Genomic DNA, 56,206 nt, shown 5'->3' with positions numbered 1-56,206 from the left:
GATCCAGCGTATCGGCGGGCGTTTTCGTGCCGAACCAACTTGCGATGAGCTTTAGGTCCGCAAAGGTGGCGTCATTAATTCTCACTACCGGCATCATTGGGTTCTCCTGTGGCTTGGCCTTCGGTAGGATATATGTTACATATCTCAAAACCAGGGTCAAGAGGATATGTTACATATTCCCTGTCGTTCACTATAATGAGGTCTTCAGCATTTGCTGAACGAGTCGACGTGCCGACGCCGCTTTGGACGCTCGTAGCGATCCACTCGTTGCTCGCCCATGCGCGTCTCATGGGTCAGGAACTACCCGGAATCGCGCAAGTCATCGTCAGGATGGATTGGCGCGGGCTCGCCGACCGCGTTCTCATGTGGGACAGCTTCCGGATGGTCGCCTCCAGCAAGCTCGCCGACGATCGTTTTGCCAGGACAACGACACTGCAATGGACTGACCTGCGGGACGATTACTTTGGGGCGCTCCGTCGCGTGGCTCTCCCCTTCTTGAGCGTATTCGCGACGCATAGCTGGTTCCAGCCAGAGAGCTGGCTGACGACTGAGTGCAAAACGAGTTCAAGAGGCTCGAGGTCAGCACGATGAGATTGTTCGAAGAATGATCGCAGCTGCGACGCGATTTGATTATCGGGCACCGGTCCAAAGAATTCTCAACACTGTCCAGCCGAGAGGGTACGATAGACGAACTTCCGATCTAGACGTTCGCTGGCGGGCATAGTCTTATTCGGCGCGAATACCGGCACATGTTTGTTGGGTGGGTGACGGCGGCATGCCGTCAGAAGAGGGGGACGCGTGGAGGCGGAGGGGAGCAAGACGACGCTGCTCGCCCGTGCTCGCCTTGCTGCGCGGGATTTGGCGCGTGAGGCCACCTCACCGCAGGCCCGTGCCGATGCATGCCTCGATCTGCTTACGGATCTCGGCGTGAACGAACGGCTCGAGCCGTTCCGAAAGGCTCTCCATGCTATGCCAGTCGACGAGCGTCACTACTGGATCGGGACGCTCTACACGCTCATGTTGCCAGCTAAGGTTCGGCGGTCGCAAGCCACCTATTTTACCCCCCCAGCGGTTGCAGATGCGGTCGTCGATTTTGCTATTGAAGCCGGATTTGATTTGTCTAGCGATGACGTCCTGGATCCGGCGGCGGGTGGCGCGGCTTTCCTCTCAACAATCGCTGGGCGAATGACCTCGGCGGGCCTTGCTGCACGCGAGGTTGCGTACCGGCTGAACGGCATCGAAATTGATGTGGGTCTTGCAACCCTGTCACGCAGACTAATAGCCGAACGGCTGAAGGCACCCCTACCGCGGGATGTGATCCTCATAGGGGACGCGCTGCGTGTGCCGATCCCGGCCTCCTATGGGTTGGTCATCGCGAACCCGCCGTACGGCCGAATGTCGATGGAGGAGGTCCGCGGAAATGCGTGGCGGCGGGTCGCCCATAGCGGGCACATAAACAAGTATGCCCTATTTGCCGAACTCTGCTTCCGCAACGCGAAGCCCGGCGGCATCGTTGCGCTCGTCATCCCGTCGAGCTTCCGGTCTGGCCCGCTCTATGATCGCATGCGCCAGTTCATTCGGTCCCAAGGCGAGGTCCTTACCATCGGCTCGATCGCGGGTCGCGAAGGAGTCTTTCTTGACGTGGCCCAGGACATCAGCGTGCTAATAGCACGCAAGGGAAAGGCACATCGCCCGGATGTGAAGGTGCGGTTCCCAATCATCGGCACGACGTCGCCGGTGGCGACCGTCGTCGCGCAGGTTCTTCCCGCCAAGTCCGAGGACGCTTGGCCGCTGCCGCCGGTCGACCCTGAGACGATCGGCGGTGCGACGCTGGCCGACTATGGCGTAACCGCGAAGGCAGGATATTTCGTCTGGAACCGTGAAGGGGCCCGGCTTGTGACGAAGCTCGGACGCCTGGACGGCTTTCCGTTGGTATGGGCAAAGAACGTTCGAGCGGGGCAGGTGTGCCGACCCGCAGGCAAGCAGGGTACGAAGATGGACTTCGTTACCTTCGCTGAAGCAAGCGCAGCCGTGGTCCGGACGCCTGCAGCTGTCATGCAGCGCACGACAAACGACAAACAGCCACGACGGCTTATCGCGGCAATGGTCGATCCTGCAATTGTGGTGCGATGGGGCGGCTTCGTCACTGAAAATCATACTATCGTTCTCACCGCCGAGAGCCCCAAACGGCTGGCCCTTGCCGTGAAGCTGCTCAACACGAGTGCCGTCGATCAGCGATACCGCCGTGTCTCTGGAACGGCCGCTGTTTCTGTCACGCTGCTCCGGCAACTCGATCTTCCGACGCCGACGGCCTTCTCAGTAGCGCTACGCGAGGCCCACGGAGATGCAGAGGCCGCGGCATTGGCCGCGTACCACAGCCAGCCAGAATCGGTTGATGCGTGATGGCGCGGTATCGACCCTTTGACCGCGCGCCGGGCGCTGAACTTAAGGACCGGACCTCGCAACGCCAAACGCAGCTCGAGAAGCGGGCAGGTCTCACCTCCAAGATGGCGTCGATGGCCTCGCGCCGAGTGGCGGAAACGGTCTTGGTCCCGGAACCTGTCAAGCGACCGCCCCGGAACGTCGAGGGGTATATGGAGGCTCTTGCCGGGCAGCCGCTACATCGACTTGGATCCCCCGCGCCGGTCGTTCTCACGCCGGCCTATGAGCGGCTTGTCCGCTCAGCTGCCGAAGTGGCGAGCGATGGGTCGGCGCAGGTGATCATGCCGTGGCCCGCGACACGTATGTCGCCATCGGCGATCGTCTCCCTGCTGTCGATCGGCGCCATCTGCAGCGCCGAGCCCGTCGAGATCACAATCAAAAACGAACGCTCGCTCAGTCGGAACAGAGCCGACGAAGTGCGTGCTGTCGTATTCCCCTATGCCCGGAGCACACACGCGCAGGCACGCGCTGTGCAGGTTGATCGGCACGGTATGGGCGAGGTGCACTTCGACCACTTGAAGCGCTATCTTGATGGGGTGAGCGACGCTGCCAAGGACTACCACCAAGTTCTGGCGCGTGTCCGCAAGCTGACCGGGAGAGCTACGGACGGTCGTGACTATGCCGAGTTCGAGCATCCGATCCTCGACGAGATAGTGCCACACGGTCCACCGAGAGGAGAGCGACCTTCTAACAGCTCGGTGCTCTGGCGAACGCAGAGCAAAACGGACATCGCGACGCACAAGCGGTCCGGCGACGCGGACAACCCCTTAAAGGCGGCATACTATCTCTACACCATCCGAGCCGGGGATCGGCTCGGCGCTGAGCTGAGGGCGATCACGAGGGCGCCCGACTTTCTGATTCTTGACCTTTCGCGGAATGCACGCGACCGGCTGGGATGGAACTGGCTGAAGCACGCTGCGGACATGGTCGGCTGCATGCGGGAGGTCTATCCAACCGCCGGCATTCTCGTGCTCGCGGATGATCCGTGGACATACCAAACTGCTCGATTTCAGCTGCTCGGGACGAAACAACCTGGACGCAAAGCCCAGGTGACGCCCGCCGTGGGACACGTCGTCTACTCGCCCACCACCGGGATCGTTCAGGACACCAACCAGCCGAAACCACAATTCGAGGGCGGCGCACGAATAGAAGTCGACGGCTTCTTCGGCGACGTCGACCGGAATATCGAGCGGCTCCGTGGGCTCGCGCACAGGCTATCGGAGATGGGGGATCCGGGCGGGGCCGAGACGGCGCGAAACATGATCGCCACAGTTCGCCGCTCCGCCTGCCTGCCGGGTTCGATCGCCGATCTCAGCCGATTTCTCGAGCGGGAATCATCGACGGCGACGGCGAATGATCGACTGGCGACCTATCGCGTTGCGGCAGATGTCGCGTCCCTCTCCGACCCTCGCAGCCTTGCCAGCCAGGCGGACGCGGAGACGAAGGTCACTGCTGAGACAACAGGCATCATGCGTTCCCTTGAGCGGGCGACGCCGATGTCGACGCTACTGGCAGAGGCGATACAGCCGGCGCTTCGCTCCAGCTCCCGGTCAGCCTTTGTTTTCTGCTCCGACATGGTAGCCGAGTTCGCGGCCGACCGCTTGGCGGCGGCGCATCCAAGACTGACCGAACGGCTCGACAACGGGATCATCCGCTTTGGTGGCGCGCGCGTGCTAAGCACCATCACGGCGATGTCCAGCTCACTGCGCAATCAGTTCAAGCGAGCCATCGTTGTCGCACCGACGCGATCTGCGATCCTGGCGACACTGGCCGAACCTTGGCTGCCAGAGCAGGTCGTGATCCTCGCTGACGCGGATACACTTGCTTTTGCGGCCAGGGACGCCGATCGGCTGGCGCAGGAAATCGACGTGGCCCCTCTTGCGGTCCGGCTCCGAGCGTTCGCGGCTCGAGCGACCGCGCGCGTCGGCGAGATTGGGCGACACGCGGTGCAGCTCGATTCCGAGATGCCGACCGACGACATCGAATTCCCGCCGGGGTCGGTGGTCGACCTCAGCGGAGGTTCTCGAGGCGAGCGCCGTCTGGTTGAAATAATCATGAATAATGGACAGCGCATCATCGCACGTGCGTCGACAGGCATCGTCTTGCGCAACGACAGCGCCGCGACCACCTCCTTCATCGAGCGACCGGCCTCGCAGGTTCGCAAGGGCGAAGAGGTTTGCGTGATAGGGCCGGGCTTTGTCGAGCGGGCGCGCACGCTCGTAAATGTCCGCGCTACCGCCGCGGCCGAAATTCGTGAATACCATCTGCAGGTCGCCAGCCGCTTCGACGCCATCGACGGAGATTCAGTCAACGAGCGCCTGCGGGTCGTCGTGTCGCTGATGGGTGAACCGCGGGTTTCAATCGAAACCGCACGCTATTGGGTGGATCTCGACGACGAGCTCGACAAGCCACTGCACGACGTGGTGCCGCACGCGCCCCATGATCGCGAGACGTTCATGCGTTTCATCGGTGCGCTCGGGATAGGCCCAAAGCTGGCGGAGAGCTTCTGGCTATGGGCAGTGGTTGCGCAGCGCTCGCATCGGCTGCGCTCGGGCAACGTCTTCCACGACGCCTTCCGTGGTATCCTGACAGACCCTCATGCCGCGCTCGCCAGCAATCGCGACCGGAGTGATGACATTCGTGCGCTCCGCGCGATGGCCGAAGAACACGTGGCGACCGTGGCGCACACACGGAGCTTGGAGGTGACGTGAAGGGATATTCGGACAAGCAGCTGGGTGATATCGACGTCGAGCTCAAGGAGGCCGTGTGCGACGCGCTGGTCAACGCGCTCGTCGCTAGAGTCAGCGGCGGCGACGAGCGCGGGCGCATCATCCTCGGCAGCTCGCCCCGTCGCGGCGTGTTCGCGGGGCAGCTGCTTCCACGGTTCGATGTTGGCGGCGTTGTCGACGAGACATCGGACATCCGGATCGCTGCTGTCGGGGTAGATTTTGTCGTAGGCGCCAGGACTCGTGCGACTATCCGAGTCACGCCACGGTTCTCGGTTTATGTGCGCGTCATCCCCCTGTGGAAGGACCTCGTAGCCGGCGGTGGCGAGCTCGATTTCGACTTCAGACTGCGAAAGAGCATCCAACAGCAGATTGACGACGCGATCCGCACGGAGCGCGTTCCGGCGCTGCAGGCGGCAGGGGTCGATCGTCCCGACTGGAAGGGAATGGACGAGGCGAAGCGTTCGAAGGTGCGCGCGCAGCGTGCGCAGATTCTCGCCGGGATCCGGACAAAGGCCTATGCGGCACATGGCATCAAACTGCTGTCCGGGGAACCCGAGCCGCTGAACGCCGAGCAATCGCCCGACGATGCGGTCGGTGATCCCAATACCCCTGACGACAACGTGGCTCAGTCGGCGCCGATTGCGCGCCTCGTGCGCGAAAGCCGCGCAATACCGTTGCATCATGTCGACCCCGCGCCCATACCCGGAAAATGGCGACGGATCGATCTTGCGCTTCCAGCCCTGGAGTTTGCGACCGTCGCAGACGACACGGCGCTGACCGCGACGGTCGATGCCTACAATGTGATCCTCGCAAACGCGGTCGGGGCGCAGCTCGAGGCCTGGGTGACGGGGAACGGGGGCACCGAAGCATGGCGTGACGCGACCGTGCAACCTGGCGAGACGCTGGACGAGGCAAGATGGACGGTGGCCATGGCTGCACTAGCCGCCCAACCGGTCGACCGTGCACGCGTTGTGCCGGATCTCTCGCGAGTGGTGTTAAAGGTTGAGCGACAGGTAGACTTCCTCGACCCGAGCCGCCTGTCGCTGCGTGTGATGCTAGATAACCAGTCGCCCGAGCCGACGCCGCGGGATGCGCAAGGTCGGTGCAATACGGTTTTCGGCGCGGGGCTTTCGTTGACTCTGCCCCATGCCGCACACCGACCCCTTCAGCTTGACCGAGTGGAACCGTCCTACCGCTTCCGCGACCATCTTGATTATCCTGCGATCGGCCTAAACTGCGGCGTGCACGCCGACACTGCTGCAGGCGAACTACGCCTCGCCACGACGGCCGCGCCACGCTTCGCTCAGCCGCGTATCGTTGCTCGCCAGATCGACCTACCGTTCCAGTTCGCGATCCTCAAGGACCCAGGGTTCGACGCGACCAAGCTGTTCGAGCTGCCTCGAGCCTATGTCAAGTGGATCGACGAGCAGGAGGTTCGTCTCAAGGACACAGTAACGATGGGCTTGGATCGCGCCGATGCGGAAATCGAGTCCGCACGACTGCGAAAGGACATTGCCGCACAGCGCGCCGAGGCCCGCTACATCGAACGCGGTGTCGAGATGCTGATTGCGTCCAAGAAAGCTTATGAAATGCTGTCGGGGCTGGCCGGGGCGGATCGCGCGGCCCTTGAGCCCCGCGCCGCTCCCTGGCGCGCCTGGACAATGACCAACGAGGCCTTCGCTATGCGCGACGCCCACGACCCTAAGCGGGGCTGGCGTCTGTTTCAGATGGCATTCGTCCTCGCGCATGTCCCGGTGTTCAGCTCTCGGATTGAGGAGTGGCGCGAGTACCATGATCCGATGCTGGACGAGGACGGCGTCAGCCTGCTGTACTTTCCGACCGGAGGTGGCAAGTCCGAGGCGTTCTACGGCACGCTGCTGTTCGCCATGTTTCTCGACCGATTGCGCGGAAAAGACCGTGGCATAACGGCCATGATCCGTTACCCGCTCCGCCTGCTGACGCTTCAGCAGGCGCAGCGTCTCCTAAAGCTGGTGGTGCGGGCCGAAATCGTGCGCCGCCGGCATGCCGTGGGGAACTGGCCATTCGAGATGGGGTTCTGGGTCGGAAACCAGAACACACCCAACAACTACCGTGCGTTCCGCGCCGATATCCCGTTGGCGAGCGATCGGGAGTTCGCCGACGATAGCGAACTCGACGGTGCGACGGGAGATGACGAGCAGCGCGCTCAGGGTCGCCGATACGTCGAGGCGCGCGAAGCCTATGACAAGATCCCCGAGTGCCCCGTATGCGGCGAAGCAACCGGGCTGAGGCGCGATGAGGGCGAAGGGCCACTCGGCAAGCGAGCGGTGATCGTCTGCTTCAACGACGGCTGCGAGTGGAACCGGGAGCATGGCGAGCGGCATCCGCTGCCGTTCCTGCTGACCGATGATGCAATATACGCTCGTGCACCCGCTATCGTGCTCGGAACCGTCGATAAGCTGGCCATGCTGGGCCAGCACACGGCTACTATCAGCAAGGTGCTCGGCATGTTCGGCCTGGCCCGTCGAATCGACCGGTGGGGCAACCTCGACACCCCGCGACGCGAGGACGACCTCCGCCGCGATCCCGCCGAAGACGACATCTCCAACGTCTTCCCCGCGTACGCCAAGGGCACGCGTGTCTTCCACGACCCTTTCCCCTCGCTCGTTATCCAGGATGAGGCGCACCTGCTTGAGGAAAGTCTTGGCACTTTCAGCGGGCTGTTCGACACCCTGCTTGAGACGATCCTCGAGGATGTGGCCGACATGGCCGGTGACGGGCTCCAAGTCGCGCGCCGCTGGAATGGTGACGGGTGGGGGGCGCCGCGAATGCCCAAGGTCATCGCCGCAACCGCCACCATCTCGGCGCCTGAGCGCCAGCTTGAGACACTCTATCAGCGCGTGCCTCTGCGCTTTCCCTATCCAGGGCCGGACCTCTACCACTCGTTCTTCGCGGAGCCCGCCGCGCCGCCTGCCGGAAACGCAGGGCGCGTCGCGCTCGCTACATCCCTGTCGTTCGCACGGGCACCGGAGCAAACTGCGCCGTGGATGAGGCTCTATGTGTCCCTCATGACCAACGACGCCACACATACGGTCACGACGGTCGGGGTGCTGGCGGCCTTTCACAGCATCATAACCGCGCTTTGGGATGGAATGTTGGGCGAGGGCAGCCGCCCAGCGGCCATTGCGGCTATCCGGGACGCGGTTTCTCCGGGCGTCGCTGGAGATTGGCATCGGGTGGCGATTGATCGCGCCGTTGCCCAAGGCCGTGCCGGCGAAATCATGGCGCTTGTCGACCTACATCGCATCGCACTCGCCTATGTCACTAACAAGAAGGGTGGCGATCAAATCATCGATGCGTTGGGTGCGGCAGTTGAAAACCAACACAGGCGTATCGGTCGCAGCCACGCAGCGTTTGAAAGCCGCTTGATATCGGGTGGGATCGACATGAAGGACATCCAGGCAGTCATGGAGGATGCCGAAAAGTCGTTCGTCGGTGGGGACTATCCCGATATTGCAGCAACCCTTCGCAACATCGTCGCCACGTCGGCAATCAGCCATGGCGTGGACGTGGACCGGTTCAACAGCATGTTCTTCGCCGGCCTGCCCTCCGACATCGCCGAGTATATCCAGGCGTCGAGCCGTGTCGGCCGCACGCATGTAGGGTTCGTGATGCTGCTACCGACGCCCCAGAACCGTCGCGATCGCTACGTTATCGAGACCCATGACATCTTCCACCGATTCCTTGAGCGCATGATCGCACCGCCCGCTGTCGAACGGTGGGCAGAGAACGCGATCAAGCGGACCATGGCGTCGTATGTCCAGGCTTGGGCCATGCTGCGCGAGGCGCGCGAATTCCTGGCCCAAGACGATGGACGGAAAGCGGAAGTAAGTCACATGGACCAGATCAGCCGGTTCGCCACCCTGGCGCAGCGCAACCATGTCGCGCTTTGCGAGGCGTTGGGCGGGTTCATGCTGCGCGCCAGTGGCTTCGCCGGCAAGGGTGCGTCACAGCTGGGCGCTCCACACTACGAGGACTTCTACCGAGCCTTGGTGGAGAAGCAGGTCGATACGTTCGTACGCGACATATCGAGCCGGGGCACGATCGCCAGCCTGCGGGACTATTGGGACGACTTGCCGGCGTTCCGACCCCCAATGACATCGCTGCGCGACGTCGACGAGGCGGGGTACATAGTGGCCGCGGGCCGAGATCCCCTCGCGCGGGGGCGATCCACCGATGTCGATCGGCAGGATCTGGCGAAGGTGATGCGGGCGATCAGGACCCAACGCGGCACAGCCTCGGAATTGGATGCAGACGGAGGCGACGATGGGCGAGGGTAAAGGCACCGGCGGAGACTGGCGCACGTCAAACCGCCGGCCGTCGTCCTTCGGTGGTGCAAGGCGCGAGCCGCAAGCGTTAGAGCCGCCGACTATGTCGCGATCGCGCGTGCAGCTCGCGAGCTCCTACGCACCCGGAGTGCTTATGACGTGGGAGGGAGGCAAGGGAATCTGCCGCTCCGTTCCACTGGCGAACGATATCTCCAAGCAGCTCAACCGGACGACGATCGATCTCGTCTTCGAGAATCTGAGTGACTTCGCCACCAATTGGCGCGATCGGGCGATGAAAGCCGTTCCTGACGCCCTGCCCGAACTCGTCCTCGACGCCCCCTTCCGCGATTCCCGGACCGGGGAGGTCCGGATCGAGCGGGGCGATTTTCAGATGACAGGACCGGACCGTGTTGGCTACGTCCCCTATCCTCTCGTTTACCGCTGCGGCATCTGCGGCTCGACCCGTGAATACGAGAGCATCGCGGATCAGGCGAGGCAGCCGCTGCCAAGAAAGTGCAATGGACACGATGCCCGCTGGACCCAGATCGACGTCGTTTACGTGCATTGGTCGGGCGAGATTCAGCCCCTCAGCCCGTTCAACTACAACTTTGATCCGCAGACCGGCAGCACGCGCCAGATCAGGATGTGCACCTGCGGTTCAACCAGCTTCAAGCTGCGGAACGACGCCCCTGTTTTCTCGGAATGGCGGTACGTCTGCGAGGGCTGTGGTGATACGCGCCCGCTCAAGAAGGCCGAGCCCGAGGTTTTAGCCCGATTGCAAACCGAGCAGAATACCAGTGGTCGCGTCTTCCAGTGGATCGAAATCAATATGCTGCCGGTGTCGTACCGGGCCAACTCAACCTTCTACCCACAGCGCACCAGCTTCATCGAATTCCAGGATAGCGCCGTAGTTGAGCTGATGACGCCCCCGCGCGTCGGCGAGCTAGTGGCGAAGCTGGCTCAAATTCATAATATCCCGTTCGCCGAGCCAGCGGAGGACGAGGTGCGGGCGGCGGTGCAGGCCGACCCGAAGCACCGCAGCGACTGGGATGACTACCTTAGCTTCCTCGAGATGGCTCGTCGCGCGGAAGAAAGCGGTCGACCTGAGCGCGCCCGATCATACCGCGATAGCGCACACGAGTTGCGCGAAGGATGGTTCGCTGTTGGCATTGTTGAACGCGGCAGGCTGGGCAGCACAGGCGTCCTGAGAGCCATTGCGCAGCGCGAGGACTGGACGCGCCGCTATGATCCGATCCGGCTCACCATCCAGCACGACGCTTTCCTGCGCGAGCATGTCGAAGAGGCTATGGCCCGACACGCGGCCGTCGACGTGATGGAGCCCGACATCACACTGACCGACGTCGTCAACGATCCCCAGCGCAAGGCGCGCTATCAGTCCAATATTGGGAATCTGCTGGCGCATTTGGGCATGGAGCGCTTGGTGATCGTCCGCAATCTGCCAATCTGCGAGTTCAGTTTCGGTTTCACGCGGGTTTCCGCGACGCCCGTATACAAGCGTGAGCACCAGGGCACGAGCGTCGACATGCCGGTTCGCCTGAAGGCGTTCGACCAGCTGCCGATCCAAGGCACGAAACGACCGATATACGTGACCCAGCAGCAGAACGAGGCACTCTACTTTAAGCTGGACGAGGCCAGAGTGGTCCGCTGGCTGAAGGCTAATATGGTGACTGACGTGCCCGACGATGGTCTCGGCCGAGGCTATCTGGAGCGCTACGAGGATTTCGGTCCATTCCTCGAAATGTTCAAGGACCGCGAGGGTAGTGGCGGCTATCCGCGCACAGTACCCGCGTATGTCTACCTGCTTCTCCACACCCTTTCGCACCAGATGATGCATTCGCTAGCGGATTCGTCAGGCGTCGACCGCGATGGCATCGGCGAGCACATCTTCCCGGCGGACCTCGCCTTCGTGATCTACCGCAAGGGCATGACCCCTGACCTTGGCAACATCTCCGCAATGTGGCGCAACCATGCCGATGAGTTTCTGCGCCGCGCGCTCGATCCACGCATGTTGCGATGCGGCTCGGGCAGCCTGTGCGACGCCAGGGGCGGCGCTTGCCCGGCTTGCGTCATGGTATCCGAGGTAAGCTGCATCGCCTCCAACCTCTTGCTGTCGCGTGCTGTCCTCAAGGGCGGCAAGGGCCCGGAATGGGAACCCAGATCGGCACCCGACCTGGTCGGTTTCTTCGACGCGGCCATGGCGAAATGACGAACGAAGTATTCATTTCGCCAAGAGCCACCGCCAGGCTCGTCGTGACGATGCCACCAGCGCCCAGTCGATTGGCGGACGCTCTCGCTGCCGACATTGCGAGTGACTACGTCACGCTCACGCCGACAACCGACGCCTTCCGGCATCTCGCATCGTTGGCGCGTCAGCGATTCACGGTGATGATCCCTTACGTCGACAAGGTAGGGGCCGCCTGGGCCGCCGAGCTGTTCGAGACAACGGAGGCAATCGAGCGCATCCTGGTCATAAGGGATGCGTCGCAGCTAAGCAGCTGCGCAGAGGCGGGGCGCCGTCTTGAAAGGGCGACGACGCGCATCATCGACTATGGTGGCGGCGACCTTACTCAGGAGACGTTTCACGCAAAGATCGTGCTGGCTGATGGGGTCGCCGCATACGTCGGATCGGCAAACCTGCTGAGGCGATCGAAGGCAGCCAACCTGGAGTGCGGTATGCTCGTCGAGGGACCCGCCGTGCATGCTGTCAAGGTTCTGGTCGACGCGGTGGCCAACATGGCAGAGGTAGTTTCCACCGGACGCTAGTAAGACGGTCCGCAGGCCATCTTGCCTCGAGTTCAAGGCAGGCACGAGGTTGTCGAAGGACTCACGTCGCGTCTAGGTTCGAATGTCCGTTCAATGAGCGCCGCGCGGCAACCACATTTGCCCGCAAGCGTCTAATTTTCAAGCGATTCCCGGTTTGCCGAGATGTTCCAAAACGGCTTTGCGGACCGCGCGGGAGAAGAGTACACGGCGCTCGGCATTTGCGATGAGCGCGTCCCGCACATTCTTCGCCCACGAAGACGGCGAAGGCGGCACGCTCCTCCTCGAGGCCCTGCCCCTGGACGGCCCCGTCGTCCTGCGCGCCCCCAAAGGCGAAGACGGCGAGTAGGAGGCGGACAAGCAGCTCTTGACACAAGAACTGCGGGACAAGCTGCTGGCGAATGGTCGCCAGCAGCAGCCTCTCCACGGCACCCGCGACGAGATCGACTTCGTACCCGTCGTGAAGCTGTTCACACCCGGCGCCGGGGCACAGAGATCTATCCGGATGACCCCGACATCGCCTTCAGCCTGTGCAACCTCGGCGTCGGCTGTCCCGAACTTGGCAGCGTCAGTCTCAGTGAGCTTGGCACGGTGCGGGGAAAGCTCGGATTGCCGGTCGGACGCGACCTACATTTCCGACCTTTGTCAGAGCTGTCGGCCTATGCCGACCACGCCCAGCGCCACGGCGCTATCCGCACATGAAGTACCTGACCCCGGCTCCGGCCGGGGTTGGGCTTATTCCGTGAGAGGCCTCAGCTGCCCCCAGCTTTCGGCGCCGAAAATTGCCACAAACAGCCCGTCCGGTGGGGGTTCGGTCCCAACAATGATCATCAGGAAGCCCGCAAGATCATGACGCGATTTCGCAAACATGTCATGCATGCTCGCCCGATCGACCGGCGACGGTGTAGGGACCGGCTCGGGGTGGGTATGCCAGTCTCCCAGATAATGCAGGCCTTGCTTGTGCAGTCGCCGGATTTCGGCCCGATCGGCCCATTTGTTGGGAATGAAGAGAAACCGAGACCGCCTGTCGATGGCGCGCGGGCCTGTCGCGGCTTCGACGATGATGCGTCGTCCCTCGAAACGCGCAAAAAGCTGCCCACCGGCTTCGCGGTCACGCCACCCGACCTGGCGATGGGCGGCAAAATGATCGAGGACGGCGGTGGCAAGGATCAACTCCTGCTCGCCAGACGCAGCCAGGTATTTCATCATGCGGCCTTGGCAAGCTTGCGGCAGACCGGGCAATCCGCAGCCGCGGGCCAGTCGCGGTCACGGATCATCCCGCCGGCTCCGGGATCACCCATTACATCCAGCCAGCGCGGATCGACCTCGCCGCCTTGAGCAGCCCAGTTGGCAGTCTGGCCGACCCAGATCTTGTGATGTGGCTTGCCCGGCGGATCCAACAAACAGCGGATTGTCTCGCCGCTGAGAAGCGCATGAGCCCAGGCAAGCTCGGCAGGGCCATAGGGCGTGAACGCACCGCCGCAGGCCGGTACAGCGACAAGACCGTCGTCCGGCCAGCGGGTGACCGCGAGGTGGGGAGTGCCTGTGTCTGTCATGCCACAGCGCAAACAACCGCCCTGCCCCGGAATGTATACGGCATGCGCGGCCGCCGCATTGGGCTCAAGCCAACCGTAAAGAACAGGCGGGAGCCCTTGGCTCTGCTGGAGATGGTTGAGCAGACTGTCCACTTGCCAGACACCCGACGTCGCGACAATCAAGTCGGCGTCACGCAGGCGTTCGACGTCAATCGCCTCAGCCACCTCCGGACTTGCCTCGACCGCCTGAAGATGTGGCAGGTTCGCCCTCAGGTAACCTGCCAGCTGAACACTCTTGAATGTGCCGACGGATTGGGCTCCCAAAACATGGCGGCCAATGTTCTCCCATTCAACCACTTCACCATCGATGAGATGGAGATTCCCGATACCGGCCTTTCCGGCAAGCTCTGCCAGCGTGCTGCCCAGCGAGCCGTTGCCGACGATCACGATGCGCTTGCCCTTCAAGACCGTCTGGCGGGCATCATGATCGCGCCCATGTATCCACTCGTGGTCAACGCGCTGGACCAGGTAGCGCCAAACTTTGCTGGCAGGCGCCAGTCCGCGTTGAAGGGCAAACTTCAGCGGCAACCGCCCCGGTCGGAACCCCCGGTTGATCGGATCGTGTTTGCGTCCGACGCCGTCCTGCTTTGGGGGCATCATCAGTTTGACGCTGCCGAATCCGGTGCCGGTTGCCGTCTTCACACCAAGCAACACCTCATCAATCGACTCATCCACAATGGCTTTGCCCAGGAGCTCCAGTGCTGCCGCGTCTCCAGCGACGAGACGCCTGATGTCAGCCCCGTTCTTCGGGAAATCCGCTGGCAGCGGTACAGCCGGCAACCACAACAAAAGGGCCATGGTTATGTCATATTTGGCCGCCTTGGCGGATGAGCCAAACCGGTGATCAAGCCATCGCCGCAGCGCGGCCTCGCTGTCCGCGACGACATGGTCTTTCTGGCCCTTCCAAATGTAGACCGCGCGAGAATCCCCCCTGGCCTCGACCAGGCTCAAGACACGCGGGGCGGTTTCCACACTGCGGTTCCAGTAGGATACGAATTCGGCACGAAAATCGGCAGCGATATTGCCGGCAAGGTTCTGCTCGATCATAGCCACGCCTTCTTGGAGCAAGGCGTGGACTACAGCTACCGGCCGCTCGGTGCTGAACGAGGTTTGCGAAGGATAGACGCAAAGCAGCCCGTTCTCCTCCAGGTGCGGCCATTGCAGAAGGCCTGGCCCATCAAGGACAAACAAACGCGGTGGCGCGAACGGAAAAGCCGCCGGAACCACCACCGCCAGCGTCAACACCCGGCTATCGTTGAAGGAAACTGCGAACTTCCAGCCGGCCGCGGCCACAAGCGACTGGATCGCCGCGAGCTCATCGGCATCCATCCGCGTGGCACTGAAAGCCTGAAAATACGCATCGAGGGCCACGAGGGCCTGATCATGCAACTCCGCCAGCAGCGGACGGGCTTCAGCCATACCGTCCGCCACCGCGCTTATCGACCGCTTCCCTGCCCGCCTCGGCGTAATCTCCGCGCAAGATCGCCGCGGACGTCACCACGGCCTCGGCCTTCTTGGTGGCGCCGTGGTCAGTGAAGAATTCTGTCTTGAAGACCTTGTCCCAAGCCTTGCGCGCATCTGCTTGACTGCAATCGGCATCGTCGAGAACCGCCAATTCGTCGATCGCCCATTTGAGCTTGTCGCGCAGCAGCTTTGCCCGGCTGTCGTCTGGACCGCGTGTGAGCTTGACCCCATAAACGACGGGGTGGTCGACCTCAAGGCTGCCTTCAAGCCGGGAGTGGACGCTTTCCATCGTCCGTCGCAAAGACACATCGTCGTGGTCGGCGTTCTTGGAGAGCCGTTCGGTGACAAGCTTTGTAATCATGAACCCGGGGGCAATCTGGCTTCGCCACGATTCCCGGCTGCGGGCAAAGGCCTTCATGAGCTTGACGATGCGGCGCATCTGCCCACCGTTGAGCTGGTCGGGGCTCTGCGCCTTGTTTTCGTCCTTGAACCAGGCCGTCACGGCCATCGGATCGGACTTTTTCCAATCCGTGCTGGCGAGCTCGTAAACATATTCCTGATTCTCCTCGACGCGTCGGTAAACCGGAACGTCAACGTGGTAGCCGAGGTCGTAATAGATGCGGACGCAGTTCTTCAGCACCTCCGGCGCCTTCTTGAACTTGTCGTCATGGACGGCCTTCCGCACCATTTCCTTGGCGTCGGCCGCGGTCTTGCCGCCACCGCGCGGTCCAACCAGCTTGTCCTTGTCGAAATAGACCCCGTCATCGATGTCATAGTCGAGTTCGGCATGCTGGATCATCGTGCGCATCGCATAAGACCCTTGAGTCCGGCATCCTACCGGCGCAGGTTCCTCATCTCGCTTAAGCCCGTCTTTCAGCCGTTTGCGGTTCGTGTCGCGCCGGTCGCGCATCGTGTCGCGTTCGTCCTTTGGCAACTGCACTTCGCTGTTGTGAAACGCCGTCATATCGTCGTGGCAATCAAACATCTTTCCCTCGCTTGGCTTTGCTCTCCGGCGCTTGGCGCAGGAGCCTGTCGATTGCTCGACCGATTTCAGATTTTTCGTCTCCGCAGGCGCTTAGCGCCTCATAGGCATCGGTCTGGCCCTGTTGAACCAGCGCATCCATCGATGCCTTGGAGGTCTCATCCAGGTCAAGATGGCTCAGCATCGCCCCTGCAATATCGCCATGCGGGAAGCGGACGATCGAGAGCTCACGGCCGGTGTGTTTGCCCATCATACGGGCGATATGGTCGAAGGCGTATTGTTGCGCGCTGATGCTGACCGCAGCCGCATCCGCGCCAAAGCGCCACTCCTTGAAGCCCCGATCAACCAGAGCCGGCGTGATCTGATCGCCGGACGGCGGTGGACAGGTTCCAAGGCAAAAGATTTCGATGGCATCACCGGGTTTTGTGAGCTCAAGCGCGTCGGTTAGTCCGACCAGGATCGGATTGTTCGCCCAAAGGCCACCATCCACGAAGGCATGCCCGCCCTGCATTTTGGGATTGGGCAGCCAGGCCACTGATCGGAACACCGGCGCCGCCGTGGTTGCCATGCAGACTTCGACAAGCGTGTAGTCGTCGTCGCGGTGCTTGCTGTTTTCAAGGTGCGGGGTTTTGAAGACCCACGACCGGTGGCGTGACATCTCGACCGCAGGGATGGCAAGCCCTATCCCGCGGTCGTTCCAGATGTCGATCAGCTTCATCGCTTTGAGTTGTGCGGTTAGCGCCGCCTTGAGGGCTGCCGCCCCTGCCCTGTTCAACGCCGCACGCCTGCCGAATTGCCAAAGGATCTTGGCGAGCGCCGAAGGCACCTTCTCCGGGAAGATTTTAGGCCCCTCGTTCCGGTAGAGATCTATCACCTTGCTCATGCGCACATCAGCCGCCAAGGCGCAGGCCAAGATCGCCCCTGTGCTGGTGCCGCAGATCAGCTGGAATGCTTTGCCAAGGTCAATATGCGTGACCTTGCGCGTATCGGAATACCTGGTCATCAACGCGTCCAGATAGGACGCGCTGTAAATGCCGCGCATGCCGCCGCCCTCAATACAGAGGACCCGGAAGGGAGGCATATAGGCCTTCGTGGCCGAGGGCGTCGTTTTGCGCGCCAAAGAATCAATCTCCATTGGGAACCGGCTATATTAATGCGGTTTTGCTTGACCAACCAAGCATGTTCTTTGTTTGTTCAGAGAATTTATAGTTTTGACGATTATGTTTTCGGGCTGCGTCGCCCCGCTCGGCGGAGCCCGTCCTGCTTCTTCCCGCTCAATGTCGTGAATGAGCCGGTCTTGCAGTTGGCTTCGATCTGAGCAGGGAAACTCTGGCCCATCTCCCTGTCGATGCACGCGCGCGACGACGTGTGTTCGTAGTCACGACAATACGCTTCTGCGTCGGATCGCAAATGCGCGACGTGGATCACCGCGTGCTCGGGATCGACATTCTCCCGACGCTTGACGGTCACCTGCATTCCGGCTCGCGAACCGTATGGCGGCAGTACGTCACTGTCCGAGGTATCAGCCGGGACGCGGTTTGCGGGCGCCGGCGATATGCCGCAATCGCCGGTTCTGGTGCAAATTTTCGTACTGAAGCAGGCGGCTTGATTGTTGACGGATTTCAGACGGCGGATTGCTTCGCCTGTGAATCATTTCGATGCCGCCAAGCGTGGCAGTCGCAGCAGGGAACGCCTTGAAGCCGAGCATCGGGCGTACTCGCCGCGTGATGCGGCGATGATCCTGCTCGATCCGATTGTTGATATTGGCTCTGGCGAATGCGGATCGGCTTCAATGGTCGACGTGATTGATCCCGCAGACGGCTCTCCGCATCGCAGGAGATGACTGCCTGCGGTGGATCGTCGAATGGTCGATGCCGATGTCGCGCTCGGCCATCATCTTTTTCAGGTACGCAGGCTCAATCCATAGGCCAGATGCCAGCGAATGCAAAACAGGATCACCGATTGGTCGAAATGACGGCCTTTGAACATGATGCAAGCTCGACAAAGATCGGCCGAAAAAAACCGTTGCCGGAACGTTTGCAACAGAACCGCCCAGATTCCATCAAGCATCCCCTCTCTCAGGTACCAAACTCGATACCCTCGCTATTAACGCTTGCATCTTCCTCTTCGCCGTCGCCCTCCCCGCTGCTCAGCCCGGTCGGGATATCTCCAGCCAGCAGCTTCTCTTTTGACAACAGTCCGGCATCCTCGAGCGCCTCCAAATCCGGCAAGTCGCGCAACGTGTCGAGCCCGAACTCCAGCAGGAATTCTTTTGTCGTCACGTAGGTGTAGGGCGCGCCCGGCGTCGGGCTACGCGGACCGGAAGCGATCAGGCCGGCACCGCGCAGATGACCGATAAAATCGCGGCTGATCTCCTTGCCGAAGAAAGACGACAACTCGGCTCGGGTGATCGGCTGGAAGTAGCCGATGCACATCAGCACGAGCACCTCTGACTGCGTGAGGTCGGACGCCTTCTCACTGCTGCCTACCGCGGCTCGGATGGCGTCGGCATAGGCCGGCCGGGTCAGGTGCTTCCAGCCGCCGGCGACGGCGACAAGGTCATAGGGCCGGCCGCGCAATTCCTCGCGAATGTCGTCGATCAAAAGATCGATGCTACAGCTTTTGCCGACGATGCGAGCAAGCACCTCTCGGCCGACCGGCTCGCTGGCGGCGAAGATGGTCGCCTCGACGCGGTGCATCCATTCGCGCCAGCGCGCCTCCGGCGGCAGGTGATCCAGTTCCCGGTCAAACAGCTGGTCAGCTGATCGCCGTTCGCCTGATCGACGGTCATCTGACTGGCTCCCCCCTCGCCTGCGCGCTGCCGCCGCCATGATCGTCACAGCCCGTAGATGCGGAACGCGGGGCGGCCGGACAGTTCGCGCACGGCGCCGAGTTCGACTAGGCGGTCGAACAGGCGGCGTAACCCACGGTCGCTCATACCCGCAATCTGTTCCGAAGCGACGATCGCGTCGTTGGACAGCAGCTTGCCGACGACGAGGTCCGCCGCCTTGGCCCTGAGTTTTGGCGCAACGGCAAGCAGCCGGTCCGCGCGGCGCTCGAGCTCGGCGGAAAGATCAATCGCGCGTAGCGCAGCGCGCGCCTGTGCGGCCAGCAGGCCTTTCGCCCGCTCAGGATCTGTCTCAATGCCTGTCGCCACAGAGCTGGCTGCCGATCGACGCGGGCGGGCGCTTGTGCCGAAGGCTGCTTCGGCGCCGAGCAGCGGCACCGCGTGTGTCCAACCCAGCCGCTGCGCCAGCAGCGCGTCGGCGAGCCAAGCTCCGACGGCGCGCGCAAAGCCGTGGCGTTCGGCGGCCATGAATGTGCCGGTCAGCGTTGCGACTATTCCGGCGCCGGCGCCGATTTGCCGGAGATCATCCGCCAATTCGCCGAGCACCTCATCGTTCGGGGCGTAGCCGAACTCTTCTAGCCCAGCAGCGAGGCATTTTTCCTTCAGAAGATCTTCCGCCGGACGCGCGGCCAGCCGGCGCCAGGCGAGCAACAAACGACCGGCGGGACCGACGGACAAAAAATCGCCCGGTCGCGTGAGCAGCACAGCATCGCGCAGCGCGCTTTCATCCTCGACGCGACCAGCCTGCTTCACCGTTGCCGCGGCGGCCGAAAGCGCCAGGCGCTGCCGCCAGGCGCCGGCCCACCGCTCCTGCCGGCGGACCACCGCATCGAGCGCGCCGATAGCGGCGCCGGCGGCAATCGCGACATCCTCAAGGGCATTTGGCCCTGCGCCTTTTCCCGCAAGGCTTTGCGCGTCCGGGATGGCCCGGCGCAACCACCCCGGCACCGTTGCCGACGGCATGGCTGAAGGAGCACTACCGAGCGTGGCATAGTGGCGCGGAGATAGTGTGGGACGCTGAATCATCGTTGTGCAGCATGGATCAGCGCGGCGCTTTTAGCAACAGAAGCGAGCAAAAAGCGCTGTGCCTGTCGTCCGATTAAAACGATCGATAATCTTGCATTATCGTTCGTAGTTGCGTTAGGGTGAGAAATGGCCATTTTCGTCGAGCCTTACGCAAATCGCGCACGCGGGCCGTCCCACAGCCACGACGACCATCTTGGCGACGACGGTGACGGTTCAGCTGCATATCGCCCCCCGACGCCTTCAGTCCTGCGGGCGCAAGCCTGGCACCGGCCGGTAGAAGATGACACGCACCGACGGAACAAGCTGGCTGAGGTAATCGAAATCTCCAACATTGCCCGTCAGGACCGTCGCTCCCAAAAGGCCGGCCTGCTGAAAGATCAGCGCATCGTTGAGGAAGCGGCGTTCGTGCCCCTCCCCTTTCGGCAGATGGCTCAGCCGGAACAACAAGCCGGCAAGCATGCCGGCGCGTCCCCAGGCGGTGGCGTCGGGTGCATGCAGCCGGTGCGCCGGAATATCCTCGATCGTGTCCGCAACCGCTTTCAGGACCGACTTCGTAGTGGGGTGCGCCGGGTCGAGCCGGCCGAACACGTGGCTGAGCTCGGCAAGGCACACGGCCGAGTGGTGACAGAGCCGATAGGTCAGAAGGTTATCGACCGCTTCAGGCGTGCGGCCCTGCAGGACATCCAGATAGACGCTGGTGTCGAGGAGCAATACGCCGCCGACCGGCGGCTGGTCACCTGCCCAGGACAGGGCGGAATCTGGTCGCCATTCCAGCCCCGCGCTGCGCCGCTGTGGCTTTAGGGAACGCAGTGCGCTCCCGAGATCAAACGCCAAGATCGATGTCCGCGGAGATGCTGCCCTTGCGGCCGACGAGCCTGGCGCCAAAATCGTCCTCGAGGGCCAGCCGCGACAAGGCGAGCTCAAGCAGTTCGGTGTCGGAGGTCACATGGGCGCGCTTCTTTGCCGCTTCGATCAATTCCGACGGCACCCTGCCGGAAAGGCGTGTGTTCTTGGCCGCGCCAAGCAGGCCGACCGCCCTCGCCTGCTCAAGCACCAGACGGTTGCGGGTGTGGGCGATCTGCTCCTCGCTTGCGGCTGCCGCTGAGGCATGTGTGGTCATTCTGGATTCTCCATTTGTTGAACGGACTATAAGGAATGTTGAACTTGAAAGCAAGGAGGGACTACCTCCCGGGAGGCCATCGCGGGATAGGACAGGCTCGGTGATACGATTCCCTAGCCCGACGGAACGCAAATCTCGCAGCTGTTCCGTCACGCAGCTCGCGGGTGGACAATTCCGCGCTTTGGCAGCACCTTGCGCTCAAGAATCGCAGTGCTGCGACAAGAATGGACGAGACTTGATGGGCAATGCCCGTGATTTGATGGTGTCCACCGAAGCAGTCGACGTTGATGACCTGCCGGACATCGTCGACGTCGTCATGGAGATGGGGCGGCCGGATGAAGGCCCCTCCCCTTCCCCGCCGGTCCTCGACCCGCGACAGGCGTCGTTGCCTGCGCATCTCGAAAAACTCGCCGACCGCGCACGTGATTATGTCGAGGCAGCCAGTTCAGCTAACACCCGTCGCGCCTACGCCGCCGACTGGAAGCATTTTTGCGCCTGGTGCCGACGCCAGTCGTTCGATCCCCTGCCGCCAGATCCACAAGTTGTCGGTCTCTACATCACCGCCCAGGCCTCGGGATCGGAGCGCGACAAAAAGTCGGTGTCGACGATCGAGCGCCGCCTGTCGTCGCTAACCTGGAACTACGCGCAACGCGGCCAACCGCTCGACCGGAAGGACCGCCATATCGCCACCGTGCTCGCCGGCATCCGAAACAAACACGCCTCCCCTCCCCGACAAAAGGAAGCCGTCCTGCGCGACGATCTCATTGCCATGCTGGAGACGCTCGACCGCGGCACACTGCGTGGCCTGCGCGACCGCGCCATGCTGCTGTTGGGCTTCGCAGGCGGCTTGCGCCGCTCCGAAATCGTCGGCCTGGACCTTGGCCGCGATCAAACGGAGGATGGCCGCGGCTGGATCGAGTTTTTCCCGGACAAAGGGGTTCTGGTGACACTGCGCGGCAAGACCGGCTGGCGCGAGGTCGAGATCGGCCGCGGCTCGTCGGATGCCACCTGCCCGGTTGTCGCGGTGCAGACCTGGATCAAGCTCGCCCGTATCGCACACGGACCGCTGTTCCGGCGCGTCACCGACCAGGGCAAGGCGGTCGGCGCCGATCGGCTCAACGACCAGGAGGTCGCCCGCCTGGTCAAGCGCACCGCGCTGGCGGCCGGCGTGCGCGGCGACTTGCCGGAAGGCGAACGCGGAAAGTTGTTTTCCGGCCATTCCTTGCGCGCTGGCCTCGCCTCCTCGGCCGAAGTCGACGAACGCTATGTGCAGAAGCAACTCGGCCATACCAGCGCCGAGATGACCCGCAGGTATCAGAGGCGGCGTGACCGCTTCCGGGTCAATCTCACCAAAGCATCAGGCCTGTAAGGCGAAAGACTCCTTCCCCTGCCCTTCGGATGCCGAGAGTGCGTTAGCGCCAGGATAGCTGGTCCTTCGGCAGCCGGCCGCTCGGGTCGAATACAGTTACCTTGTGCGGCAGGCCCGGACCCCAGTCCCAAAGTACCAGGTTACGATCCTCCATCTCGGCGCTCGGCGCGAAACTTGGGACCACAATGCCGGCAATATTTCGAGGTCGCAAGCGGTCGTAGATGGACCAGGACGCTGGGCGCTCTCCGTCGCTGAGCGCCGTCCCCCAGGCGCAGGCCATCTCCTCGAGCGCGATAGAAAATTCTCCCCTGCCCTCGTCTGTTGTCAGATCCACGATGTCATCGCAGTCGATCTCATAGGAACACAGCACGCACGGATCGATCCGGTGCGCGAACCCCTGGTTGGCTTCCTTGACCGCTGTCATGATGGTCAGCGCCAAATAGAGCGCCGGCACGCCTTTGGGATTAAATCGCGCACCTCTGATCGCCGCCCCTTCGCCGGAAGTCGGCTTGAATGCCCAACGTGGATCGTGTGCGCGGTAACAGGTTCCAACGAACCTCAAGCGAAACCACCAACGGCCATGTGATCGAGATAATCACGGACCGCAGCTGCCTTGCCGTCCTTCACCAGCGCTTCAGCAGTGCGTCCGCCAAATGCTGGAAGCGGCTGAGCTCGATACCAAGCCATCGCCTGCTCCTTGCCGCCCGCCCAATCCGTCACGCGACTGATGATCTCAAGCATTTCCCGCAGACGTCCTTGTGTCTTAACCGTCGCGCTGCGCTCCGACCGATAAAGGGTCTCGCGAGCAAGACCAGCGGTCTGGGCCAACTGGCCCTTGGACATGCCAAACCCGTCCGCGACCTGCTCGATCGCAATCTTCCCGTTCCGGTCCATATAGGACAAGATGAGAGGTCCATTCTGCTCGGGGATCTTCAGTGCATGAGCCACAGAATTCATCCTACCATATTGAGGGTCATATTTCTTGTGCAAAATATATGGCAGCTCTGGGCAACTTTCAAGCTCGGCACCGAACCAATTCAAGGTGCTGCCTAGCACACGCGGATTGAGCCGACCGTGCGCGCGACTATGTCGAGGCAGCGAGCGCTGCGTCCAGACTGTCGGCGGCCGACGCTTCGTAGTCAGGCGTGATCATCAGTTGCGCGATGCGCGGCCGACGAATTCCGGGTTGAGCTTTTTTCATCCGCTCGCGGGTGCGGGCGACTTGTTCCGGGAGCGCGCAGGGCGTTGACAACTCGCCCAATTGCGACCGGGCTGCGGCGGCGATGTCGAAGATGTCGTGCGGGTTGGCTTCCGATCCCCGGTAATAGACATTCTTGGCGATGATTTCGGGACTGGTTTCAAGACGCACAGTCCTGCCTTCCACCACACGGTTCTCGTATGGCGCCGTCGTTAGCGCTCCCGCTACAATGAAGTCGATTTCGCCGATGCCTTCGAAGGCGAACTCCTGAAACCTACGCCCGTCCCCCAGATGGCATCGTTTCAAAGTGCAGGGGGCTTCTAGATGGGTCGATCAAACCCGAGCAACTGAGGGTCGTCGAGGAAAATATCGATGTCGTGGCTTTCGCGATGGCCGATCTGGATCATCATCGCAGTTCCGCCGCCAAATGACCATTCAAAGCCGTAGCCCCCAGCATTCTCGCGAAGCTGGTCAATCAGGTCGATAGTGATGCGAAAAAGCCGCCGCCATTCAGACGGGCGTCGCCTATCATGTCCAGCTAAACGCAGCGAGCGGATAGCTCTCGCCGGTCCAGGCAGAGAACTTGGCGGCAAACGCCTTCAGGTCCTCAACCGCGATGTGGTGCGCGGTCGCGAACTCGACTTGCTGGGCGATAGGGACCTCGCCGAGAAAAGCGCTGACATGACCGGGATGCTGTTTGGCCAGATCGATATCGGCAAGGCAATGCGCCAGCGCCGCGTCGTCCAGTTGATCACTGTAGGGCGCGTTCACCGTCGTCAGGACTGAACCCAGATGCTTGATCATAATGCGTGCAAGATAGTCGTTTCAGGGCTTGTCGCACAAGTTGCCGCCCTCTTCCGCACCCATCGGCGGTCGGCGACGTCAGCGTTGTTTTCGGGACCCAGATCAGCCAGAGTCGCCCTCCAAGATCGCCGACGACGACGCACGGCGTTCCCTTGACGAAAAAAGCGCGGATTTCCCACCCGGCCGGAGCCCGAGAATGACCGAGCAAAAACCCGTCCGCCTGCCCGACCCCGCTTCCGTCGAAACCGTGCTCGCGGCTTTAGAGCCGCAGTCGGCCGACGTCGAACTCGCGCCTGCCCTCAACAAGGCCTTTCCGGGCTTCGTCTTCACCGTGGCCACCATCGACGATCCCTACTGGTGCAACCCTCACGACGTTGTCGCTGCCGACGGCACCCGCCTCGGCGACCATCGCGCCTGGGTCGAGCATGAACTGGCCGAGGTCGGCGGTGACCTCAACGCCTTCTGGAACCGGCATCGTCAGAGCGGGGAAAAATTCGCCGAATGGCGCGGCACCACGGCCTTCGCCTTTGCCTCGACCGGTCCCGGCGTCGCCGACTTCGTGCAGATATCGCTCGGCCGCGAGATCGAGTTTCTCGCCGGCGCGGTGGTCGATCCCGACTATCGCCCCCGCGCCATCGACGATCTGTTCGATCCGACCTGGGTTTTGCGCGGTTCCGCGGTCGAGACACAACAGCTCGCAGGGCCAGTCTACCGGCTGCGCGGCCGTTCCGGCGGCGGCATCGTCCACATGCGCAGTTTTTTGGCGCGCCGGACGCGCATCGAACGCGAACTGCGCGAGGCGCAGCGGCCCGAGCTGGAAAACCGTGTCATCCGCGAGGTCGGGCCAGATGGCACGCGCGACACCGCGTTTTTCGACGCCAATCCCGACTGGTTCGATTTCGTGCCGCGCGAAAGCCGCTTTTTTGTTGCCTGGGAGCGATCGAGTGCGGCCACGGACCGCATCTTTGCGCACTGGGCCTTCGACATCCACGACCTCGAGGACCGCGGCCGGCGCGAGATCGGTTTTATTCCGCGGCCCCTTAAAATGCCGACTGAGCAGCTGCTCGCCGACGACGGCGTCTCCGTGCACCGCCTGATGGAACGGATCGAGGCGATCGACACCGAAATCGGTCTGCCCTTCGCCTGGTTCTTTCTGATGACCCACGGCCACTGGGTCGATCCGAATGTCGGTCACGCGATCGCCCAAGGCCTCCGGACGGGCCGGGTGCGGCTACCCGATCAGGACGCCGCCATTCTGCTCGCCTGGGCGGACAAACCGTATCTGTTTTGAGCGAGACGCAAAGCTGTGGCGCCGAGGCGCTTGACACGCGGGATCCGGTGCCGCCCCTTCGATCGTAGCGCGGTTTTGGTCGGCATCTCGTCCGACGACGGCGTCAAGACACTGCGCCATCTATCTCGGTCAGCAATCTGATCGACCGCGCGCGCCGGCGACGCGGTGATCATCGGCCACCGAGAACTTCTGCGCACACCTGCGCTTTTTCCGTGAGATCGCGCAAATGGCCGCCGCAACTGCAGATTTGTTCGGCCCGTTCAGCATCGTGGGCCAAGATACTGACGCAGATACTGACGCATTTCTGCGTGCCCATATCTCGATAACCTCCTGTCAATGCCCTGGGCTGCCCCCGATGCTCGGCTCGTCCTGTCGGCAGCGGCTGCAAAGTCCGGCCAGCTCAATTGCTGCTGCGCGACTCGTTTTACTGCCGTAAATTCTGGTGCTTATGGCAGAGGAAACATAGGCTTAGGTCTGCACGGCTGGAAACCGTGTCGGCGATGATCGAGATGTTGGCCCCGAGAGCTGGTCCGCACCGTTAACCTTCTGTTAACCCAAAACTTCTTGCTGTGCTTGGCCGAATCGGAGCTTAATGGCGCTTGTTGGATAGTTTCATCGCAAAAAGCGCCAATTCGGATTTCGACGAGAATGAACATCGCCATGCGGCTACCAAGCTTCGAGTTCGATGACAAAATTCTCGAGCAGGGTGCCGAGATATCGCGACGCCTCAATCAACTCCGTATGGAGAAGTTTCCACCCGACGCGACAAAGACTCTGCGCACGTTCTCAATGGCTGAAGTCGCACACTATCTTGGCGTGTCGCAGAACAATTTGAAGCGCCTTCATCTCGAGGGCAAAGGACCCCTGCCCGCTCAAAATTCCTCCGGCCGGCGGTCTTACACGGCGGAGCAGATGCTCGAGCTGCGCCATTTCCTGGACCGCCATGGTCGGACCGAAGTGAAGAAGTACGTGCCGCACCGCAAGCCTGGAGACAAGCTCCAGATCGTGGCGGTCGTAAATTTCAAGGGAGGCAGCGGCAAAACCACCACGGCGGCCCACCTCGCCCAACACCTGGCCCTGACGGGGCATCGCGTTCTGGCAATTGACCTCGATCCGCAGGCGTCGCTTTCTGCGCTTCATGGGTTCCAGCCCGAACTGGACCGTAACCTCTCTCTCTACGAGGCAATCCGTTACGATGAGGATCAAAAGCCGATTTCGGACGTGATATCGCCGACCAACTTCCCAGGCTTGGACATCATCCCAGCCAATCTGGAACTCCAGGAGTACGAGTACGACACGCCGCTAGCGATGCAGGACAAGTCGTCCAGTACAGGCCGGCAGTTTTTCACCAGAATCGCAAAGGCGCTGTCAGAAGTGGACAGCCGCTACGATATCGTAGTCATCGATTGCCCGCCACAGCTTGGCTATCTAACCCTGACGGCGATGTCGGCAGCGACATCCGTTCTGATCACGGTTCATCCGCAGATGCTTGATCTGATGTCCATGAGCCAGTTTCTGCTGATGCTCGGGGGCATACTGAAGACCATTAAGGCGGCTGGCGCGGAAATCCAGTTGGACTGGTTTCGTTACCTCATCACCCGCTACGAGCCCACGGACATTCCGCAAGCGCAGATGGTCGGCTTCATGCAGTCCATGCTGGCCGGTCAGATCCTTGAGAACCCGATGCTCAAGTCAACTGCCATCTCGGACGCCGGTCTGACCAAGCAGACCCTGTATGAGGTGGAGAAATCGGCGTTTACGCGCTCGACCTACGATCGGGCGCTTGAGTCACTTGATGCAGTGAATTCGGAAATCGTCGACCTCATTCATCGCACATGGGGCAGGTCATGATTGAAGGGCACTTTACCGCAGTAAAAAAAGGCGGTTTTTTCTACGAAATCAGTCGCCTAGCGGAAAATCGGAGCGATTGAATGGCCCGCAAGGACGTATTCGGAAGCGTGATGGGGGCAGGGGCTGCTGCCGCGGAGGTGCGGGACGTCGCCAACTACGCCGTTCGAGGCGCCTCGCGATCGATCATGCAATCCTTTGAGGAGCTGTCCAAGAGTTCCGTGGTCGATCTGGATCCCGCCCTGATCGACAGTTCGTTCGTTTCAGATCGTATCGACGACGCGGATGACGAGTTCCTTGAGCTGCTGGCGGCAATTCGGGAGCGCGGGCAAGATTCCCCCGTCCTGGTCAGGCCGCATCCATCGGCGCCAGGGCGCTATCAGACTGTCTTTGGACACCGAAGGCTCAAGGTCGCCCGGCATTTGGGCCGGCCCGTTCGAGCGGTCGTCAAGAACATGGACGATAAGGACCATGTGATAGCCCAGGGGCAGGAGAACGCTGCCAGGGCAGATCTGTCCTTCATTGAACGGACCTTATTTGCCGAGCGTATCCTCAAGGCCGGCCATTCGCCTGAGACCGTCAAGCTGGCGCTAGCGCTGGACGATACGACATTTTCCAAGATGCGCTCGGTTACCAGCCACGTCCCCGAGGGAATTATTTTGGCGGTCGGAGCGGCCAAGGGCATAGGTCGAGATCGCTGGTGGCAACTCGCAAAGCTAATGGAGCGTCATGAAAATGGGCTCAGGGCAGCGGACTATGTGAAGAGCGCAGACTTTTCGTCGCTTCAGAGCGATATCCGCTTCACACGATTGTTTGACTTCCTGAGTTCCGTTCCGAATCGTGCCCGAGCGCCGGCGAAGTCGCAAGACAGAGCTTGGACGCCAGGGGACAAGTCCGTACGCGCCAAGATCACCGATACGGGAAAGATCTTTACGCTAGCCTTGAAATCGAAGGACGCGTCGACCTTCGGCGCGTTCATTGCTGATAGGCTAGACGAACTTTTCGTGGCCTTCCGGGAATCGGAACAGGCAAAGAAAACAGGAGACTGAACCGCAAAAGAAAAAGGCCCCCGAACGTCACCGTCGCGGAAGCCCTTCTCACGTCTGTAGCAAGCTGAGAATCGCATTTCCCCGAATCACTGTCAAGAGTCGTGGCGTCGTTTTGGCGAGCAGATTTCTTTTGCCTAATCGAGGGTGAAAGAAAATGGAGACGGGTATTGCAACGACGCCCTTTGGGCGGCGGCCGATGTCGCTTGCCATGCTGGCAGCACAAAACGAGTCACGTGAGATCCCCAAGGGCAGGGTCGTCGACAAGTGGCAGATCTATCGCAACCTCTGCGAAGGCAAGAGCGTCGTCGGCATCGGCGATCGTGCCTTGGCGGTGCTGAATGCGTTGCTATCATTCTATCCTGACAGTGAGTTGAGTGAGGAAAACGACCTCATCGTTTTTCCCTCGAACGCTCAGCTGTCGCTCAGGGCGCACGGAATGCCCGATGCCACAGTCAGGCGGCACCTGGCGGCTCTTGTTGATTGCGGGCTGATCATCCGGCGGGATAGCCCGAACGGCAAGCGCTACGCCCGCAAGGGCAGGGGAGGGGAGATCGAGGAAGCCTTTGGCTTCTCATTAGCCCCGCTGCTGGTCCGTGCTTACGAGTTCGAGGCGGCCGCCGAACGTGTTCGCGCCGACAACAGGGCGCTCAGGCTTATGCGCGAGCGGATCACCTTGCACCGCCGCGACATCCACAAGCTGATCGAGGCGGCCCTTGAGGAAGATGTTCCGGGCGACTGGGGAGGCCTGTGGAAGCGTTTCCGCGGCATTGTGGAGGCAATTCCGCGCCGAGCCTGCATTGCCGAGCTCGAGCCGATCGTAATCGATCTGGCCGCATTGCACGACGAAGTGGATAAGGTGCTGGAAATTCATATGAATTCCACGAATCCGAGCGGCAATGACTCTCAAAACGAGCGGCAGCAATCTGATTCAAACACCGACTCTACTTCTGAATTTGAACCTGCTTTAGAGAAAAGCGGGGCGACGGTCGAGCCAAGACGGGCAGTCGACGAGAAGCCGAAAGGCTATCCGATCGGACTTGTGCTGAAGGCCTGCCCCGAGATTACCGACTATGCAGCCGACGGGATCGCAAACTGGCGCGACTTGATGATCACCGCGGCCCAGGTGCGAGGCTACCTTGGCGTGTCGCCCTCGGCCTATGAGGAGGCTTGCCATGTGATGGGCCAGGAGGTCGCCGGGATCGTGATTGCCTGCATCCTGCAAAGGGCGCAGCATATCAACTCGGCCGGCGGTTATCTGCGGGTGCTGACCGAAAAGGCGAGGGCAGGGCAGTTCTCCGTCGGGCCGATGCTGATGGCGGCGCTTAAAGCCAATGGCGCTACCGTGAGGATGACCGGATGAAGTTGCGAGCACATCGCCGTCCCCTCCAAGAGCTTGCGCGGGAACCGTGACACAAAATCAGGAAGTGACGTGGAGCTGTGATATCCTTCTGGAGCCTTTCTCCTGGAAAGATCCGAAGACCGTGCGTGTTCAGCCCGATCTTTTCGAGCCGGAGATCAGGAACGCATTGCGCGACAGGGTGTTTGCGGCAATGGCGCTTTGTCCGGAGCACCGATTTTGGCTGAGGACCGCGTATCCGCAGCTCTACAGTCAGTACATTGAACAGATCGCCCATGATCGTCTCGAATGGCTTGCCTGGCGGGTGTCGGCAAGCAAGATCCTGGAGGAACTTGGTCGGAGAGAGGAGGCAGCCGGCGAGGGTCCTGCCTGGCCCTTGCCCAATGTCGATGTCGAATGAGCGGCGCAGTCCGCAACAGGTCGATGGCCCTGGTTTTCCTTGTATTCGAACTGCAGCAGTCGGGTCGATAGCCAAGAGTGCGGTGAGCGGCACTGCGTGGATCCGACCAGACCCCATTCCACTGCTAGTCCGTCTCGACGCTTTCGGCCGCGTCGGACGTTTCGCCTGGCTTATGGAAGTTCGATCTCGCCGTCCACTACGTGGTTGAGGCTGGTACCTTCCGCCGTCAGCGTCATGCGGACGTTCAACTTCTTCTTCTTCTTCTCGCCGCCGATTTGCCCTTCGCGCACCGTCTCCTCGATCTTGCGCTGGGAGGTGACGCCGACTTCCTTTAGGAACTTGCGGATCGACATGTTGAAGGCGTCTTCGCTCATGGCGGAACTCCTCTGTGTCCGGAAGAGATTGTAGGGGAAGGCAAGGGATCAAGGAAGCAGGACGGTGACGCTCGGTCCCATAGAAACAGATCCCGAGCCGGAAGGAGGCGTCGGGTCCTTGGACTTGATCGGCCTTTGGAAGGTGGAAGAGTGGGCGCTTACTGCCAAGGCGCTACCGTGAATCGGTGTCGTAATAGTGCACAAGGGCCGTCTTTGTGCGGGCAGTAGTGTTCCCTAGAGAACGGCTGGGGACGCGTCAGTCAATCAGCCTTGTCGGCGGCTGGCTTCCGCTTCTCTCCAGTGACGTTTCCGCTCTTCGTCCGGGCGCGGATGCCACATACTCTCGGCCTGTTACACGACGGCCTCAGCCTTCCGGGTGTTGGCAAACTGCCTATCACTGCCTCGTTTTCGCGGACCCGTCGATACTTGTGGAAAGCCCGGAAAGCCCGTATATTCCGGAAGAAAGGAGTCCTGCCGATGACCACTACCGTCACCGCCGCCGCCGTCTCGAAAAACTTCGGCGCCTATCAGGATGCCGCGGTTCGCGACCCGGTCATCATCACCAAGAACGGCCGGCCGCGCACCGTGCTGCTGGCTTACGAGGATTTCGTCCGGCTCTCCAAGCGGGACCGGCGGGTGGAGCTCACGGCAGAGCTCAGCGGAGACGAAATCGCCGCGGTCGAAGCCGCCGAAATGGAGCCGGGTCTTGACCATCTCAACGACGAACTCCTTCCGGCAAAAGGTCTGACGGCAAAAAATGCTGCCGGCTGAAATCAAGGTCGGCCACGTCTTTCGTTATTCATATCTCTGGCATTGGCAACATCGCGAAGGCCGCGAGGAAGGCGACAAGGACCGGCCCTGCCTAGTGCTAGCGCTGGTCGCCATGCAGGAGGACGGCTCGCCGATTGTCCGAGTCCTGCCGATCACGCACACCGCCCTCTGATCCCGCCAATGCCATCGAAATCCCGGCTGCGGTCAAGTTGCGCTTGCGGCTCGACGGCGAGCGGTCGTGGATCGTTTTGACGGAAAGCAACCGGTTCGCCTGGCCGGGCCCCGATATCCGGCCGCTGGACACGGAGAGCGGCTATTACGGGCCGTTGCCGCCAGCGCTGTTTGCAGCGGTCAAGCGACGGTTTATCGCCATTGCGACAAGCCAAGCGCACAGGAGCACGCCACGCTCCGCGTAAGGCTGATCGGTGCCCATCAGCGCACGATCGGTGAAGGAGCCTTGGACTTGCGCCGACAGTTGGGGCGCCGCGGTAGGCGGTAGAGAGCATACTCGTCATGTGCGACCCGCACCACCGGCCGATCGAGTGTGGGGTCTTGCAATTTTCGCTTCTGCTGCGTTTAACTCCCAGTCTCGAAATGAACCGGACTGGCTTAACGGCCAAGTCCACGTCGCAGTTGTCACAGAGGAATGCACAGATATGGCGACCGGAACCGTGAAGTGGTTCAACAGCACCAAGGGATTTGGATTTATCCAGCCCGACAATGGCGGTCAGGATGTTTTCGTCCACATTTCCGCTGTCGAACGCGCGGGCCTCTCGACGCTGAATGACGGCCAGAAGATCAACTACGAGATCGAACAGGACCGCCGTACTGGCAAGTCCTCTGCCGGCAGCCTCAGCAAAGCTGGCTGAATTTTCGCCTGCGTCCCGGCAACAGTGAATGGACGCGAGGTAAGGCGGGGATTGGTCCCCGCCTTTTCCTCTTTCTGCGCAGATCATGCCCGGTAGCAGCTGGGCGCTCCAGAACGACCCTCGAGAGATAAAGTTAGGCTGCCACCTTCTTGCGGGTTCGCTTCGCCGGCGCCGGCGTTGCCGATTCTTTCGGTTTGCGGCCGAGCCCCATGGTCTTGGCCAACGCCGAGCGTGCAGCGGCGTAATTCGGCGCGACCATCGGATAATCCATCGCCAAGCCCCATTTGGCGCGATATTCGTCCGGGGTCAGCCCATAGCGGGTGGAGAGATGGCGCTTTAACGATTTGAATTTCTTCCCGTCTTCAAGGCAGATGATGTAATCCGCCATCACCGACTTCTTGATCGGGACCGCAGGCTTGAGAGCCTCCGGCTCTGCTACGGAGACGCCTCCAGCGGTGCTTTTCAAAGCCGAGTGTACTTGGCCGATCAGGGCGGGGAGATCGCCCACCGGGATTGGATTATTCGAGACATAGGCTGAGACGACATCGGCGGTAAGCTCGATGAGGCTGTCGAGATTGTGATCGGCTTCTTCTGTCATGAAACTCTCCGGGTGGCTTGAAAGACAGCGGGCGAAGTCCTGCTACATATTGGTGGCGGTCGCTGAAAGCAATAAATGTCTCGGCAGCATAAGTATCGGCATAAGCTAATGCTGATACGCGTCGGCCGCGGTGCTCGTTCGGCTGCTATGCGCCGGAACCGATGTGCAGCCGTGCCGTCTTGAGCTTTTGTAGTTCGGAAAACAACATGACGAAATTCCGCGCACCATGAAAACACGGCCAGGTGAATGGAACCTGGCATTCGTTCGTCGGTGACGAGTCTATTCCTGGCGTCTTCTACGGATGACTGTTTGTCTTTTTTGCGAGCTGATCGGTCTTCCGCCGGAATTTGGTCCGAGAATGAAGTCAAACACGGGTTGGGGCTGACCGAGCGCTGTCGCCTGGAGGGCTGCCGGGGTCCTTGCCGCGGCTTCGGCGTGTTCAGCGAGCGCTGCGGGTGACATGCCGAGCGCACGCTCGAAGAAATGATCGGCCGTGTTCATCAGCCGACGAAGGAGCGCCGCGGCGCGTCCGGCATGACGCACTGCAGCCGCCTGCTTACCCTCGCGGATCTTCACGCCGGCCGCCGATAACAGTATCAATCCCTTGAAGAGCGTCCGAAGCGGAGCGCCTCGATCTGCAACTTGCCACAGACCTTCCCAAGCCTCATGGGCTTCCCAGTAATAGCCGTGGTTGAAGAGGTCGAGACCCCAGAGGAATGTGTCTGAACAAAGCGAGACCTCTGCCGCCGACAGCATGGCTTCGCTATTGTAGCTGTGTCCCGCAGGATCGCGCACCGGATGCGGTTGCCTGCCCGGCAGATACGCATAGGATGGAAAGCTCTTTTCCGGCAGCCAGCGCCGGCGCAACATCAAACCTATAGCCATCGAAGCCGTATAACACACGGATGATCACTCCGGAGCGCCTGTCGGCAAAAAATGAGTTTCCGGCAAGCGCTCGGGCTCGCAAGCTTCAGTGCACCAAGATGATCAGGCCCGTGGTCTACTGCCATGTCGTTGAGATGTCATCCTTGCTGACCTATATGCCAGCGTGCGTCGGGCGTTCTCCTCCCAGTGCGTCCGGCGCGTTCCCCTCTGGAGGTTTTTGACCTCTTGCTTGGCCGGGTGCCGCAAGCCCGGCCTTTTTCTTGCGCGCCAGAAGCGATGAAGCGGCTGATTGGCGGCTATGAACATGGCGAGTGGCGCGCCGTCATGGCCCGCAACAAAGGTCAGACGGCGGCGGCGGCGCTGGCGCGGAGCGAGGGGAGAGCCGGGCCGGGTAGCCGTGATGAGTTGGGAGGCCGGAGAGAGTTTCTGGCCGCTCGTCACGGAGCTTTCCGCATGTCCAGCGACCGAGCCGACATTTATGCACGTATAACCAACCAGATCATCGCGGCGATCGAGGCCGGCGCCGGTGAGTTTGTAATGCCCTGGCATCATGAAGGGACGGCTACCGTCCGCCCGATAAACGTTGCGTCCGGTAAAGCGTACCGTGGCGTGAACACGCTGGCCCTATGGGCGGCGGCACAGAGTTCTGGATATCCTAACGGCCTGTGGGGAACATACCGTCAGTGGCAGGCCCTTGGCGCCCAGGTGCGCAAAGGCGAGAAGGCTACGACCGTCGTCTTCTGGGGGCAGATCGGCGACAATACTGATGAAGAATGCGACAAAACTGGCGATGCTGGTGAACGTCGACGTTTATTTGCCCGCGGCTATTCGGTGTTCAACTGCGCGCAGGTCGATGGTTATGAGCCCGAACCTACAGTGGCTCGCTCAGAGGAAGAACGCATCGCGCATGCCGATGCATTCTATGCAAACCTTGGCATCAACACCGTCTACGGGGGCAATGAAGCCTATTATTTGCCTTCGGCTGATCGGGTGCATGTGCCAGTTTTCAGGTCGTTCCGAGACGTTGCATCTCATTACAGCGTGCGTTTCCACGAGGCCGCGCACGCCTCCGGCGCGAAGCATCGTCTGGACAGAAAATTCGACAAGCGACTGGCAAGGCATGAGGTCGCGCTCGAGGAGATCGTCGCCGAGCTGACGGCGGCGTTCGTCATGGCGGATCTCGGTCTCGCCTGCTGCCCGCGCGAAGATCATGCAGCCTATGTCTCGTCCTGGGTGAAAGCGCTGCAAGACGAGAAGCGCGCGATCGTCACCGCGGCCAGCAAGGCAGAGCAAGCGGCAGACTGGATGCACGCGCAGCAGGGAACAGCTGCGGCGAGCAAGGCAAAGGCCGCATGATGCCGATCGCCACCACTCCGCAAATCCGCGATCTCATCGCCGCGAACTCTCCGGTGGCGATTGGCGTTTTGGGCGGCAAGGAACAGCCAGGCGACCGCTCTTGCCACCTTCGATTTCCTCAATTCTGCAGAGTACGCCGGACCGTGTGCTGATCCACGCGGATCTCGGTTCCTTCGAATGGACCGCTTCGCTCGAAACTTGCCAGAGTCGGTCGACTCATCTTGATGCCGAACTGATCGTCGTCCGGCGCCAAAGTGGCGACCTGATGGATCGCTGGGAAAGCCAATGGCACTCCTCGGCACACGCTATCAGGAGCTCAGCGCCGTCACGCTCGTTCCCTGCTGGAGCACACCGGCGTTGCGGTTCTGCACATCGGAACTCAAGACCCAACCTATCAGCCGCGAATCAAAGTGCCGTTTTCGGGACCAGACCATCATCAGCGTCACCGGCGTTCGCCGCGCGGAGAGCCGGCGGCGCGCCAAGGCGCCGATCGCCGAAGCCGATCGGACGGACGCATTTGAACCTGGCGTCCGATGCTCGACTGGAGCGAAAGCGACGTTTTCGCCTGCATTGACGCCCACGGCATGCAACCTCACCCCGCCTATCGCTGCCATGGAATGTCCAGGTCTCGTGTCGCTTCTGCATCATGTCCAGCTTGAATGGCCTGGTTGCCGCGGCAAGGCAGCCGGAGAGCCATGAACTCTACCGGCGCATGGTCGCGCTGGAGATCGCCAGCAGTTTTGCGTGCGAGGATCGTGCCGAACGGGCTGCTCGCACGCTCCGCGGCTGATCCGGTTATCTCTCTATCCGATCAACGACCGTCGTCCTCGCCCGAGGGTGGCGGTTTGCGCCGTGACGGCGCAGTCGACAGGAGGGAAGGGTTCCCTCCGGCCGTTACGGAGACCACGCTCATGACTACGAGGACCCAGATCTGCTACGACCAATATATAGAGCAAGCCCTGTCGGTACCCGGCGGCTACTTGTTCCTAGGCCGCGGTGGCTACTGCTTGCACTACGCTCGCGGCGCGACCCTTTCGGGCTATGATTGCGACGAGATCTATTTCGCCTGTCTGCACGAAGGCCTGCCCGTCATCGACGCGCGTAAAATGGATTTCGGAGTATTGATCGAGCTCGCGTTCCACGGACCCATGGTCGCCGTCGGCCATGACCCGGGTCCCGAGCCATGGCACGCACTGTCCTATGCTCCGCTTGCCGTCGTGATGGTCGCATACAAGCATAAGGGCGCCGAGGTCAGGTTCACGCCCATTGACGAAGCGGATTGGGCGAAATGCCGGCAGCACCTGTCATGAGCCCGCGCCCGCTTCTAAAACTCTACACCACGATGGAGGAATTCGAGGACCTCCATGCCAGGCATGACCGCACACGCAGCACGAGCAAAACCGTCACGGTCGACAGGCAGGCGGTGATTCACATCCTGATGGACCACGCCAACATGCTGGCGGCAATGCGCCGCGTCGGCCATGTCGAAATCCGCGAGCCGGACCGTTGACCTTCGTGACGGCTGTCGGACGAGAGCCGCGGCCTGATTGATCTTCAGCTCGACGGCCGAGGCGGCGTGGCAGGCCAAGAGAGGAGGAGGGGGGCGGGAAGGTTTCCGGACGGGCCTGGAGGTTCGGGGAGTGGCCCCGGGCCGCCCGTCCAGGAGACACTGACCATGGCAAAAACCGCCATTCAGAAAATCACCCTCAATCAGGCGGAGAACATCCCCTTCGACAAGATCGAATTGTCGCAGAAAAATGTTCGTAGCATCAAGAACGGCGTCACGATCGAGCAGCTTGCCGAGGATATCGCTCATCGCGGACTGCTTCAAAGCCTGAATGTCCGCCCCATTCGAGATGCGGATGGGCAGGAGACCGGCCGCTTCGACGCACCGGCCGGCGGTCGCCGTTACAAGGCGATCGAGCTGCTAATCAAGCAAAAGCGCATGGCGAAGACGCAACCGACGCCCTGTGTCGTCAATCGCGCGGAGACGACGTCCGCGGAGGAGGATTCGCTCGCCGAAAACACCCAGCGCGAGGAACTCCACCCCATGGATCAGTTCCGGGCCTTCAAGACCCTGAGCGATCAGGGACTCGACACCTCGGAGATCGCCGCCCGCTTCTTCGTCTCGCCCACCTTCGTGAAGCAGCGCCTCAAGCTCGCCGCTGTCTCATCGAAGCTCCTCGATATCTATGAGAAGGGCGAAATCAGGCTCGACCAGCTCGAGGCGTTCTCCGTCTCCGAGGACCACGTGCGGCAGGAGCAGGTCTGGGAACGCGTCTCGAAGTCCCATATGGACGAGCCCTACTACATCAGGCGCCTGCTTACCGAAACCACGGTGCGGGCCGACGATCGCCGGGCGATCTATGTCGGCGCCGAAGCCTACGAGGTTGCGGGCGGCGTCATCATGCGTGACCTGTTCGATGAGGATGAGGGCGGCTGGTTCCAGGATGCGGCACTTCTCGAGCAACTGGTCTTCGAAAAGCTGAAGGTCGACGCCGAGGCGATCCGCGCCGATGGCTGGAAGTGGGTCGAGGCCGCGATCAGCCTGCCCTACGGACACGCATCGGGCATGCGCCGATTCTATGGTGAGCTGCGCGAGATGACGGCGGAGGAGATCGAGAAGCTCGACGCCCTGCAGGCCGAGTATGACAAGCTCGACGCCGAGTATGCCGAAGCCGAGGATTACGACGAGGCGGTCGAAAACAAGATCGAGCAGCTCGGCGGGGAAATCGACGCGCTGAACGATCGGCCGGAAGTCTACGATCCGGAGCAGGTCAGGATCGCCGGCGTATTCGTCACGCTCGGCGTCAGTGGCAGGCTTGCGATCGAGCGCGGCTTTGTTCGTCCCGAGGACGAGCCGAAGGCTGGAGCCGCTGCCGGCGATGAAGGCATCGGTGGCGAAACCGATGATGATGACGACGCCGACGGCCATTATCATGGCGTCAACGGTGTCATGGTCAACGGCAAGCCTGCGACAGGAGGCGACGACGACAGCGAGGATGACGGCATCAAGCCACTTTCGGATTCGCTGATCTATGAGCTGACCGCCCAGCGCACGCTGGCGTTGCGCAATACGCTTGCGTCCGAGCCCGGCATCGCCTTCGTTGCCGCGCTGCACGCCTTCGTGCTGCAGACGTTCCATCATTTCTCATCGGAGACCTGTCTTGAGGTCAGCCTGAAGACCAACGGTTTCCCAGGGGTGAAGGATCTCCGAGAGACGCCATGGGCGAAGGAGATCGCCGAGCGCCATCAGGCGTGGGGCAGGGACCTTCCCGAGGACCGCAAGGACTTCTGGGACTTCCTGCTCGGTCTCGATGAGGCGAGCCGCAAGGCGCTGTTCGCGCATTGCGTCAGCCTTTCGGTCAATGCGGTGAACGAGAAGTGGAACCGCCGGCCGCAAGCTCTCGCCCATGCCGATGTGCTCGCCAGCACATTGCAGTTCGACATGGTCTCCGCCGGCTGGACGCCGACGGTCGACAACTATCTCGGCAAGGTGACCAAGACCCGCATCCTTCAGGCGGTCCGGGAGGCTCGCGGCGAGGAATCCGCGCAGCTGATCGATCACCTGAAGAAGCAGGACATGGCCCGCGAGGCCGCCCGGCTTCTCGAAGGATCGAACTGGCTGCCCGAGCCACTCCGCAGCCCCGAGGACGTCACGGCGGAGGCTGACGGCGACATAGATGCAACATCCGGCGAGATCGACGATGAAGCCAACCTGCCGGCCTACCTGACCGGGGATGACGCCGGCTCGCCGGGATCCCTCGAAGCCGCCGAATAGGTCATCCAGCCCATCCGCATAACGAGGCCCGGCAGCAATGTCGGGCCTTTCCGCATCCCCAACCCGACAGATGGCTCGCCTGGCGCTGACTTTGAAGGAGAACACCATGTTCGACTGGAATAGAAGCTGCTCCTACGACAATGAGCGGAAGAGACGTTTCCACGCCGCGGTCCGATCTCGCCTGAAGAAGCTTGCGGCCGAACTGGGCTTGTCACCAAAGAGCTACGACATCCGGTCCAACAGGGCTGGAATGGCCCGCTCGGGTGAGATCACGCTGCACCACGATCGAGCCTATATTCAGGTCGGCCAGTTCGGCCTGCACTCCGGTCAGGGCATCCTGATCCGAACTTGCAACGGACGGAAAGACTTCACCGGCGGAGCCAACCACTTCGTCGCGCTCAATATGCTCGACGATATCCCGGCCCTTGCGGCGGCCGTTCGCGCCATCACGGGTGTCGGTCGAGACAGCCCGCTTTCCGCGGACCGCCGCGCTGCCTGAGCCGGTCACCCCCACTGCGCGGCGGCTGCGGCGCCGCCGGGTACAACCCGTGCGGTCCCGCGTACGTGCCTGCAATGGGGAGCCCCCACGTGACGACAGCTTGGCATTGCCGCCACTTCTTGAAGATGCCTTCGGCGATTCATGCTGCCGGGCTCCATTTCGATCAACTCTACGGAGCTTCTCGATGCCCACGCTCGAAACCCATCGTTTCGTCGTGATCTCCACCGCGCATGTGTCGGAGACCACGGCAAAGCGGCTCAATAATACGCCGGCGAAGAAATGGCCCGGTCTCGGCGGGCCATACGGCGAGTACGGCTGGTTCCTCTATGCGCATGACGAAAACGCCGGCGTCGGCCCGGATGTCATTCCCGCCGAACTCTTCGGCGTCATGACATGGGCCCGCAAACAGGGTTTTGATTACATCCTCTTCGATTGCGACGCCGACCAGATCGAGGGCTTGCCCGCCTTCGACTGGTGACCGTCACGTCGACGCGCGCTTGAAACATCGCCGATCCGCCGCCGCGGCGAAAGAGTGAGGGCGGGGCCGATTGCGGGTGCAGTCTTGGGAGAGCGAGAGGCATCCTGCCGGCCCGCGGCGCGGCACGCCGCTTCAACGATCCTCGCTATCCGACCACGATCACGCCGGACGCCGCCTTGCCACGGCGACGCTCGACCGCGACCAACCGTCCCTGATCTCCCGGTCGATTCCGACCGGCGACAACCACGACACATCCCATGCAGCTGCGCCGACGCGGTCACGCCGCGCGCCATCGACCTGCGTTCAGGAGAAACCGCCATGACCTCACATCCGCCTTTCCGCAAGGTGCTCGACGGCGTCGCCACGCGCGAGCAGATGTTCCAGCTGTTCGGCCGCCACAAGGACAATCCGGAATTCGACCCCCTGTCCGGCACGCCCTACGCCGGCGAGTGGTTCGAGATTGCCGCCGAGCAATATCACTTCATGCTCGATCTCCTGCCGCCGCTTTTTATGCGCACCGGCATGTTCGGCATGTCGGAATTCAAGGCCGGCAACGTGACCTCGGTGTTCTTCGAAATCACAATCCGGGGCCGCAGGCGCTGGTATCATGGCTTTTGCGATCTCACGGACCGTCAGTCACCGGAGAAGATGCGCGCGGCCATCATCGCGCATGAGACAGGCGCCGTCGACAGCATGACCCGCGAGGAGAAGCTCGAAGCGATCTGGAACGCCACTCATCCGGACTTCAAAGGGATCGCCGGCACGTTCAATCCTGAAGCCTGGCCCGTTGAACATCATGGCAAGCGCTACGTTCTCGTGAACGATGGCCGTCATGGCACGATTCCGAAATTGGTCGAATATCTGTCGGACGAGGAGATCGACATCCGCATGCCGGCAATCCGCGCACGACGCACGAGCAGGGGAGGAAGCAACGATGCGGAGCCATCGTAAGGAGTCTCGAACGGCCGTGCCGCGCACATATGAGGCGCACTCGACCTATACCGCCGATCTCGGTGTGCCGGATCGTCGCCGGTATCGGCGCACGCCGCCCGGCGCGCCAACCGTCGCACACCCAGCCCGGAGACACGGTTACGACCTCGTACAGCACCGGCGGTGCGGTTGTCGCCGTGAAAGAATATTTTTATGTCGCGCCGACCGGTCAGACGCTGCCGCATTTCACCCATCATCTATGTGCCGGCCGATCGAGCCGCAAAATACCGCGATTCCGATCTCCATTGGATCAACGAGTGCGTCGCGGTCGGCGACCTCATCCTGATGCTGTTCGAGGCCAATACGGACGAGGTCTTCGTCGACCGGGTCCGTCGCGCCGAAGCACAGCCGGGCCAGGACCATTCTTATCACGTGAGCGTTTCCGCCACCGATCAGGTGGTAGCGGCCCATGCCCATTCGACATATCGTTGAACGGGCTCCGTTCGAAGGAGAGACCCCATGGTCGCGCCAGATCGCATGAGGCAAGTCAAACAGAATGTCGAAGCCTTCGGCCAACACCTGTTCCAGGTTGTTCGGCAACGGACCTGATGCCGGCTTCACCTACACGGTCGGAAACGCCGACAGAGGTTTACCCGAGCTTCTCCTCATCGGCGATTTCCCGTCGAACATCGCTGCCTCGTTGCTCAACGAGCTTGGAGCGAAGATGCGGGAAGACGGCAAACCCCTTCCTGCAGGACTCGTCGATATCGGATGGTCGATACGCGTCAAGATCCGCCGCGCCGGTTCGCGCGCACGTTCCCACTACACTGTCCAGGTCGGGGAATATCTTGGCCATGACCTCTACACCGTTCTGCAGGTCATGGTCTGCGACCAGATCGGCCGGTATCCCGGCGATGCGAGTTGCGACCCGCGCTTCGATGTAGACCGGCCGTAGAAGGTCTCGCCTGCCGGCCTGTCCGGCGACCAAATCGCCTTACACCACATGCACGCTTCACCACACGCAGATGCGTTGGCGATCGCATGCGCGTGTGCACATCAGTCTGGAAAGGAAGCTGCCATGACCAGAAAGGTCTTCTTCGCGGCCTTCGTCATCGACGAGGAGGCATATACACCCGAGCCCGGTCCGATCAATTGCCATTTCGTCGCCGCCGACCTTACGCAGTCGAGTTTCGGCGAACAGCCTGGCGTGTCGAACATCGCCATCTCGGACTCGCCCGAAGACCTGATCGCCGACCATCGGCGACAAGAGCCGACCACGGTCGGTTACCTGCTCGGCGATAAGGCCGACCATAATGCAGGTTTCGCGCATAGGCCGGCCGCCTGCCCGTCAAACCATTGGAAGTGCGGCGACGACATCTCCGCCGATTGCGAGACAGATCTCAACATACCGCAGAAGGACCCAGCGATACCGCCTCCTGCTCACCGGCCATCCTTCCGGGACCACCTTTCGCCGGCGATGCGCGACACACTTGCCTTCGAATATTATGAGGTGAGGCCCTGCATCGAGCGCGATCACCAGGTCACATCCTATCGGGATGAGGATGAGTTCGATGCCGAACTCGCCAGAGCGCAGAAATCGGGCAGGGAGCTCCGAGTTTTCTGGTCGCTCTATGGCATGGACCGAAGCTCCACCACCGCGATCGGCGACTTTGTCTCGAAAGACGCGGCCCATGAGGTGATGAATGCGGTCCTTGCCGTCGCCGGGGCGGCGCGCAGCGCGATCCATGTACAGTATTCCGCTCTACACCGAGACGACGCCGATACCGAAAATGCTCGGCTCGCCGCCGACTGGCTCGATGACATGATCAACCAGTCCTCGAACGATCAGCGGGTCTGACCTTCCGCGCCGATTTTCCTCGTATTCAACCTACTCTCGATGCCCGGCCTCGCCGGCTTTTGCATTTCCGGGCCTGCACACACGCCCCTCCAGCGAAGGAGAAACCTCCAATGTCACGCCTGAACGACCCAGAGAACTTCCGTGGCCGCGTCAACTATGCAGCGCAGGTCATCGCCTATGGGCGACGCCCCACCCGCGCCTTCGACAATTGTTTCGAGAACTATGACGGCGACGAGGTCGCCACCGCAATCCTGCGCCGCTCCCGCAAGAACGCCCGCCTCGGGTCCAATCTTCAGCGGTATCTCAGCCTCGCCTCCATCGAAGCCGCTGCCGAGCGGCTTGCCGATGTTCCGACGCGAAAGCTCCCCGAAGTTGCCCGGGAGACGCGTGCGCGCCGCAAGGCTGAGTTTGACGTCTGGTTCGAACAGCACCGCAACGCCGATGTTGCGGTTCCGGACACGGCTGAGGACGATACGAGGAGCACGTCATGACCCGCGCTTCCGCCGTCACATTCCACCGGACACACGAAGGCCACCTTGCAGCACAGCTCGACGGCCACGCCATGATCGCCTTGCCGGCCAGGGATGGCCGCATCTCTGTCTGGTCCGCCTTCGTGATCGACCGGCCGCCGCCGCAGTGGGTCCAGGACGATTTCTTCATCGTTGGAACCCGCGTCGCCGATGAGGATGAATTCCGCGCCTATGCAACCGAGTTCGCAGCCCATCTCGCGGAACAGAAGATGCTACCCCGCAGCGAAATCCGCTCTGGTCGCAGCACGCCATGGGGGATGGCGGATAGCTCAATCGGTACGGCGTCGGTGTGATCTTTCATTCGACGCCGTCGCATGGCGGATTTGAGCTCAGCGTCGAAGCCAATGCACGCGTTCATGAGGCGTGGCGCAACGCCAATCGCTTCTACGAGGAAGATCTGGACTGGGCAAAAGTCGCCCACGCCTTCCCGCACCTCTTCACCGCCTATGAACGCAAGCAGGCCGACCTCACCCTCAGGAACTGGGAGCCGGATGCCTATGAGCAGGTCTTCGGTCTTGCGCTTGAGCCGGGCCAGAGGGAGAGGGGCGGTCGCGAAGGGGGCGCGTCGGCCCGCTGACAGAGAGAGCTGTCCGGCGTCTCCCTTTCCGCTCCTCTCTCTGGAGGAAATCACCATGACCACATCTGGACGCGTGAACCACAAGGCCGCACTGGTTCCGGAAGAACGCCGGTTGGAGTTTCTGCCCTCCCTGTTCGGCCTACCTTTGCTGATCGTTGCTGAAAACACGGTCTACAATTTCATGGAGTGGCTCAGTCCGCTCGATTATGGAGGAGGCTTCTGGAACTTCTACGAGTATCGCGGCGAACCGCTCTTTCTGGCGCCGACGTCGAAGCCGCGCTATCGAATCGCCTGCCGGACAAATGGCTACGAGGGAGAAGTTTCGGCAGAAGCAGCAGGGATCATCGCCACGCTGTTCACGTGCTCCCATCTTTCGTTCCGGCACGACTCCGGCTTGCTCGTGAACGGGTACCATCGTCTGTACGACTATTGCTGCGACCATCCCGAAGCCTCCGAAATAATACAAGCCATCGATTGAGAAGCCGGAGCCCGCTGTTGCGCTGATCTCAAGTCTCAAATGACAAAGTAGTTCTACCCACTGAAGGCACCCACCACCGATTCAAGGCGGCCGAGTTCAAGTGAAATCACGGTCCCATCCTGGCCTCAAGGCCATCGACGCCCTGTCCAAACAGATCATCAACGTCTGACCGCTGCTACTCATTGGTTGCAGGACGGCGCATTGGGTGGCCAGAGGAAGAGGCTGGCCGCAGGAGGGGTGGCCTGTGGTGGCTCGGAAGAGACGTCGCTGCAGGCCGCTTCTCACTGCGGAGATGGAGGCCATGTGCAAGATACTCAACAAGCATATCGTGGGCATTCCACCGGGCGCCGTCTACATCGGTCGCGGGTCGAAATGGGGAAACCCGTTCATCATCGGCCGCGACGGCGACCGTGCGGGAGTCATCGCCAAGTATGAGCGATGGCTCGCCAATCAGCACGATCTCCTTCGGTCGCTGAACGAGCTTTCCGGTCGCGATCTCGTTTGCTTCTGCGTTCCGCGTGCCTGCCATGGGCACATTCTGATCCGGCTCGCTAACGCCCCGCGCGAAGAACGCATAGCCTGGTGGCGTCAAAGCAGAACAGCCGCCCACCGGGATCAGGCTTCGCGCACGCGCTCATAGCCTGCGGCCGTAGCTGCCCTCACGATCTGCGATCGAAGCTGGAGAAACCATCGGCCGGCGACCAAGCCGCCAGGCATTCGTTCCAAGAGCAGGAGGTATGTCATGCCCACATTCACGATCGAAACGACCTACCGGCTGCCGGTGTTCCGGCAGCGCAGCTATGAAGCTGAAACGCTCGAAGCCGCATGCCGTCTCGCCATCGATGACGACGACTGGTCCGATCAGAAGGAAGACTATGAGACTTCCGGTGAGACATATGTCACCGGCGCCTGGACCGGTGACGTTGCGCCCTACAGCACGCCAGACCTGAACGTTCCCGTCCAGTTCGACGAGACGGTTCAGCGTAAGGCGGATATGTTCGGCACATTGCTCGACCTTTTGCAGGAGTCGGCTCGGCCCATGGGGCTTTCGCACCATGACTTCCAGCGCTGGCTGCCTCGCGCCAAAGCTGCGATCGCGACAGCAAAAGCTATCGCCGACGGCCGTGTCGATCCCATTGACGCGACGACCGACGCAGTCGGGGGGCGCGGACAATGACGACTTATGTCCTCGCCTTCTACGAAATAGATCGCGCCTATGGTGGCCATGAAGAAGGCGGTTGGTGGTATGACACCGGCCAGCTCGTGCGGATCTCCCGCATTTTCAGAACGGAAGAAAGGGCGCTTACGGCCGCGGCACGCGCCAACCGCTTGCTCCAGCATCTTGAGCGCCACAAACGCCCTGTCGGTTCCATCATCTATCATGGCGGGCGCCATGCAGTTGAAGTCTACGAGGACTTCGCGCCAAAATTCTATCCCGACACACGCCCGCGCTACGATTGACGGACCGAGCGTTGCGATCCTCAAACGTTACGTTTCCGTCTTAGCAGCACATCCGGCAGGCGACGCTTCCAGCGTTCTCCACGGGGCAGGGCTGCAACAGCCTGCTTTCGCCTTCGCCCGCAGCAACTTCCGGATGAATCAGTCTCGCTGCCGTTCGCCATGTCGGCTGCGACTCCTGCCGTGCGCGCCGCCTCGATCTCCTCGTCACCATCTGGGAAACCGTCCATCGGCTCCACCTCCGACGGCCCAACAGATTCTACGGTGATTGGTGGGGAATTCTCGATGGCGATCTCCTGCCCGCCTGTGGGGCCCTTGGCGTCGATCACCACCGATGAAGGCTCAGCCTCTTGCGCAAAGCGCGCAACATCGATTCCAGCCCAGATGGACGCCTTCTGCGCCACATGTCCGCGCTTCTTCCTGACCTCCACGACGAATGGCCGGGCCTGCCGCTTCATGTGCTTTCCTTATTGAGAATCGGATGGATGACGGATCGGATTCGGCTGTAGCTTCTGCGAGGTCCTATCGTCCAGCCTGAAGTAAACCCGCCCCTGATTTGCCGAAACGGCGCCCAAGCCACGATTCTAACGGTTCGCCAGCATTATCAGCGTCGCTGTCGCCGATACTGCCCATCGCGCCAAGCATGATTGGAAAGACAAGCAGGACGTATGCTTCATCATCCGTCGGCCTCTGCTGAAGTCGCAGCACACTCAGCCTGAACTCGCGATCGCACCCGTCCCTCTCCATTGCCGCAACATCGAACCGTTTCCTTGCACGGTCCAACTCAAAGTATGAATCCCTTGTCCGTGATCGATTCATAAACGTGATGGAAATTGATCTGTGCAAGATCGCCACCAGCCGTGACGATCTTCGAATTCTCGCATCCCACCGCTTGCAGGGATCCCTCGATTAGCCGCAAAACCTTGCACTTGTTGACTCCGATGCTGTGCTCGTTGATGTTGATCACAAATCCTGACGACAAGCGGAGCATGCTATGGCCGACCCCCAGGAAGCTGAATCGACGCAAGTCACGGCGGACGCGCCTGCCAAGCCGATTGCTGAGCGAACGAAGAGAACGCCACAGCCGAAGAAGGCCAAGGCGAAGACCAAGCAGCCGCCAGGAAAGAACGGCTCAAAACCGACCGCGAAGGCGACAGTTGAGCCCGCTCCCGCTGCCCATGCCGGTCGAAAGACTTATTCCGAAAAGGAACGCGTCCAGAAGCTCGCACAGATCCAGAAAATTATAGCCGGCGGCACCAGCAAAAAGGATGCGGTCGCGCAAGCCGGCATCTCCGAACAAACCTACTATCATTGGAAGAAGGCTGCAGCGCCCACGTCAGAAAGCGACGAGTTGAAAGACCTTCTCGCACTCGAGGAAGAAAACAAACGCCTGAAGAAGATGCTCGCCGAACGCCTGCGCAAGGAGAACGCGGAACTGAAGAACAGGCTCGGCCTGGCGTAGATTACGTCAGGCGTTTTCACGCCCACCTTGACGCGGCGGCTAAAGCTGAAGCGGCGGCATCTCGCCATCGCTGACCCGCCAGACCCAGGACCCGATCTCCGGGCGTGCCGCGATCATGTCCCTCAAGTTGAGCTCGAATTTTTCGTCGGCTCCGGCCGGCACGATGTAGAGCGCAATTGACTGGCCCCGGTGCTGCGCAAGCGCGTTGGCGATTGGCTGGTCCGCCGGCAGATTGTAACGCAGGCCCTTGACGCTTTTGTCCCGCATCCTTGCAAGAGCATCGACAAGCTTCTTCTCATGGACGGAGTCGTACGGAATCCAGTTTTCGTTCACGACCATCACGGCGATCTCCTCGATCACCGCTAACCCCGCCGGATTGAGCCCGAACGTCGCAATGGTCATGAGGTGGGACCGATCGTCCACCTCCCATAACGAAAACTCCCTCTCGAACCGCGACCGCAAACGACGATGCAGATCATCGTCGACCATCAAGGCAAAGCCCGGCATGTGCCGGACGACGAGCTTCCGGCCCACCCGGGTCGGCTCGAAATCCTTCACCTCGCCGACGAGGATCATCAGCTTGCGCGGCCCCGATCCGGGTGTCGCCGCAGGCGCCAGTGCCTCCGCACGGCGCTTTTCGATCGCATCCTTCTTCTGCGCTCGAAATGCCTCCGGCACATAAAGCGTCTCGGCGAGCGGCCGGCCCTTCACGATCATCTGCTTTGCAGCTTCGCGCAGGTGCCATTGCACATTCCACCAGTGACGTTTTCCCGCCCACAGCGATGTCCACACCGTCAGCTCGGCCTCGTGCCACAGATAATGCAGCAACCCGCGCAGCGACAGTTTTCTCGCCTCGCCCGAAACGCTGTCCGCACCCGGGCCGGCCTGAGGCGAAGCCGCGCGGCTGCCGATCTTCGAAAGGCTAAAATCCAACTTGAGCGCTGCCATCCCGCTCTGCGGATCGAGCTGGATGGCGCTGCCCATCAGAGCTCCAAGCCCAGAAAGCTCGTAGGGGGACTCGTAGGACGCACATGACGGATCGTGCTCGCCGCCGCTGAGCGGCATGCGCTTGATCACGTAGAGGCTGCCCATCCGCGCGACGTACATGGGCAGGCCATCACCTCGACACATGCACAAGGGCCGCTCACGACGTTCGTGAGCATGCGCCAGAGCTTCCTGAAGCTCTGGCGCATCCTCCCCATGGACCTCACTACCAATCCTGAACCGCCGCATCACCTCCAAAGCTCCAGGTCGCCGCCGCATCCCTGTGCGCGCATTGAGTCACGGCTTTGCGCGCAGCGCAACCCGGTTGGTGGTGTTCCGGCAAGAGGCAGAGCGAGGCCGGGAGGGGAGCGGCGGTTGGCGCTCGGAGAGCGGGCGGCGGCCGTAATGCTGGCTGCGCTCTCGTGGAGAACACAATGACCGACCATTCCGCTCGCCCGATATCCGAGTGTCTCGCCTTCACGAATGGGATCCTTCCCGCCGCGAACCGGGCCGCGCTCCTGCTCAACAAGACGGCGCTGCTCGACACACTGGAAGCAGGAGGCATCGCAACGCTTGTCGCCAGTTTCGAGGGTTTTCCGTTCGGGTGCCACGTCGAAACGATCGAGGCGAGAGGCTCCGGCGGGTGCTGCGCGCTTCCGGCAACCAACATCCGCTATGCTTCGCCAAAACAGCGCTGCCGATTCAGGCGCCGCAAGACGGGGATTTCGGTGGCGATATCCCTGATGCTGGACGAAATTCTCGGGGACGCATGGGACACGGCGATCGGCGCCGAGGGGACGTTCAGCATCGACGTTGCCAGCCGCACGCTCGTTCTTGCGGGCAAGGTCAAGGCCGACGACGCCCGGCAGTTCCGCCGCGTCTACTGACCCTCGCCTCGTCTGCCTAACAACCCATCCACGAGGCGCTCCTATGCCCGCATACAAGCTCGGATCGAGTTTGCTCGTCCACGCTCCCAGGTCTGATCGCCTGGGCGATCAACGCCTTTGCCTACCCGCGCGACCGAAGGGTCATCCTGCAGGTCGTCACGGATACCTGGCCAGAGTTTCCACCTGACCATGCGCGCCTCCTTCTCGCGAAGGAGTTGCCCTATACGATCGACGGCGAAACCGTCTCCTTCACTGTCCCCGAAGATATCGCTGCGACCGCGGTGGCAAGTCAAACAGAAGCCAGGACGACGTGCGAATACATCGTCAATCTCCGGTTCTGGCTATGCTGCAGGGACAGCGTCGACATCGAAGCGGAAAACGACACCGAAGCAATCGCGACTGCCCGCCGTGTCGCCGCGAAGATGATGCAATCCGCGAGCTTCCCGGCATCGATCGACGTCGAGGATCGCCGGGAAGGTCTCATCTCCTACATCGACCGCGTCGATGGCGATGACCGCGCGGAAATAGCGGACGGTCTCGATTTCGAAGGGGACCGACGTCTTCGTCCCAACGCGTTCGTGGAGAAAGTCGCCGCGTTCTACATCGATGATACCGCAGAACCCGACGAGCTCCGCAGAATTCTGAAAGATCTGATCAAGCAGGCAAGGATGGTGCGTACGCCCTTTTCGCGGCGCTTGCTCTGACGTCCTGATCCATTCCGCGCGCTTTCCTTCGCGCCGGGTCCATTGCTGGACGCGACCCATCCACGGAGCAGCAAATCCATGCCCTTCTAGCGCGGCAATCTCGCCGGCGGTCTCTTCGTCGTGACCGTCATGAACGACACCGGTCAGGTTCGCGGCCTCGATCCGCGCCTTGATCTACGCAACCATTCGCCCGACGGGCTTGCCTGGGGCTATCCCGGCTCAGGCCTCGCGCAGCTTGCGCTGGCGATCCTGTGCGACGCGCTGGGTGACGACGAGCGTGCCGAACGTCTCTACCAGCGCTTCAGGGACGTCATCATCGCGCGGCTCGATCGCGACCGGCCCTGGGTGCTCGCGCGCCGGAGCGTGCTCGATATCGTATCGCGGCTCGAAGACGAACAACCGGGTTGATCCACCGTCGCCATTTTAGTCACCGGGTTCGCCCCCCGGCGAGAGGCGGAGCCGGGCCGGGAAAAGCGCGGTCCAGCCGGCGCAGAGAGAGCGTGCCGGCGGGGCCGGGTTTCCCGCGCTCTCGAAGGATCTTCCATGAACATCGTCACGACCCCATCGACGGCCGCCAAGGTCGCCGCACCCCATAGTGCACCCTCCGCTTCTGCGGCAGATCGCGCGCGTGCGATTCTTGGCGCCGCCACCCTCCTTTTCCCCTTCCTCGAAACCGGCAAAGCCGTCACAACCGGTGCGCTCGCCGCCGCCATGGCGGAGAGCTTCGGCGGCACGCACGCCGAAGGCTTCTGGATCTGGAAGGACGCCTACGAAGCGCTTGAGGTCGCCCAGGTCCTGTTCGTGCAGAAATTCGGACAAGCGATCCTGTCGCGCTCGACCTCTCCCAAGGCTGCGCTCGCGATGATGACGCGGATCGCGCAGCTCGTTCCGACGCATACGCGACGCTCGGACGAGAGCCAGGCGATGCAACAGCTGTCCACGCCGCTGCCGCTCGCCTTCGCCGCCGCTCGCGCGGCGGCGATCTCCTCGTCTGACCTGGTCCTTGAACCGTCGGCCGGCAACGGCCTTCTCGCAGTGCACGCCGAGATCCAGCAAGCCTCACTCGCGCTCAACGAGCTTGCCGCGACCCGCGCTGAGCTTCTCAGCCTGATGTTCCCTCGTGCTGCGACCTTGCGGCACGACGCGGCCCATATCCACGATCACCTCGATGTCGGCATCCAGCCCAGTGTCGTCCTAATGAACCCGCCATTCACCGTCGGTGCTTATGTCGATGGGCATGTCGCTGACGCCGCCTGGCGGCACCTGTCGTCAGCCTTTACCCGCCTTCGGCCTGGCGGCCGCCTCGTGGCGATCACCGGAACAGGGCTGTCACCCGAGAATCCCAAATGGCGCGATGCCTTCAGCCGGCTTCAGGAACAAGGCACCGTTGCCTTCACCGCTGCGATCGATGGTCGCGTCTACGCGCGCCACGGCACTACGGCCGAGACACGCCTCACCGTCATCGACAAGGTTTCTTCACCTGATCCGTCAGGCTTCGTCGTATCGCGCGGGAAAGCCTCCGATGTCGAAACCCTGCTCTCTTGGATTGGAGAGGCGCCGCCAAGGGCGCCCGGCGGCTATCCCGATTCCATCGGTGCTTTGACGAACGGGATCCTGCGCAACGCCGCCATGCGCATTGCCGGCCATTCAGACGCCCACGAAAGTGCAGCAAGCGTCAACGGTTCCAAGCCCCAAGGCGTAGCCTGGCGGCTTCCCGCATCTCGGCCGAAACGACCCCTCCCGGCCGCGGCCATGCGAATGCAGGCCGAGACGCCGGTTCGCCAACTCGACTACACATTGCGGGATTGGCAGCCAGAGCAGGGCGGCCGGCTCGATGACGAGATCTACGAGCCGTATGCCCTGCAATCGATCCACATCCCGTCCGCCAAGCCGCACCCGGAGGACCTCGTTCAGTCCGCCGCAATGGCGGCGGTAGCGCCGCCCAAACCGACCTACCGACCGCTTCTGCCGGAAGCCGTCATCGATGAAGGGATGCTGTCGGATGCGCAGCTGGAAAGCGTCATTTATGCGGGCGAAGCACACGCCGGTTACCTCCGCGGCGCCTGGACGGTCGACAAGACATTCGACGTCGTCTCCGCAGCGCCCGACGATGCCGACAACGCGGTTCGCTTCCGGCGCGGATGGTTTTTGGGCGACGGCACCGGCTGTGGGAAGGGCCGCCAGGTTGCCGGCATCATCCTCGATAACTGGCTGCGAGGACGCCGGAAAGCGGTGTGGATCTCAAAAAGCGACAAATTGATCGAAGACGCCCAGCGCGATTGGGCTGCACTCGGACAGGAACGGCTCCTCGTCCAGCCGCTCGCCCGCTACAGGCAGGGCACGCCGATCCGCCTTGCCGAAGGCATCCTCTTCGTAACCTATGCCACCCTGCGTTCCCAGGAGCGGGAAGGCAGGAAATCGCGTGTAGAGCAGATCATCGACTGGGTCGGTAAGGATTTTGAAGGCGTCCTCATCTTCGACGAGGCGCACGCCATGGCAAACGCCGCTGGCGGAAAAGGAGAACGTGGCGACGTGGCGCCGTCCCAGCAGGGCAAGGCGGGGCTCCGTCTTCAACATGCACTCCCCGACGCCCGCGTCGTCTACGTCTCGGCCACCGGCGCGACGGCTGTGGAGAATCTCGCCTACGCGCAACGCCTCGGGCTGTGGGGCAGTTCGGATTTCCCGTTCGCCAACAGATCCGAGTTCGTCGCGGCAATCGAGGACGGCGGCGTCGCCGCCATGGAGATGCTCGCCCGCGACCTCAAGGCGCTTGGGCTCTATGCGGCGCGCGCGCTTTCCTTCAAAGGGGTCGAATACCAGCTGCTCGAGCACGAGCTGGCCGAAGAGCAGATCCGCATTTACGATGCCTATGCGGATGCCTTCCAGGTGATCCACAACAACCTCAATGCCGCGCTTCTGGCTGCAAACATCACCGGTGAGCACGGCGTGCTCAATCCGCGCGCCAAGTCGGCGGCGCGCAGTGTCTTCGAATCCTGCAAGCAGCGCTTCTTCAATCACCTCATTGTCGGCATGACCATGCCGACCCTGATCGGCTCGATCGAGCGCGACCTCGCTGACGGCCATTCGGCCGTGGTCCAGCTGGTCTCCACCGGAGAAGCGCTCATGGAGCGTCGGCTGGCCGACATTCCCCCGGACGAGTGGTCGGATTTGCATGTTGACGTGACGCCTCGCGAGTACGTCCTGGGGTACATTCAGCATTCGTTCCCCACGCAGTTGTTCGAGGAGTTCTCCGACGCCAACGGCAACGTCTCTTCGCGTCCCGTCTACGATGGGGACGGCAACCCGGTCCAGTGCAGGGAAGCCATCGAGCGCCGCGACCGCATGATGGAGCAGCTCGCCTCGCTGCCGCCGGTCGGCAGCGCGCTGGACCAGATCATCCACCGCTTCGGAACCGATATCGTCGCCGAGGTGACGGGGCGGTCGCGCCGGATCGTGCGCAAGACCGAAGGCGGCATGACGCGCTTCGCCGTCGAGAGCCGTCCAGGATCGGCAAACCTCGACGAAGCCCGAAGCTTCATGGACGACGAGAAGGGCGTGCTTATCTTTTCCGAAGCTGGCGGCACCGGGCGCTCCTACCACGCCGATCGCAGCGTCCGGAACCAGCGGCTTCGGCTGCACTATCTCGCCGAGGCCGGATGGCGGGCCGACACCGCCGTGCAGGGTCTCGGCCGCACGCATCGCACCAACCAGGCGCAGCCGCCGATATTCCGGCCGATGGCCGCCAACGTGAAGGCGGGCAAGCGGTTCCTGTCGACCATCGCGCGGCGGCTCGACACGCTGGGCGCAATCACCAAGGGCCAGCGCCAGACAGGAGGCGCCGGCCTGTTTCGCGCGGAGGATAATCTCGAAAGCCCCTATGCGCGTGCGGCCCTGCGGCAGTTTTACTTCCTGATCTGGCAGGGCCAGGTCGAAGGTTGCTCGCTGCAGAGGTTCGAAGACGTGACCGGCCTTCGACTGATCACCGAGGACGGCAGCCTGCTGGAGGACTTGCCGCCGATCACAACCTTCCTCAACCGACTGCTGGCGCTCCGGATCGACATGCAGAACCGGCTGTTCGAGGTGTTCGAGCAGCTTCTCGCCGGCAAGGTCGAGAAGGCGATCGCGGCCGGAACCTTTGACCGCGGTGTGGAAACGATCGTCGCGGACAGTCTTGTGGTCACCGACCGGCGCACGATCTACACCCATCCGGCCACCGGCGCCGAATCGAAGGTGTTCACGATTGCGCGCCGCGACCGCAGCCATCCCCGGTCGTTGGCCGAAGTGCTCGACCTTGCGGCCTCGACACCGCAGTCGGTGCTTGTCGTCAACAGCCGTTCAGGCCGGGCTGCCGTCCAGCTTCCGACGGCGAGCATCATGCTGGACGATGGAATACTCGAGCACCGGGTGCGGCTTGTGCGCCCGACGGACGAGGTCCGCATGGGGCTCGATGCCCTTGCCGAAACCTTCTGGCAGCCGGCGGCGCGGGAAGTGTTCCGCGAGGTCTGGGAGAAGGAAGCCGCCGCCGTGCCTGAATACACGGAAAGCACCTTCCACCTGGTGACCGGGCTCCTGCTGCCGATCTGGAAGAGGTTGCCCGACAATGACTGCCAGGTCTATCGGCTGCAGACGGACCACGGCGAGCGCATCATCGGCCGCCACATCCACCCGATGCTGCTGCCGGACCTCTACCGCAATCTCGGTCTCGACGAAATCCCCGACCTGTCGGCCGACGACGCGTGGCCGGGCCTCGTGGACGGCCGCATTTCGATCGATCTCGCCGACGGGCTCGCGCTGCGGCGCAGCCGCGTGATGAACAACCATCGCGTTGAACTCAGCGGATTCACCGACGCATCCGTTTCACGCCTGAAGGCGATGGGGCTGATCCCCGAGATCATCTCTTGGAAGCTGCGCCTGTTCATCCCCGTCGGCAATGAGGGGCCGGCAATCCTCGCCCGGCTGATGCAGCAGCATCCGATCGTGGCCGTCAGCGATCGGTCGAAGGCCGCTTGAGGGAGACGCGATCATGTCCAGTCGCGGCTCGGCCTCCGAGCTGGCGCGCCGCCTTGGCGAACACGCCGAGGCGGTGTGCCGCGAATATCTCTGCAACGGCCGGCGCGTCGGCAATTACTGGATTGTCGGCGATGTCCGCAATGCGCGCGGCCGCTCCATGCATGTCCGCCTCAACACCGTCGGCCGCAAGGTTGCGGGCAGGTGGGTCGATGAGGCCACGTCGGAGTATGGTGACCTGCTCGACGTCATCGAACATAGCTGCGGCCTCACCGATTTCCGCGCAATCGCGGACAAGGCACGCCGCTTCCTCGCCATGCCGCGACCCCAACGGGCGAGCGCCGTGCGCGAGCCGCCCGTGGTGCGCGGGTCTCCCGATGCCGCGCGGCGTCTCTTCGCGATGTCCAAGCCGGTCGCCGGCACTCTGGCCGAACGCTACCTTGCCAGTCGCGGCATCGTGCTTGGACGCCACGAACGCGCCCTGCGCTTCCATCCCGGCTGCTACTATCGCGACCTTGAGAGCGGAGAAACCCACAGTCTTCCAGCGCTGATTGCCGCCGTCACCGACCTCGACGGACGCGTCACCGGCCTGCAGAGGACCTGGCTCGATCCCGACGGCGACGGCAAGGCGCATGTCGCCGATCCGCGCCGCTCGATGGGTCACATCTTAAGCAACGGCATCTGGCTTGGCCTCGATCCCGGCATGCCCGTCCCCGTCATGGCCGCCGGCGAAGGCCTCGAGACGATGGCGTCGCTTCGAACAGTGATGCCAGCCCTGCCGGTGGTCGCCGCAACCTCGGCCAATCACCTTTCGGGCCTCATGCTCCCGCCAGGATGCGAGCGCCTTTACATTGCCGCCGACGCGGACGCCGCCGGCCGGCACGGTATCGACCGCCTCGGCCAGCGGGCGGGCGAGGCTGGGATTCTCACGCTGGTGCTGCGCCCGCAGCTGGGCGACTTCAACGACGACCTCCGCAGCCTTGGTCCGCACCGGCTCGCGGCGTGGCTCCGCGACCAACTCATCCTCGACGAGGTCAGCCGTCACCTGTGGGCGGCATGAACGCTCGGCCCGCCGCGACGCGGGCTGTCGCAGTCGCCGTCACGGGAAAG

At 62.1% G+C, this 56,206-nt stretch carries 59 protein-coding genes and 3 pseudogenes (1 of these 62 cut by a window edge); 40 read left to right on the top strand and 22 right to left on the bottom strand.

Annotated features, from left to right (window positions below):
* Positions 1–97, bottom strand: partial view of a hypothetical protein gene (locus MESS4_RS30220; RefSeq protein ID WP_006339654.1) — the 5' end (the start) only. It extends 470 nt beyond the left edge of the window; only the first 97 of its 567 coding nucleotides appear in the window; its start codon is at positions 95–97; the stop codon falls past the left edge of the window.
* Positions 98–798: 701 nt separating this feature from the next.
* On the opposite strand from MESS4_RS30220, the gene MESS4_RS30210 reads away from it, so the two are divergent.
* From MESS4_RS30210 to MESS4_RS32915, 7 genes and pseudogenes are all read left to right on the top strand, one after another.
* Complete coding sequence (locus MESS4_RS30210) at positions 799–2,403, top strand: N-6 DNA methylase (protein ID WP_006339640.1); 1,605 nt, start codon at positions 799–801, stop codon at positions 2,401–2,403.
* A gap of 191 nt (positions 2,404–2,594) precedes the next feature.
* The gene (locus tag MESS4_RS30205) at positions 2,595–5,153 is read left to right on the top strand and encodes a hypothetical protein (RefSeq protein WP_198292818.1); all 2,559 of its coding nucleotides are present in this window, start codon (positions 2,595–2,597) and stop codon (positions 5,151–5,153) included.
* Positions 5,150–9,490 (top strand): helicase-related protein, encoded by a 4,341-nt coding sequence (locus tag MESS4_RS30200; RefSeq protein ID WP_006339637.1) that lies wholly within the window; start codon positions 5,150–5,152, stop codon positions 9,488–9,490. The genes MESS4_RS30205 and MESS4_RS30200 overlap by 4 nt, the downstream gene beginning before the upstream one ends.
* Positions 9,477–11,705, top strand: coding sequence for a DUF1998 domain-containing protein (locus tag MESS4_RS30195; protein ID WP_210161691.1), 2,229 nt, complete (start codon positions 9,477–9,479; stop codon positions 11,703–11,705). The genes MESS4_RS30200 and MESS4_RS30195 overlap by 14 nt, the downstream gene beginning before the upstream one ends.
* Positions 11,702–12,262, top strand: coding sequence for a phospholipase D-like domain-containing protein (locus MESS4_RS30190; protein ID WP_006339635.1), 561 nt, complete (start codon positions 11,702–11,704; stop codon positions 12,260–12,262). Before MESS4_RS30195 ends, MESS4_RS30190 begins: the two co-directional genes overlap by 4 nt.
* Positions 12,263–12,485: 223 nt before the next feature.
* Positions 12,486–12,608, top strand: coding sequence for a hypothetical protein (locus tag MESS4_RS35080; RefSeq protein WP_280110266.1), 123 nt, complete (start codon positions 12,486–12,488; stop codon positions 12,606–12,608).
* 45 nt (positions 12,609–12,653) lie between these two features.
* A pseudogene (locus MESS4_RS32915) lies at positions 12,654–12,961 on the top strand (DUF2958 domain-containing protein).
* A gap of 33 nt (positions 12,962–12,994) precedes the next feature.
* Here the strand turns inward: MESS4_RS32915 and MESS4_RS30185 are convergent.
* The 10 genes and pseudogenes from MESS4_RS30185 to MESS4_RS30140 all read right to left on the bottom strand — a co-directional run bounded on the left by MESS4_RS30185 (position 12,995) and on the right by MESS4_RS30140 (position 21,294).
* Positions 12,995–13,432 carry a Mov34/MPN/PAD-1 family protein gene (locus tag MESS4_RS30185; protein WP_157385706.1) on the bottom strand — a complete coding sequence of 146 codons (438 nt, stop codon included), beginning with the start codon at positions 13,430–13,432 and terminating at the stop codon, positions 12,995–12,997.
* Positions 13,433–13,464: 32 nt separating this feature from the next.
* Positions 13,465–15,273: a ThiF family adenylyltransferase gene (locus MESS4_RS31420; protein ID WP_006339627.1), complete on the bottom strand. Its 1,809-nt coding sequence runs from the start codon at positions 15,271–15,273 to the stop codon at positions 13,465–13,467.
* Positions 15,266–16,303: a cyclic GMP-AMP synthase DncV-like nucleotidyltransferase gene (locus MESS4_RS30175; RefSeq protein ID WP_036242539.1), complete on the bottom strand. Its 1,038-nt coding sequence runs from the start codon at positions 16,301–16,303 to the stop codon at positions 15,266–15,268. Before MESS4_RS30175 ends, MESS4_RS31420 begins: the two co-directional genes overlap by 8 nt.
* Positions 16,296–17,420 carry a patatin-like phospholipase family protein gene (locus MESS4_RS30170; RefSeq protein WP_006339625.1) on the bottom strand — a complete coding sequence of 375 codons (1,125 nt, stop codon included), beginning with the start codon at positions 17,418–17,420 and terminating at the stop codon, positions 16,296–16,298. Before MESS4_RS30170 ends, MESS4_RS30175 begins: the two co-directional genes overlap by 8 nt.
* Positions 17,421–17,518: 98 nt before the next feature.
* The gene (locus tag MESS4_RS30165; RefSeq protein WP_006339623.1) at positions 17,519–17,776 is read right to left on the bottom strand and encodes a hypothetical protein; all 258 of its coding nucleotides are present in this window, start codon (positions 17,774–17,776) and stop codon (positions 17,519–17,521) included.
* 169 nt (positions 17,777–17,945) lie between these two features.
* Positions 17,946–18,289: pseudogene (locus MESS4_RS32910) on the bottom strand (DDE-type integrase/transposase/recombinase); the annotation flags it as partial.
* 89 nt (positions 18,290–18,378) lie between these two features.
* The gene (locus MESS4_RS30155; protein WP_036242578.1) at positions 18,379–19,131 is read right to left on the bottom strand and encodes an SMC-Scp complex subunit ScpB; all 753 of its coding nucleotides are present in this window, start codon (positions 19,129–19,131) and stop codon (positions 18,379–18,381) included.
* Positions 19,132–19,136: 5 nt separating this feature from the next.
* Positions 19,137–20,174 carry a DUF1403 family protein gene (locus tag MESS4_RS30150; RefSeq protein ID WP_036242537.1) on the bottom strand — a complete coding sequence of 346 codons (1,038 nt, stop codon included), beginning with the start codon at positions 20,172–20,174 and terminating at the stop codon, positions 19,137–19,139.
* A gap of 240 nt (positions 20,175–20,414) precedes the next feature.
* Positions 20,415–21,008 (bottom strand): hypothetical protein, encoded by a 594-nt coding sequence (locus MESS4_RS30145; RefSeq protein ID WP_006339612.1) that lies wholly within the window; start codon positions 21,006–21,008, stop codon positions 20,415–20,417.
* Entirely contained in the window at positions 20,998–21,294 is a 297-nt protein-coding gene (locus MESS4_RS30140) for a hypothetical protein (RefSeq protein WP_006339609.1), read from the bottom strand. The genes MESS4_RS30145 and MESS4_RS30140 overlap by 11 nt, the downstream gene beginning before the upstream one ends.
* 238 nt (positions 21,295–21,532) lie before the next feature.
* Here MESS4_RS30140 and MESS4_RS30135 point away from each other — a divergent pair, with 238 nt between their 5' ends.
* On the top strand, positions 21,533–22,663 hold the full coding sequence (locus tag MESS4_RS30135) for a site-specific integrase (RefSeq protein WP_006339606.1): 1,131 nt from the start codon (positions 21,533–21,535) through the stop codon (positions 22,661–22,663).
* Between the two features lie 43 nt (positions 22,664–22,706).
* Here the strand turns inward: MESS4_RS30135 and MESS4_RS30130 are convergent, their stop codons facing one another.
* The 5 genes from MESS4_RS30130 to MESS4_RS30115 all read right to left on the bottom strand — a co-directional run bounded on the left by MESS4_RS30130 (position 22,707) and on the right by MESS4_RS30115 (position 24,665).
* Complete coding sequence (locus MESS4_RS30130; RefSeq protein WP_006339604.1) at positions 22,707–23,225, bottom strand: RES family NAD+ phosphorylase; 519 nt, start codon at positions 23,223–23,225, stop codon at positions 22,707–22,709.
* A complete protein-coding gene (locus MESS4_RS30125; RefSeq protein WP_023780767.1) occupies positions 23,222–23,620 on the bottom strand; it encodes an MbcA/ParS/Xre antitoxin family protein in 399 nt (132 codons plus the stop codon). Before MESS4_RS30125 ends, MESS4_RS30130 begins: the two co-directional genes overlap by 4 nt.
* Positions 23,621–23,747: 127 nt before the next feature.
* Positions 23,748–24,167, bottom strand: coding sequence for a hypothetical protein (locus MESS4_RS31405; protein WP_051070947.1), 420 nt, complete (start codon positions 24,165–24,167; stop codon positions 23,748–23,750).
* A gap of 14 nt (positions 24,168–24,181) precedes the next feature.
* Positions 24,182–24,271 (bottom strand): hypothetical protein, encoded by a 90-nt coding sequence (locus MESS4_RS34160; protein ID WP_198292817.1) that lies wholly within the window; start codon positions 24,269–24,271, stop codon positions 24,182–24,184.
* Between the two features lie 118 nt (positions 24,272–24,389).
* On the bottom strand, positions 24,390–24,665 hold the full coding sequence (locus MESS4_RS30115; RefSeq protein WP_006339602.1) for a hypothetical protein: 276 nt from the start codon (positions 24,663–24,665) through the stop codon (positions 24,390–24,392).
* Positions 24,666–24,861: 196 nt separating this feature from the next.
* Here MESS4_RS30115 and MESS4_RS30110 point away from each other — a divergent pair, with 196 nt between their 5' ends.
* From MESS4_RS30110 to MESS4_RS30090, 5 genes are all read left to right on the top strand, one after another.
* The gene (locus MESS4_RS30110) at positions 24,862–25,956 is read left to right on the top strand and encodes a hypothetical protein (protein WP_006339596.1); all 1,095 of its coding nucleotides are present in this window, start codon (positions 24,862–24,864) and stop codon (positions 25,954–25,956) included.
* 648 nt (positions 25,957–26,604) lie between these two features.
* Positions 26,605–27,807, top strand: coding sequence for a plasmid partitioning protein RepA (repA, locus tag MESS4_RS30105; RefSeq protein ID WP_006339593.1), 1,203 nt, complete (start codon positions 26,605–26,607; stop codon positions 27,805–27,807).
* Positions 27,808–27,887: 80 nt separating this feature from the next.
* Entirely contained in the window at positions 27,888–28,853 is a 966-nt protein-coding gene (gene repB, locus MESS4_RS30100) for a plasmid partitioning protein RepB (protein WP_006339592.1), read from the top strand.
* Between the two features lie 154 nt (positions 28,854–29,007).
* Positions 29,008–30,213 carry a plasmid replication protein RepC gene (repC, locus tag MESS4_RS30095; protein WP_006339590.1) on the top strand — a complete coding sequence of 402 codons (1,206 nt, stop codon included), beginning with the start codon at positions 29,008–29,010 and terminating at the stop codon, positions 30,211–30,213.
* 46 nt (positions 30,214–30,259) lie between these two features.
* Positions 30,260–30,610: a DUF5131 family protein gene (locus tag MESS4_RS30090; protein WP_006339588.1), complete on the top strand. Its 351-nt coding sequence runs from the start codon at positions 30,260–30,262 to the stop codon at positions 30,608–30,610.
* Positions 30,611–30,780: 170 nt separating this feature from the next.
* Here the strand turns inward: MESS4_RS30090 and MESS4_RS30085 are convergent, their stop codons facing one another.
* Positions 30,781–30,984, bottom strand: coding sequence for a DUF6494 family protein (locus MESS4_RS30085; RefSeq protein ID WP_006339586.1), 204 nt, complete (start codon positions 30,982–30,984; stop codon positions 30,781–30,783).
* 477 nt (positions 30,985–31,461) lie between these two features.
* Between MESS4_RS30085 and MESS4_RS30080 the strand changes: the two genes are divergently transcribed.
* The 3 genes and pseudogenes from MESS4_RS30080 to MESS4_RS30070 all read left to right on the top strand — a co-directional run bounded on the left by MESS4_RS30080 (position 31,462) and on the right by MESS4_RS30070 (position 32,624).
* Entirely contained in the window at positions 31,462–31,755 is a 294-nt protein-coding gene (locus MESS4_RS30080; RefSeq protein WP_006339572.1) for a type II toxin-antitoxin system Phd/YefM family antitoxin, read from the top strand.
* Positions 31,742–32,171: pseudogene (locus MESS4_RS30075) on the top strand (plasmid maintenance toxin (PemK-like)). The gene MESS4_RS30080 and the pseudogene MESS4_RS30075 overlap by 14 nt, the downstream one beginning before the upstream one ends.
* A 240-nt stretch (positions 32,172–32,411) precedes the next feature.
* Positions 32,412–32,624, top strand: a complete 213-nt coding sequence (locus MESS4_RS30070) for a cold-shock protein (RefSeq protein WP_006339568.1) — start codon at positions 32,412–32,414, stop codon at positions 32,622–32,624.
* A 133-nt stretch (positions 32,625–32,757) separates the two neighbouring features.
* On the opposite strand, the gene MESS4_RS30065 is transcribed toward MESS4_RS30070, so the two are convergent.
* Positions 32,758–33,222, bottom strand: coding sequence for a MucR family transcriptional regulator (locus MESS4_RS30065; RefSeq protein ID WP_006339567.1), 465 nt, complete (start codon positions 33,220–33,222; stop codon positions 32,758–32,760).
* Positions 33,223–33,501: 279 nt separating this feature from the next.
* Positions 33,502–34,125, bottom strand: a complete 624-nt coding sequence (locus tag MESS4_RS31400) for a DUF309 domain-containing protein (RefSeq protein ID WP_244441241.1) — start codon at positions 34,123–34,125, stop codon at positions 33,502–33,504.
* Between the two features lie 258 nt (positions 34,126–34,383).
* Here MESS4_RS31400 and MESS4_RS30055 point away from each other — a divergent pair, with 258 nt between their 5' ends.
* Positions 34,384–35,463 (top strand): ArdC-like ssDNA-binding domain-containing protein, encoded by a 1,080-nt coding sequence (locus MESS4_RS30055; RefSeq protein ID WP_006339563.1) that lies wholly within the window; start codon positions 34,384–34,386, stop codon positions 35,461–35,463.
* 308 nt (positions 35,464–35,771) lie between these two features.
* Here MESS4_RS30055 and MESS4_RS30050 read toward each other — a convergent pair whose 3' ends face one another.
* Complete coding sequence (locus MESS4_RS30050) at positions 35,772–36,077, bottom strand: hypothetical protein (RefSeq protein WP_157385705.1); 306 nt, start codon at positions 36,075–36,077, stop codon at positions 35,772–35,774.
* A gap of 32 nt (positions 36,078–36,109) precedes the next feature.
* Between MESS4_RS30050 and MESS4_RS33840 the strand changes: the two genes are divergently transcribed.
* From MESS4_RS33840 to MESS4_RS29975, 17 genes are all read left to right on the top strand, one after another.
* A complete protein-coding gene (locus tag MESS4_RS33840; RefSeq protein ID WP_157385704.1) occupies positions 36,110–36,253 on the top strand; it encodes a hypothetical protein in 144 nt (47 codons plus the stop codon).
* A gap of 121 nt (positions 36,254–36,374) precedes the next feature.
* Entirely contained in the window at positions 36,375–36,773 is a 399-nt protein-coding gene (locus MESS4_RS30045) for a hypothetical protein (protein ID WP_006339555.1), read from the top strand.
* A complete protein-coding gene (locus MESS4_RS30040) occupies positions 36,770–36,973 on the top strand; it encodes a hypothetical protein (RefSeq protein ID WP_006339554.1) in 204 nt (67 codons plus the stop codon). The genes MESS4_RS30045 and MESS4_RS30040 overlap by 4 nt, the downstream gene beginning before the upstream one ends.
* 165 nt (positions 36,974–37,138) lie before the next feature.
* On the top strand, positions 37,139–39,244 hold the full coding sequence (locus tag MESS4_RS30035) for a ParB/RepB/Spo0J family partition protein (protein ID WP_036242534.1): 2,106 nt from the start codon (positions 37,139–37,141) through the stop codon (positions 39,242–39,244).
* 106 nt (positions 39,245–39,350) lie between these two features.
* Positions 39,351–39,743 (top strand): hypothetical protein, encoded by a 393-nt coding sequence (locus MESS4_RS30030; RefSeq protein WP_006339552.1) that lies wholly within the window; start codon positions 39,351–39,353, stop codon positions 39,741–39,743.
* 184 nt (positions 39,744–39,927) lie between these two features.
* The gene (locus MESS4_RS30025) at positions 39,928–40,221 is read left to right on the top strand and encodes a hypothetical protein (RefSeq protein ID WP_006339551.1); all 294 of its coding nucleotides are present in this window, start codon (positions 39,928–39,930) and stop codon (positions 40,219–40,221) included.
* A 318-nt stretch (positions 40,222–40,539) separates the two neighbouring features.
* Positions 40,540–41,172, top strand: a complete 633-nt coding sequence (locus MESS4_RS30020) for a DUF1419 domain-containing protein (protein WP_006339550.1) — start codon at positions 40,540–40,542, stop codon at positions 41,170–41,172.
* A gap of 192 nt (positions 41,173–41,364) precedes the next feature.
* Complete coding sequence (locus tag MESS4_RS30015) at positions 41,365–41,643, top strand: hypothetical protein (protein WP_006339549.1); 279 nt, start codon at positions 41,365–41,367, stop codon at positions 41,641–41,643.
* A gap of 64 nt (positions 41,644–41,707) precedes the next feature.
* The gene (locus tag MESS4_RS30010) at positions 41,708–42,106 is read left to right on the top strand and encodes a DUF4262 domain-containing protein (protein ID WP_006339548.1); all 399 of its coding nucleotides are present in this window, start codon (positions 41,708–41,710) and stop codon (positions 42,104–42,106) included.
* A gap of 123 nt (positions 42,107–42,229) precedes the next feature.
* Positions 42,230–43,009 (top strand): hypothetical protein, encoded by a 780-nt coding sequence (locus MESS4_RS30005; RefSeq protein ID WP_006339546.1) that lies wholly within the window; start codon positions 42,230–42,232, stop codon positions 43,007–43,009.
* A gap of 110 nt (positions 43,010–43,119) precedes the next feature.
* Positions 43,120–43,500 carry a hypothetical protein gene (locus tag MESS4_RS30000; protein ID WP_006339544.1) on the top strand — a complete coding sequence of 127 codons (381 nt, stop codon included), beginning with the start codon at positions 43,120–43,122 and terminating at the stop codon, positions 43,498–43,500.
* Complete coding sequence (locus MESS4_RS31395) at positions 43,497–43,832, top strand: hypothetical protein (RefSeq protein ID WP_006339543.1); 336 nt, start codon at positions 43,497–43,499, stop codon at positions 43,830–43,832. The genes MESS4_RS30000 and MESS4_RS31395 overlap by 4 nt, the downstream gene beginning before the upstream one ends.
* On the top strand, positions 43,829–44,116 hold the full coding sequence (locus MESS4_RS31390; protein WP_006339542.1) for a hypothetical protein: 288 nt from the start codon (positions 43,829–43,831) through the stop codon (positions 44,114–44,116). Before MESS4_RS31395 ends, MESS4_RS31390 begins: the two co-directional genes overlap by 4 nt.
* A 55-nt stretch (positions 44,117–44,171) precedes the next feature.
* Positions 44,172–44,594 carry an antirestriction protein gene (locus MESS4_RS29990; protein WP_006339541.1) on the top strand — a complete coding sequence of 141 codons (423 nt, stop codon included), beginning with the start codon at positions 44,172–44,174 and terminating at the stop codon, positions 44,592–44,594.
* Between the two features lie 301 nt (positions 44,595–44,895).
* Positions 44,896–45,234 (top strand): DUF4326 domain-containing protein, encoded by a 339-nt coding sequence (locus tag MESS4_RS29985; RefSeq protein WP_006339540.1) that lies wholly within the window; start codon positions 44,896–44,898, stop codon positions 45,232–45,234.
* A gap of 102 nt (positions 45,235–45,336) precedes the next feature.
* Positions 45,337–45,771: a hypothetical protein gene (locus MESS4_RS29980; RefSeq protein ID WP_006339538.1), complete on the top strand. Its 435-nt coding sequence runs from the start codon at positions 45,337–45,339 to the stop codon at positions 45,769–45,771.
* Complete coding sequence (locus MESS4_RS29975) at positions 45,768–46,055, top strand: hypothetical protein (protein WP_006339537.1); 288 nt, start codon at positions 45,768–45,770, stop codon at positions 46,053–46,055. The genes MESS4_RS29980 and MESS4_RS29975 overlap by 4 nt, the downstream gene beginning before the upstream one ends.
* Before the next feature lie 20 nt (positions 46,056–46,075).
* Here MESS4_RS29975 and MESS4_RS29970 read toward each other — a convergent pair whose 3' ends face one another.
* Positions 46,076–46,510 carry a hypothetical protein gene (locus MESS4_RS29970; protein WP_006339536.1) on the bottom strand — a complete coding sequence of 145 codons (435 nt, stop codon included), beginning with the start codon at positions 46,508–46,510 and terminating at the stop codon, positions 46,076–46,078.
* A 536-nt stretch (positions 46,511–47,046) separates the two neighbouring features.
* Here MESS4_RS29970 and MESS4_RS29955 point away from each other — a divergent pair.
* Positions 47,047–47,514 (top strand): transposase, encoded by a 468-nt coding sequence (locus MESS4_RS29955; protein WP_006339522.1) that lies wholly within the window; start codon positions 47,047–47,049, stop codon positions 47,512–47,514.
* Between the two features lie 39 nt (positions 47,515–47,553).
* Here the strand turns inward: MESS4_RS29955 and MESS4_RS29950 are convergent, their stop codons facing one another.
* Positions 47,554–48,747: a DUF1173 domain-containing protein gene (locus MESS4_RS29950; protein ID WP_036242527.1), complete on the bottom strand. Its 1,194-nt coding sequence runs from the start codon at positions 48,745–48,747 to the stop codon at positions 47,554–47,556.
* Between the two features lie 185 nt (positions 48,748–48,932).
* Here MESS4_RS29950 and MESS4_RS29945 point away from each other — a divergent pair, with 185 nt between their 5' ends.
* The 5 genes from MESS4_RS29945 (at position 48,933) to MESS4_RS29925 (ending at position 56,156) form a co-directional block, all read left to right on the top strand.
* The gene (locus MESS4_RS29945; RefSeq protein ID WP_006339519.1) at positions 48,933–49,385 is read left to right on the top strand and encodes a DUF6878 family protein; all 453 of its coding nucleotides are present in this window, start codon (positions 48,933–48,935) and stop codon (positions 49,383–49,385) included.
* A 215-nt stretch (positions 49,386–49,600) separates the two neighbouring features.
* On the top strand, positions 49,601–50,089 hold the full coding sequence (locus MESS4_RS31385; RefSeq protein ID WP_006339518.1) for a hypothetical protein: 489 nt from the start codon (positions 49,601–49,603) through the stop codon (positions 50,087–50,089).
* Between the two features lie 129 nt (positions 50,090–50,218).
* Positions 50,219–50,497 (top strand): DUF6166 domain-containing protein, encoded by a 279-nt coding sequence (locus MESS4_RS29935; protein ID WP_006339517.1) that lies wholly within the window; start codon positions 50,219–50,221, stop codon positions 50,495–50,497.
* 135 nt (positions 50,498–50,632) lie between these two features.
* Positions 50,633–55,099, top strand: coding sequence for a strawberry notch family protein (locus MESS4_RS29930; protein WP_006339516.1), 4,467 nt, complete (start codon positions 50,633–50,635; stop codon positions 55,097–55,099).
* Between the two features lie 13 nt (positions 55,100–55,112).
* Positions 55,113–56,156, top strand: coding sequence for a toprim domain-containing protein (locus tag MESS4_RS29925; RefSeq protein WP_006339514.1), 1,044 nt, complete (start codon positions 55,113–55,115; stop codon positions 56,154–56,156).
* Positions 56,157–56,206: the final 50 nt, after the last annotated feature.

The sequence above is a fragment of the Mesorhizobium sp. STM 4661 genome (assembly GCF_000359125.1).
Classification (GTDB): Bacteria; Pseudomonadota; Alphaproteobacteria; order Rhizobiales; family Rhizobiaceae; genus Mesorhizobium.
Note: the sequence above shows the minus strand (reverse complement) of the source record. Positions and strands in the feature narration are given on the sequence as shown.

Bases quoted from the DNA above. Each gene is read 5' to 3' on its own strand.
- repA (WP_006339593.1), top strand. From the start codon at position 26,605: ATGAACATCGCCATGCGGCTACCAAGCTTCGAGTTCGATGACAAAATT.
- MESS4_RS30125 (WP_023780767.1), bottom strand. From the start codon at position 23,620: ATGAATTCTGTGGCTCATGCACTGAAGATCCCCGAGCAGAATGGACCT.
- MESS4_RS30140 (WP_006339609.1), bottom strand. From the start codon at position 21,294: ATGACCACACATGCCTCAGCGGCAGCCGCAAGCGAGGAGCAGATCGCC.
- MESS4_RS29985 (WP_006339540.1), top strand. From the start codon at position 44,896: ATGTGCAAGATACTCAACAAGCATATCGTGGGCATTCCACCGGGCGCC.
- MESS4_RS30085 (WP_006339586.1), bottom strand. From the start codon at position 30,984: ATGAGCGAAGACGCCTTCAACATGTCGATCCGCAAGTTCCTAAAGGAA.
- MESS4_RS29950 (WP_036242527.1), bottom strand. From the start codon at position 48,747: ATGCGGCGGTTCAGGATTGGTAGTGAGGTCCATGGGGAGGATGCGCCA.
- MESS4_RS29935 (WP_006339517.1), top strand. From the start codon at position 50,219: ATGAACGACACCGGTCAGGTTCGCGGCCTCGATCCGCGCCTTGATCTA.
- MESS4_RS29925 (WP_006339514.1), top strand. From the start codon at position 55,113: ATGTCCAGTCGCGGCTCGGCCTCCGAGCTGGCGCGCCGCCTTGGCGAA.
- MESS4_RS29975 (WP_006339537.1), top strand. From the start codon at position 45,768: ATGACGACTTATGTCCTCGCCTTCTACGAAATAGATCGCGCCTATGGT.
- MESS4_RS35080 (WP_280110266.1), top strand. From the start codon at position 12,486: ATGAGCGCGTCCCGCACATTCTTCGCCCACGAAGACGGCGAAGGCGGC.
- MESS4_RS30030 (WP_006339552.1), top strand. From the start codon at position 39,351: ATGTTCGACTGGAATAGAAGCTGCTCCTACGACAATGAGCGGAAGAGA.
- MESS4_RS33840 (WP_157385704.1), top strand. From the start codon at position 36,110: ATGTCCAGCTTGAATGGCCTGGTTGCCGCGGCAAGGCAGCCGGAGAGC.
- MESS4_RS30050 (WP_157385705.1), bottom strand. From the start codon at position 36,077: ATGGCAGCGATAGGCGGGGTGAGGTTGCATGCCGTGGGCGTCAATGCA.
- MESS4_RS30195 (WP_210161691.1), top strand. From the start codon at position 9,477: ATGGGCGAGGGTAAAGGCACCGGCGGAGACTGGCGCACGTCAAACCGC.
- MESS4_RS29955 (WP_006339522.1), top strand. From the start codon at position 47,047: ATGGCCGACCCCCAGGAAGCTGAATCGACGCAAGTCACGGCGGACGCG.
- MESS4_RS30080 (WP_006339572.1), top strand. From the start codon at position 31,462: ATGACCACTACCGTCACCGCCGCCGCCGTCTCGAAAAACTTCGGCGCC.
- MESS4_RS30035 (WP_036242534.1), top strand. From the start codon at position 37,139: ATGGCAAAAACCGCCATTCAGAAAATCACCCTCAATCAGGCGGAGAAC.
- MESS4_RS29945 (WP_006339519.1), top strand. From the start codon at position 48,933: ATGACCGACCATTCCGCTCGCCCGATATCCGAGTGTCTCGCCTTCACG.
- MESS4_RS30020 (WP_006339550.1), top strand. From the start codon at position 40,540: ATGACCTCACATCCGCCTTTCCGCAAGGTGCTCGACGGCGTCGCCACG.
- MESS4_RS30065 (WP_006339567.1), bottom strand. From the start codon at position 33,222: ATGACAGAAGAAGCCGATCACAATCTCGACAGCCTCATCGAGCTTACC.
- MESS4_RS30165 (WP_006339623.1), bottom strand. From the start codon at position 17,776: ATGCAGGTGACCGTCAAGCGTCGGGAGAATGTCGATCCCGAGCACGCG.
- MESS4_RS30155 (WP_036242578.1), bottom strand. From the start codon at position 19,131: ATGGCGGCGGCAGCGCGCAGGCGAGGGGGGAGCCAGTCAGATGACCGT.
- MESS4_RS30045 (WP_006339555.1), top strand. From the start codon at position 36,375: ATGACTACGAGGACCCAGATCTGCTACGACCAATATATAGAGCAAGCC.
- MESS4_RS30000 (WP_006339544.1), top strand. From the start codon at position 43,120: ATGTCACGCCTGAACGACCCAGAGAACTTCCGTGGCCGCGTCAACTAT.
- MESS4_RS29990 (WP_006339541.1), top strand. From the start codon at position 44,172: ATGACCACATCTGGACGCGTGAACCACAAGGCCGCACTGGTTCCGGAA.
- MESS4_RS30005 (WP_006339546.1), top strand. From the start codon at position 42,230: ATGACCAGAAAGGTCTTCTTCGCGGCCTTCGTCATCGACGAGGAGGCA.
- MESS4_RS31395 (WP_006339543.1), top strand. From the start codon at position 43,497: ATGACCCGCGCTTCCGCCGTCACATTCCACCGGACACACGAAGGCCAC.
- MESS4_RS30040 (WP_006339554.1), top strand. From the start codon at position 36,770: ATGAGCCCGCGCCCGCTTCTAAAACTCTACACCACGATGGAGGAATTC.
- MESS4_RS30175 (WP_036242539.1), bottom strand. From the start codon at position 16,303: ATGTTTGATTGCCACGACGATATGACGGCGTTTCACAACAGCGAAGTG.
- MESS4_RS30025 (WP_006339551.1), top strand. From the start codon at position 39,928: ATGCCCACGCTCGAAACCCATCGTTTCGTCGTGATCTCCACCGCGCAT.
- MESS4_RS29980 (WP_006339538.1), top strand. From the start codon at position 45,337: ATGCCCACATTCACGATCGAAACGACCTACCGGCTGCCGGTGTTCCGG.
- MESS4_RS30010 (WP_006339548.1), top strand. From the start codon at position 41,708: ATGTCGAAGCCTTCGGCCAACACCTGTTCCAGGTTGTTCGGCAACGGA.
- MESS4_RS30150 (WP_036242537.1), bottom strand. From the start codon at position 20,174: ATGATTCAGCGTCCCACACTATCTCCGCGCCACTATGCCACGCTCGGT.
- MESS4_RS31420 (WP_006339627.1), bottom strand. From the start codon at position 15,273: ATGGCTGAAGCCCGTCCGCTGCTGGCGGAGTTGCATGATCAGGCCCTC.
- MESS4_RS29970 (WP_006339536.1), bottom strand. From the start codon at position 46,510: ATGAAGCGGCAGGCCCGGCCATTCGTCGTGGAGGTCAGGAAGAAGCGC.
- repC (WP_006339590.1), top strand. From the start codon at position 29,008: ATGGAGACGGGTATTGCAACGACGCCCTTTGGGCGGCGGCCGATGTCG.
- MESS4_RS30115 (WP_006339602.1), bottom strand. From the start codon at position 24,665: ATGATCAAGCATCTGGGTTCAGTCCTGACGACGGTGAACGCGCCCTAC.
- repB (WP_006339592.1), top strand. From the start codon at position 27,888: ATGGCCCGCAAGGACGTATTCGGAAGCGTGATGGGGGCAGGGGCTGCT.
- MESS4_RS29930 (WP_006339516.1), top strand. From the start codon at position 50,633: ATGAACATCGTCACGACCCCATCGACGGCCGCCAAGGTCGCCGCACCC.
- MESS4_RS30015 (WP_006339549.1), top strand. From the start codon at position 41,365: ATGTCGCGCCGACCGGTCAGACGCTGCCGCATTTCACCCATCATCTAT.
- MESS4_RS34160 (WP_198292817.1), bottom strand. From the start codon at position 24,271: ATGATGATCCAGATCGGCCATCGCGAAAGCCACGACATCGATATTTTC.
- MESS4_RS30070 (WP_006339568.1), top strand. From the start codon at position 32,412: ATGGCGACCGGAACCGTGAAGTGGTTCAACAGCACCAAGGGATTTGGA.
- MESS4_RS30205 (WP_198292818.1), top strand. From the start codon at position 2,595: ATGGAGGCTCTTGCCGGGCAGCCGCTACATCGACTTGGATCCCCCGCG.
- MESS4_RS30135 (WP_006339606.1), top strand. From the start codon at position 21,533: ATGGGCAATGCCCGTGATTTGATGGTGTCCACCGAAGCAGTCGACGTT.
- MESS4_RS30110 (WP_006339596.1), top strand. From the start codon at position 24,862: ATGACCGAGCAAAAACCCGTCCGCCTGCCCGACCCCGCTTCCGTCGAA.
- MESS4_RS30190 (WP_006339635.1), top strand. From the start codon at position 11,702: ATGACGAACGAAGTATTCATTTCGCCAAGAGCCACCGCCAGGCTCGTC.
- MESS4_RS30055 (WP_006339563.1), top strand. From the start codon at position 34,384: ATGAAGCGGCTGATTGGCGGCTATGAACATGGCGAGTGGCGCGCCGTC.